At 28.0% G+C, this 57,671-nt stretch carries 61 protein-coding genes and 2 tRNA genes; 6 read left to right on the top strand and 57 right to left on the bottom strand.

Features of this window, described 5'->3' with window-relative positions; translation table 11 throughout:
- Nucleotides 1–177 precede the first annotated feature (177 nt).
- Nucleotides 178–1,095: a ribonuclease Z gene (locus tag ABCP60_RS00315; RefSeq protein WP_343101019.1), complete on the top strand. Its 918-nt coding sequence runs from the start codon at nucleotides 178–180 to the stop codon at nucleotides 1,093–1,095.
- A 101-nt stretch (nucleotides 1,096–1,196) separates the two neighbouring features.
- Here the strand turns inward: ABCP60_RS00315 and ABCP60_RS00310 are convergent, their stop codons facing one another.
- The 9 genes from ABCP60_RS00310 to ABCP60_RS00270 form a co-directional block, all read right to left on the bottom strand.
- The gene (locus ABCP60_RS00310; protein WP_092927233.1) at nucleotides 1,197–2,531 is read right to left on the bottom strand and encodes a CoA-disulfide reductase; all 1,335 of its coding nucleotides are present in this window, start codon (nucleotides 2,529–2,531) and stop codon (nucleotides 1,197–1,199) included.
- Nucleotides 2,532–2,714: 183 nt separating this feature from the next.
- Complete coding sequence (locus tag ABCP60_RS00305) at nucleotides 2,715–3,086, bottom strand: YhbY family RNA-binding protein (RefSeq protein WP_092927234.1); 372 nt, start codon at nucleotides 3,084–3,086, stop codon at nucleotides 2,715–2,717.
- 18 nt (nucleotides 3,087–3,104) lie between these two features.
- Entirely contained in the window at nucleotides 3,105–4,382 is a 1,278-nt protein-coding gene (gene obgE / locus ABCP60_RS00300) for a GTPase ObgE (RefSeq protein WP_092927236.1), read from the bottom strand.
- 137 nt (nucleotides 4,383–4,519) lie between these two features.
- Nucleotides 4,520–4,810 carry a 50S ribosomal protein L27 gene (gene rpmA / locus ABCP60_RS00295; protein ID WP_071121257.1) on the bottom strand — a complete coding sequence of 97 codons (291 nt, stop codon included), beginning with the start codon at nucleotides 4,808–4,810 and terminating at the stop codon, nucleotides 4,520–4,522.
- Nucleotides 4,811–4,823: 13 nt separating this feature from the next.
- Nucleotides 4,824–5,141, bottom strand: coding sequence for a ribosomal-processing cysteine protease Prp (locus ABCP60_RS00290; RefSeq protein WP_092927238.1), 318 nt, complete (start codon nucleotides 5,139–5,141; stop codon nucleotides 4,824–4,826).
- A 13-nt stretch (nucleotides 5,142–5,154) separates the two neighbouring features.
- The gene (gene rplU / locus ABCP60_RS00285; protein ID WP_092927240.1) at nucleotides 5,155–5,466 is read right to left on the bottom strand and encodes a 50S ribosomal protein L21; all 312 of its coding nucleotides are present in this window, start codon (nucleotides 5,464–5,466) and stop codon (nucleotides 5,155–5,157) included.
- A 116-nt stretch (nucleotides 5,467–5,582) separates the two neighbouring features.
- Entirely contained in the window at nucleotides 5,583–6,986 is a 1,404-nt protein-coding gene (locus tag ABCP60_RS00280; protein ID WP_195580838.1) for an Rne/Rng family ribonuclease, read from the bottom strand.
- A 65-nt stretch (nucleotides 6,987–7,051) separates the two neighbouring features.
- A complete protein-coding gene (locus ABCP60_RS00275) occupies nucleotides 7,052–7,753 on the bottom strand; it encodes a TIGR03936 family radical SAM-associated protein (RefSeq protein ID WP_092927244.1) in 702 nt (233 codons plus the stop codon).
- Complete coding sequence (locus ABCP60_RS00270; RefSeq protein WP_195580837.1) at nucleotides 7,753–9,597, bottom strand: TIGR03960 family B12-binding radical SAM protein; 1,845 nt, start codon at nucleotides 9,595–9,597, stop codon at nucleotides 7,753–7,755. The genes ABCP60_RS00275 and ABCP60_RS00270 overlap by 1 nt, the downstream gene beginning before the upstream one ends.
- A 338-nt stretch (nucleotides 9,598–9,935) precedes the next feature.
- On the opposite strand from ABCP60_RS00270, the gene ABCP60_RS00265 reads away from it, so the two are divergent.
- On the top strand, nucleotides 9,936–11,129 hold the full coding sequence (locus ABCP60_RS00265; protein ID WP_195580836.1) for an FprA family A-type flavoprotein: 1,194 nt from the start codon (nucleotides 9,936–9,938) through the stop codon (nucleotides 11,127–11,129).
- A 115-nt stretch (nucleotides 11,130–11,244) separates the two neighbouring features.
- Here ABCP60_RS00265 and mgsA read toward each other — a convergent pair whose 3' ends face one another.
- The 26 genes from mgsA to polA all read right to left on the bottom strand — a co-directional run bounded on the left by mgsA (nucleotide 11,245) and on the right by polA (nucleotide 35,722).
- Nucleotides 11,245–11,658 (bottom strand): methylglyoxal synthase, encoded by a 414-nt coding sequence (gene mgsA, locus ABCP60_RS00260; protein ID WP_092927249.1) that lies wholly within the window; start codon nucleotides 11,656–11,658, stop codon nucleotides 11,245–11,247.
- Nucleotides 11,659–11,687: 29 nt separating this feature from the next.
- Nucleotides 11,688–12,806, bottom strand: coding sequence for a rod shape-determining protein RodA (gene rodA / locus ABCP60_RS00255; protein WP_092927251.1), 1,119 nt, complete (start codon nucleotides 12,804–12,806; stop codon nucleotides 11,688–11,690).
- A gap of 83 nt (nucleotides 12,807–12,889) precedes the next feature.
- Nucleotides 12,890–13,174: a cell division topological specificity factor MinE gene (gene minE, locus ABCP60_RS00250; protein ID WP_092927253.1), complete on the bottom strand. Its 285-nt coding sequence runs from the start codon at nucleotides 13,172–13,174 to the stop codon at nucleotides 12,890–12,892.
- A 19-nt stretch (nucleotides 13,175–13,193) separates the two neighbouring features.
- The gene (minD, locus tag ABCP60_RS00245) at nucleotides 13,194–13,991 is read right to left on the bottom strand and encodes a septum site-determining protein MinD (protein WP_092927255.1); all 798 of its coding nucleotides are present in this window, start codon (nucleotides 13,989–13,991) and stop codon (nucleotides 13,194–13,196) included.
- A 31-nt stretch (nucleotides 13,992–14,022) separates the two neighbouring features.
- Nucleotides 14,023–14,694 (bottom strand): septum site-determining protein MinC, encoded by a 672-nt coding sequence (locus ABCP60_RS00240; RefSeq protein WP_092927257.1) that lies wholly within the window; start codon nucleotides 14,692–14,694, stop codon nucleotides 14,023–14,025.
- Nucleotides 14,695–14,753: 59 nt separating this feature from the next.
- The gene (locus ABCP60_RS00235) at nucleotides 14,754–17,756 is read right to left on the bottom strand and encodes a penicillin-binding transpeptidase domain-containing protein (protein WP_343101018.1); all 3,003 of its coding nucleotides are present in this window, start codon (nucleotides 17,754–17,756) and stop codon (nucleotides 14,754–14,756) included.
- Between the two features lie 11 nt (nucleotides 17,757–17,767).
- Nucleotides 17,768–18,256 (bottom strand): rod shape-determining protein MreD, encoded by a 489-nt coding sequence (mreD, locus tag ABCP60_RS00230; RefSeq protein ID WP_343101017.1) that lies wholly within the window; start codon nucleotides 18,254–18,256, stop codon nucleotides 17,768–17,770.
- Between the two features lie 14 nt (nucleotides 18,257–18,270).
- Nucleotides 18,271–19,167, bottom strand: a complete 897-nt coding sequence (gene mreC / locus ABCP60_RS00225) for a rod shape-determining protein MreC (protein WP_343101428.1) — start codon at nucleotides 19,165–19,167, stop codon at nucleotides 18,271–18,273.
- Between the two features lie 10 nt (nucleotides 19,168–19,177).
- Nucleotides 19,178–20,254: a rod shape-determining protein gene (locus tag ABCP60_RS00220; RefSeq protein ID WP_343101016.1), complete on the bottom strand. Its 1,077-nt coding sequence runs from the start codon at nucleotides 20,252–20,254 to the stop codon at nucleotides 19,178–19,180.
- 29 nt (nucleotides 20,255–20,283) lie between these two features.
- Nucleotides 20,284–20,943 carry a DNA repair protein RadC gene (gene radC / locus ABCP60_RS00215; RefSeq protein WP_141664395.1) on the bottom strand — a complete coding sequence of 220 codons (660 nt, stop codon included), beginning with the start codon at nucleotides 20,941–20,943 and terminating at the stop codon, nucleotides 20,284–20,286.
- A 44-nt stretch (nucleotides 20,944–20,987) separates the two neighbouring features.
- Entirely contained in the window at nucleotides 20,988–21,572 is a 585-nt protein-coding gene (locus ABCP60_RS00210) for a Maf family protein (protein WP_195236815.1), read from the bottom strand.
- A gap of 197 nt (nucleotides 21,573–21,769) precedes the next feature.
- The gene (locus ABCP60_RS00205) at nucleotides 21,770–22,741 is read right to left on the bottom strand and encodes an RnfABCDGE type electron transport complex subunit B (RefSeq protein WP_343101015.1); all 972 of its coding nucleotides are present in this window, start codon (nucleotides 22,739–22,741) and stop codon (nucleotides 21,770–21,772) included.
- Nucleotides 22,742–22,756: 15 nt separating this feature from the next.
- The gene (gene rsxA / locus ABCP60_RS00200) at nucleotides 22,757–23,332 is read right to left on the bottom strand and encodes an electron transport complex subunit RsxA (RefSeq protein WP_092927272.1); all 576 of its coding nucleotides are present in this window, start codon (nucleotides 23,330–23,332) and stop codon (nucleotides 22,757–22,759) included.
- Between the two features lie 12 nt (nucleotides 23,333–23,344).
- Nucleotides 23,345–23,938 carry an electron transport complex subunit E gene (locus ABCP60_RS00195; RefSeq protein ID WP_092927274.1) on the bottom strand — a complete coding sequence of 198 codons (594 nt, stop codon included), beginning with the start codon at nucleotides 23,936–23,938 and terminating at the stop codon, nucleotides 23,345–23,347.
- Nucleotides 23,939–23,948: 10 nt separating this feature from the next.
- Nucleotides 23,949–24,527, bottom strand: coding sequence for an RnfABCDGE type electron transport complex subunit G (locus ABCP60_RS00190; RefSeq protein ID WP_343101014.1), 579 nt, complete (start codon nucleotides 24,525–24,527; stop codon nucleotides 23,949–23,951).
- The gene (locus ABCP60_RS00185; protein WP_092927278.1) at nucleotides 24,527–25,507 is read right to left on the bottom strand and encodes an RnfABCDGE type electron transport complex subunit D; all 981 of its coding nucleotides are present in this window, start codon (nucleotides 25,505–25,507) and stop codon (nucleotides 24,527–24,529) included. The genes ABCP60_RS00190 and ABCP60_RS00185 overlap by 1 nt, the downstream gene beginning before the upstream one ends.
- 21 nt (nucleotides 25,508–25,528) lie before the next feature.
- Nucleotides 25,529–26,866: an electron transport complex subunit RsxC gene (gene rsxC, locus ABCP60_RS00180; protein ID WP_166504895.1), complete on the bottom strand. Its 1,338-nt coding sequence runs from the start codon at nucleotides 26,864–26,866 to the stop codon at nucleotides 25,529–25,531.
- 129 nt (nucleotides 26,867–26,995) lie between these two features.
- Complete coding sequence (locus ABCP60_RS00175) at nucleotides 26,996–27,928, bottom strand: hypothetical protein (protein WP_092927282.1); 933 nt, start codon at nucleotides 27,926–27,928, stop codon at nucleotides 26,996–26,998.
- Between the two features lie 105 nt (nucleotides 27,929–28,033).
- Nucleotides 28,034–28,798 carry an endonuclease/exonuclease/phosphatase family protein gene (locus ABCP60_RS00170; protein ID WP_242871349.1) on the bottom strand — a complete coding sequence of 255 codons (765 nt, stop codon included), beginning with the start codon at nucleotides 28,796–28,798 and terminating at the stop codon, nucleotides 28,034–28,036.
- 79 nt (nucleotides 28,799–28,877) lie between these two features.
- A complete protein-coding gene (locus ABCP60_RS00165; protein WP_092927284.1) occupies nucleotides 28,878–29,480 on the bottom strand; it encodes a hypothetical protein in 603 nt (200 codons plus the stop codon).
- A 340-nt stretch (nucleotides 29,481–29,820) separates the two neighbouring features.
- A complete protein-coding gene (locus ABCP60_RS00160; RefSeq protein WP_343101013.1) occupies nucleotides 29,821–30,033 on the bottom strand; it encodes a heavy-metal-associated domain-containing protein in 213 nt (70 codons plus the stop codon).
- Between the two features lie 146 nt (nucleotides 30,034–30,179).
- Nucleotides 30,180–30,266: transfer RNA gene (locus tag ABCP60_RS00155), tRNA-Leu, on the bottom strand.
- Nucleotides 30,267–30,329: 63 nt separating this feature from the next.
- Nucleotides 30,330–31,910 (bottom strand): ABC transporter substrate-binding protein, encoded by a 1,581-nt coding sequence (locus ABCP60_RS00150; RefSeq protein WP_343101012.1) that lies wholly within the window; start codon nucleotides 31,908–31,910, stop codon nucleotides 30,330–30,332.
- A complete protein-coding gene (locus ABCP60_RS00145; protein ID WP_092927290.1) occupies nucleotides 31,910–32,470 on the bottom strand; it encodes a lytic transglycosylase domain-containing protein in 561 nt (186 codons plus the stop codon). The genes ABCP60_RS00150 and ABCP60_RS00145 overlap by 1 nt, the downstream gene beginning before the upstream one ends.
- The gene (gene coaE / locus ABCP60_RS00140) at nucleotides 32,463–33,065 is read right to left on the bottom strand and encodes a dephospho-CoA kinase (RefSeq protein ID WP_343101011.1); all 603 of its coding nucleotides are present in this window, start codon (nucleotides 33,063–33,065) and stop codon (nucleotides 32,463–32,465) included. The genes ABCP60_RS00145 and coaE overlap by 8 nt, the downstream gene beginning before the upstream one ends.
- A gap of 8 nt (nucleotides 33,066–33,073) precedes the next feature.
- Entirely contained in the window at nucleotides 33,074–35,722 is a 2,649-nt protein-coding gene (gene polA / locus ABCP60_RS00135) for a DNA polymerase I (RefSeq protein ID WP_166504892.1), read from the bottom strand.
- 152 nt (nucleotides 35,723–35,874) lie between these two features.
- On the opposite strand from polA, the gene ABCP60_RS00130 reads away from it, so the two are divergent.
- Nucleotides 35,875–35,960 (top strand) — tRNA-Leu (locus ABCP60_RS00130).
- 236 nt (nucleotides 35,961–36,196) lie between these two features.
- Here ABCP60_RS00130 and ABCP60_RS00125 read toward each other — a convergent pair.
- The 19 genes from ABCP60_RS00125 to ABCP60_RS00035 all read right to left on the bottom strand — a co-directional run bounded on the left by ABCP60_RS00125 (nucleotide 36,197) and on the right by ABCP60_RS00035 (nucleotide 52,206).
- Complete coding sequence (locus ABCP60_RS00125) at nucleotides 36,197–36,805, bottom strand: N-acetyltransferase (RefSeq protein ID WP_343101010.1); 609 nt, start codon at nucleotides 36,803–36,805, stop codon at nucleotides 36,197–36,199.
- Nucleotides 36,805–36,978, bottom strand: coding sequence for a hypothetical protein (locus ABCP60_RS00120; protein ID WP_343101009.1), 174 nt, complete (start codon nucleotides 36,976–36,978; stop codon nucleotides 36,805–36,807). Before ABCP60_RS00120 ends, ABCP60_RS00125 begins: the two co-directional genes overlap by 1 nt.
- 286 nt (nucleotides 36,979–37,264) lie before the next feature.
- A complete protein-coding gene (locus tag ABCP60_RS00115; protein WP_343101008.1) occupies nucleotides 37,265–37,636 on the bottom strand; it encodes a hypothetical protein in 372 nt (123 codons plus the stop codon).
- A 52-nt stretch (nucleotides 37,637–37,688) separates the two neighbouring features.
- Complete coding sequence (locus ABCP60_RS00110) at nucleotides 37,689–38,033, bottom strand: hypothetical protein (RefSeq protein WP_343101007.1); 345 nt, start codon at nucleotides 38,031–38,033, stop codon at nucleotides 37,689–37,691.
- 2,472 nt (nucleotides 38,034–40,505) lie between these two features.
- Entirely contained in the window at nucleotides 40,506–40,922 is a 417-nt protein-coding gene (locus ABCP60_RS00105) for a hypothetical protein (RefSeq protein ID WP_343101006.1), read from the bottom strand.
- Nucleotides 40,923–41,233: 311 nt separating this feature from the next.
- Entirely contained in the window at nucleotides 41,234–42,271 is a 1,038-nt protein-coding gene (locus ABCP60_RS00100) for a sigma factor (RefSeq protein WP_343101005.1), read from the bottom strand.
- A 98-nt stretch (nucleotides 42,272–42,369) separates the two neighbouring features.
- Complete coding sequence (locus ABCP60_RS00095) at nucleotides 42,370–42,921, bottom strand: hypothetical protein (protein ID WP_343101004.1); 552 nt, start codon at nucleotides 42,919–42,921, stop codon at nucleotides 42,370–42,372.
- Between the two features lie 298 nt (nucleotides 42,922–43,219).
- On the bottom strand, nucleotides 43,220–43,885 hold the full coding sequence (locus ABCP60_RS00090) for a Bax inhibitor-1 family protein (protein ID WP_343101003.1): 666 nt from the start codon (nucleotides 43,883–43,885) through the stop codon (nucleotides 43,220–43,222).
- Nucleotides 43,886–44,038: 153 nt separating this feature from the next.
- Nucleotides 44,039–45,757, bottom strand: coding sequence for an ATP-binding protein (locus tag ABCP60_RS00085; RefSeq protein WP_343101002.1), 1,719 nt, complete (start codon nucleotides 45,755–45,757; stop codon nucleotides 44,039–44,041).
- A 150-nt stretch (nucleotides 45,758–45,907) separates the two neighbouring features.
- Nucleotides 45,908–46,729, bottom strand: coding sequence for a hypothetical protein (locus tag ABCP60_RS00080; RefSeq protein ID WP_343101001.1), 822 nt, complete (start codon nucleotides 46,727–46,729; stop codon nucleotides 45,908–45,910).
- 15 nt (nucleotides 46,730–46,744) lie between these two features.
- On the bottom strand, nucleotides 46,745–47,548 hold the full coding sequence (locus ABCP60_RS00075) for a hypothetical protein (protein WP_343101000.1): 804 nt from the start codon (nucleotides 47,546–47,548) through the stop codon (nucleotides 46,745–46,747).
- 140 nt (nucleotides 47,549–47,688) lie between these two features.
- Nucleotides 47,689–47,820 carry a hypothetical protein gene (locus ABCP60_RS00070; RefSeq protein ID WP_343100999.1) on the bottom strand — a complete coding sequence of 44 codons (132 nt, stop codon included), beginning with the start codon at nucleotides 47,818–47,820 and terminating at the stop codon, nucleotides 47,689–47,691.
- Nucleotides 47,821–48,195: 375 nt separating this feature from the next.
- Nucleotides 48,196–48,492, bottom strand: a complete 297-nt coding sequence (locus tag ABCP60_RS00065) for a hypothetical protein (protein ID WP_343100998.1) — start codon at nucleotides 48,490–48,492, stop codon at nucleotides 48,196–48,198.
- A 178-nt stretch (nucleotides 48,493–48,670) separates the two neighbouring features.
- The gene (locus ABCP60_RS00060) at nucleotides 48,671–48,862 is read right to left on the bottom strand and encodes a hypothetical protein (protein ID WP_343100997.1); all 192 of its coding nucleotides are present in this window, start codon (nucleotides 48,860–48,862) and stop codon (nucleotides 48,671–48,673) included.
- 97 nt (nucleotides 48,863–48,959) lie between these two features.
- Nucleotides 48,960–49,232 carry a hypothetical protein gene (locus tag ABCP60_RS00055; RefSeq protein WP_343100996.1) on the bottom strand — a complete coding sequence of 91 codons (273 nt, stop codon included), beginning with the start codon at nucleotides 49,230–49,232 and terminating at the stop codon, nucleotides 48,960–48,962.
- A 313-nt stretch (nucleotides 49,233–49,545) separates the two neighbouring features.
- Nucleotides 49,546–50,889 carry a DnaB-like helicase N-terminal domain-containing protein gene (locus ABCP60_RS00050; RefSeq protein ID WP_343100995.1) on the bottom strand — a complete coding sequence of 448 codons (1,344 nt, stop codon included), beginning with the start codon at nucleotides 50,887–50,889 and terminating at the stop codon, nucleotides 49,546–49,548.
- Nucleotides 50,890–50,899: 10 nt separating this feature from the next.
- Nucleotides 50,900–51,679, bottom strand: a complete 780-nt coding sequence (locus tag ABCP60_RS00045; RefSeq protein WP_343100994.1) for a conserved phage C-terminal domain-containing protein — start codon at nucleotides 51,677–51,679, stop codon at nucleotides 50,900–50,902.
- A gap of 14 nt (nucleotides 51,680–51,693) precedes the next feature.
- Nucleotides 51,694–52,002, bottom strand: a complete 309-nt coding sequence (locus tag ABCP60_RS00040) for a hypothetical protein (protein WP_343100993.1) — start codon at nucleotides 52,000–52,002, stop codon at nucleotides 51,694–51,696.
- A 12-nt stretch (nucleotides 52,003–52,014) separates the two neighbouring features.
- Complete coding sequence (locus ABCP60_RS00035; protein WP_343100992.1) at nucleotides 52,015–52,206, bottom strand: helix-turn-helix transcriptional regulator; 192 nt, start codon at nucleotides 52,204–52,206, stop codon at nucleotides 52,015–52,017.
- 138 nt (nucleotides 52,207–52,344) lie between these two features.
- Between ABCP60_RS00035 and ABCP60_RS00030 the strand changes: the two genes are divergently transcribed.
- From ABCP60_RS00030 to ABCP60_RS00020, 3 genes are all read left to right on the top strand, one after another.
- The gene (locus ABCP60_RS00030) at nucleotides 52,345–53,301 is read left to right on the top strand and encodes a helix-turn-helix transcriptional regulator (protein ID WP_343100991.1); all 957 of its coding nucleotides are present in this window, start codon (nucleotides 52,345–52,347) and stop codon (nucleotides 53,299–53,301) included.
- 179 nt (nucleotides 53,302–53,480) lie between these two features.
- A complete protein-coding gene (locus ABCP60_RS00025; RefSeq protein WP_343100990.1) occupies nucleotides 53,481–53,942 on the top strand; it encodes a DUF3990 domain-containing protein in 462 nt (153 codons plus the stop codon).
- Nucleotides 53,943–54,108: 166 nt separating this feature from the next.
- The gene (locus ABCP60_RS00020) at nucleotides 54,109–55,275 is read left to right on the top strand and encodes a tyrosine-type recombinase/integrase (protein ID WP_343100989.1); all 1,167 of its coding nucleotides are present in this window, start codon (nucleotides 54,109–54,111) and stop codon (nucleotides 55,273–55,275) included.
- 282 nt (nucleotides 55,276–55,557) lie between these two features.
- Here the strand turns inward: ABCP60_RS00020 and ABCP60_RS00015 are convergent, their stop codons facing one another.
- From ABCP60_RS00015 to ABCP60_RS00005, 3 genes are all read right to left on the bottom strand, one after another.
- Nucleotides 55,558–56,436 carry a metallophosphoesterase gene (locus ABCP60_RS00015; RefSeq protein WP_195236808.1) on the bottom strand — a complete coding sequence of 293 codons (879 nt, stop codon included), beginning with the start codon at nucleotides 56,434–56,436 and terminating at the stop codon, nucleotides 55,558–55,560.
- Nucleotides 56,437–56,500: 64 nt separating this feature from the next.
- On the bottom strand, nucleotides 56,501–56,683 hold the full coding sequence (locus tag ABCP60_RS00010; RefSeq protein WP_092927298.1) for a hypothetical protein: 183 nt from the start codon (nucleotides 56,681–56,683) through the stop codon (nucleotides 56,501–56,503).
- A gap of 53 nt (nucleotides 56,684–56,736) precedes the next feature.
- Nucleotides 56,737–57,444: a hypothetical protein gene (locus tag ABCP60_RS00005; protein WP_195236807.1), complete on the bottom strand. Its 708-nt coding sequence runs from the start codon at nucleotides 57,442–57,444 to the stop codon at nucleotides 56,737–56,739.
- Nucleotides 57,445–57,671 lie beyond the last annotated feature (227 nt).

Genomic DNA, 57,671 nt, shown 5'->3' with positions numbered 1-57,671 from the left:
ATAGCCTTAGATAAAATGGATTATAAATTTATAATCCATTTTTTGCTATAAATCTTAAAGTTTATACTTTATTTAAATTAATATATATTTTTTATCTATAAATATTTCTTTTTGCTACAGCAAATACTATTTCCTGGGTAATTAATTATATAAAAACTATTTTATGAGGAGTTTATAATGATTGATTTAATTTTACTTGGATGCGGAGGGAATCTCCCTACCCCTAATAGATATTTATCTTCTCTTTTTATAAATTACAATGGTAGTAAAATATTAATAGATTGTGGTGAAGGTACTCAAATATCTATGAAAATGAAAAATTGCGGATTTAAAAACCTCGATCTAATTCTTATAACACATTTACACGGAGATCACTTTAATGGATTACCTGGCCTTTTATCTACTATTGGTAATAGTGGCCGTACTGATGACCTAACTATAGTTGGCCCAGTTGGTATAAAGGAATATATAAATGCTGTTATGGTTTTAATTGAATACATACCTTATAAATTAAATATTATAGAAAATCCTAAAAATACTTTTTCTTTAGACCATGATATATTAAAAGACATTGAAATCTCAACTATGGAACTTGACCATTCTAGAGAATGTCTCGGATATAGTTTATATTTTAAGAGAAGGCCTAAATTTAATAAAGAAAAGGCAATTAGTAATAATGTTCCTATTATACTTTGGCAAAAACTTCAATCTGGAAAAAATATTGTATATAACGAGGTAGAATATACTCCTTCTATGGTGCTAGGAGATAATAGAAAGGGAATTAAAGTTAGTTTTATTACAGATACTAGACCTTTACTATCTATACCAGAATTTATAAAGGATAGTAATTTGTTTGTATGTGAGGGTATGTATGGTGATGATATGGATATTTCAAAAGCTGTTAAAAATCATCATATGACCTTTAGAGAAGCTGCAAACCTTGCTAGATTAGGAAATGTAGACAAGCTTATTTTAACTCATTTTAGCCCTTCTCTTGAAGACCCATATATATATTTAAATAATGCTACTAGTGTTTTTAAGAATACAATTATAGGAGAAGATAGATTAAGCTTTAATTTAAACTTTAAAGATTAATTATCAAAATACATTATATTAATATTACATTAAAAATAGGTTATTAAGCATAATAAGCATGCCTAATAACCTATTTTTAATCATTTATCGATATTAAGTTACTATTTAGCCACATTTCCTGCTACGTTTAGTACATCCCAAGTTCTAGCAAATGGAGGTGCGTAACATAAATCTAACATACCTAATTGATTAGTTGTTAATTTAGCAAATACTGCTGTCGCTATTACATTAGTTCTTTGAACTGCATCTTTAAATCCAACAACTTGTCCACCTAATATAACCTTTGTTTTTGCATCATATACTAACTTAACATATATCTTATTTCTACCTGGGTAGTAATTAGTTTGGTTAAAATCAGATATAAACTTAACTTTAAAGTCTAATCCAAGCTTTTGTGCTTGTACTTCTGTAAGTCCTGTAGAACCTGCTTCCATGTCCATAACTTTAATACAACTTGATCCTAAAGAACCTTGGAACTTATTATTAGCTCCAGCTAAATTTTCTCCAACTATTCTTCCTAATTTATTGGCTCCTGTCGCTAATGGAACATAAGAATCTTGTCCGCTTACTATATTTTTTATAGTAGCACAATCTCCAGCTGCATATATATCTTCTATAGAAGATTTTCCATATTCATCAACTATTATTGCTCCATTAGGTAACATATTTATACCTGTATCTTTTATAAAATCAGTAGCTGGTCTAACTCCAGTAGCTATTATAACTACATCAGCTTTTATTTCACCTTTATTAGTTATAACTTTTTCTACTTTAGTTTGTCCAACAAGTTCTGCTGCAAGTTCTTCTAATCTTAAATCAACATTATGTTTTTTAATTTCCTCTTCTAAAACATCAGTCATTTCTTTATCAAATACATTCTCAAGTATTCTACTTGTAGATTGAATTACTGTTACATTTTTACCTAATTTTTTAGCAGCTTCAACAGCTTCTAGACCTATAAATCCAGCCCCTATTATAACTACATCTTTATTTTCTTCTTTATTTAATAATTCTTTTACTTTTATTCCATCTGCCATGCTCTTTAATGTAGATACGTTTTCTAGCTGTACATTCTTTATAGGTGGTATTACACTATATGCACCTGTTGCTACCATTAACTTGTCGTAAGAATCTTCAAATTCAACACCAGTTTCTAAGTTTTTAACTATAACCTTTTTGTTTATTGCATCGACTTTTACTACTTCATGATGTATATTTAAGTCTATTCCAGTTTCTCTAAACTTTTCTGGACTTCTTGCTATCATATTGTTAGGGTCATCAAAAAATCCTCCAACAAAATATGGCAATCCACAAGCTCCAAATGATACAACTTCTCCCTTTTCATATACCACAACTTCATAATCTGGTTTAATTCTTTTAAGTTTTGCAGCCGCACTCATTCCAGCCGCAACTGCACCAATTATTATAACTCTCATTTTTGCCTCCTAAATTGCAGTCATTTTATATTTTATAATTAAGTTAGTATTTTGCCTTACTTTTTATACCATTCTTAGTTATTATATTAACATTATTTTTTGTAAAAATCTATATACTTCATTATAATATAAAATCTTTTTTATAAAAAATAACCATCTAAAATAGATGGTTATTTTACTAACTTATTTTCTAAATGCCTTTTTAGTAGGCTTTCCTTTTTTAGTCATATTTTCTGGCTTAACCTTTGGTTTAGCTGGTTCTTGACCTGGGAAGAATATCTTTGGTTCTTCTTGATTTTTTCTATATATTGTAAATTTATATCCTATAGCTTGTACAAATTCCGCTCTTAAAGCTTCACATACAGCATTAGCAGTTTCTTTAGCATCTAATCCTGCATTATCAAGTATAGTTACTTTAACTATTTCTCTAACTCTTAACATATCATCTAATTGTTCTAAGAAACTCTCTGTAACACCATCTTTACCTATTTGAGTAACAGGCTTTAAAGTGTTAGCTATTGATCTTAAGTATGCTCTTTGCTTACCTTTTAACATTTTGTCACCTCTTAATTTTTAATTGTAGAATTCAAATTCTAATTCATATATTCTAACAGTATCTCCATCTTCTATTCCCATCTCTCTTAGTCTATCAAAAACACCTTCGCCTTCCATAGCCTTTTGGAAATATTGGATAGATTCCATATCATCAAAGTTAACAGAGTACATTATTCTTCTTAGTGCCTTACCAGTAACAACATACACTCCGTCTTCTATTTCTATGTTTAAACCTTCTTCTTCTGTATTATCAAGTTCTGGCTTATACATTTCTTCTTCTGTGAATAACTCTATTTCTTCAACATCTCTTAGTATCTCAGAAACATATGCTATTACATCATCTACACCCTCTCTAGTAGCAGCAGACATTTTAAATACTTTATACCCTCTGCCTTCTAAGTTGTTTTTAAATTCTTCAAATACACTTTCATCTTCAAGTATATCTATTTTATTAGCAACAACAATTTGTGGTCTAGTTGATAATTTTTCATTGTATAACTTAAGTTCATCATTTATCTTATCAAAATCTTCTAATGCATCTCTACCTTCTAGTCCTGATATATCAACTATATGTATTAATACTTTAGTTCTTTCAACATGTCTTAAGAAGTCGTGTCCAAGACCAACTCCTTCAGCAGCTCCCTCTATAAGACCTGGTATATCTGCTAACACAAAACTATCACCAAATTTAGTTTGAACAACACCTAAGTTTGGTGTTAATGTTGTAAAGTGATAGTTTGCTATTTTTGGCTTAGCCTTAGTAACTACTGATAAAAAAGTAGATTTTCCTACGTTAGGGAATCCTAGTAACCCAACATCAGCTATCATTTTAAGCTCAAGAGTTACCCATCTTTCTTCTCCATCTGTACCAGATTTAGCAAAAGCTGGAGCTTGTCTTACTGAGTTACCAAAGTGTTGGTTCCCTTTTCCACCTCTACCACCTTTAGCTATTACAGCTCTATCTCCCTCTTCTTTTAAATCCGCTAATATAAGTCCTGTAGCTTCATCTCTAACTACAGTACCTGCAGGAACTTTAAGAATTAAATCCTCTCCATTTTTACCTGCTTTTCTTTTTTTACTTCCGTCTCCACCGTTTTCTGCAGCATATTTTCTCTGATATTTGAAATCCATTAATGTTCTAAGACCTAAGTCAACTTCAAATATAACACTTGCACCGCGTCCACCGTCTCCTCCATCTGGTCCACCAGCTGGAACATATTTTTCTCTTCTAAAAGATACCGATCCGTTACCACCGTTCCCGGCCTTAATAAAAATTCTCGCTCTATCTATAAACAAATTAATCACCTACTTGATCGACCTTCAATTAATTTAATTAGGGTCTTTTTGATTATTTTTCCCGATTTAACTGACTTTAATCAGTAAAATATCTATCTACAAGAAAAAGGAGTGCATTAACACTCCTTTTTTAAGTATTACTCAGCTATAGATACTGGGTATACACTTACTTTCTTTCTCTTCTTATCTTTTCTTTCGAATTTAACAGCACCGTCAACTAATGCAAATAAAGTGTCATCTCCACCTTTACCTACGTTAGTTCCTGGATGTATCTTAGTTCCTCTTTGTCTTACTATTATACTACCAGCAGTAACTACTTGTCCGTCAAATCTCTTAACACCTAATCTCTTAGATATAGAATCTCTACCGTTCTTAGAAGATCCTACCCCTTTCTTAGATGCAAGTAACTGTAAGTTCATGTTTAACATTTGGAGTCACCCCCTACTTTTTTAAGATTTTTATGTTTTTGGGATATTCCCTTTTAATTCCTTCAATAGCTAATTGAAAATGATTTAATAATAGTTGAGAATCATTTAGATGTTTATCTTTAACTATACACTCTATATGACCTTCTTGACCTACTACTTTTTCAAATTCAACTTTAACAAGCTTGTCTAAAGAATTTATGACTGCAATTGCATTAGATGTTACTGCAGAACATACTATATCATAGCCTATTTCAGCGAAATCAGCATGACCTTTTAGACAAAAGCCTTTCATTAAGAAATCATCGTTGTAATAATATTTAACTTTAATCATTACTATTCACTAATTAAGCGTTTATTTTTTCAACAACTATCTTAGTGTATGGTTGACGATGTCCTTGCTTTCTTCTGTAGTCTTTCTTAGCTTTGTACTTGTAAACTACAACTTTCTTAGCTTTACCTTGCTCAACAACTTTTGCTTGAACAGAAGCACCTTCAACAACTGGAGCTCCAACTACTAACTCTCCGTCTTTAGTGCAAGCTAATACTTCGTTTAAAGTAACCACATCACCTTCGTTAGCTTCTAACTTTTCAACGAATAATACATCACCTTCAGCAACTTTATATTGCTTTCCACCTGTTTTAACTATAGCGTACATTAAATACACCTCCTCGGTCTCAAACTCGCCATACAGGTACTTCAGTAAGAAGTTTTAAACCTGTTCTGTGCGGCATTACATTTATTAATATTACTACGTTATTATACATTTGTCAACTAACTATTATAAATTATATTCACTTTTTCTATATTAATTTCAGGTAAACCTTTTAACTCAAGATTTATACTATATTTTTTACTTATACTTTTAATTATATCCTCAAAATTTTTATTTATATCTTCATATACTTTTTTATTAATTTCAATTGTTATATTGTTATATGATGTATGTTCTTTAATTCTCATAGTTTCTTTTTCTATATTATCTATTATAGTTTTGGTAGATATAACAAAAGAGTCGCCCTTGCATAAATTGCACTCATCTAAATAATAATTATATATAGGGTCTTTTTCTCTTCTTCTTGCTATCTCAACTAAACCTAATTTTGTCATCCCTAATACCTTAGATTTTCTTTTATCTTTACTTAATTCTTCTTCTAGTACCTTTATAAGTTCTCTTTTTTGACTTTCTTTTTCCATATCTATAAAATCAATTATAATTATTCCAGATATATCTCTAATTTTTATTTGTCTAGCTATTTCTATAGCTGCTTCTAAATTAGTTTTATATATTGTGTCTCTTAGTTTTATATTGCCTATATTTTTTCCCGTATTTACATCTATAACCGTTAAAGCTTCAGTTTTTTCTATTATTAAGTATCCACCACTACTTAACCATACTTTTTTATTAAGACACTTTTGTATTTGAGAATTTACATTGTATATATCAAATACATCTTTATTTTTTTCTAATATAATTTTGCCTACATATTTTTTATCTATAGATTTTAATAGTTCTTTTAATTCATTATACTTTTTTTCATCATTTGTAACTATTTTACCTAAATCTTCACTTATATAATCTTTAATGTATTTACTTGCAAAATCCAATGATTTATAAAGCAGCTTAGGTCCTATTCCTAATTTAAACTCTTTTAAGATTAAATCATATTGACTTTTTAAGTTTTCTATGTCCTCTTTTAAATCTTCTAAGCTACATCCTACTGCTTCTGTTCTTATAATTATACCTGTATTGTCTTTAATAATTGATTTAGCTAGCTTTTTTAATCTAAATCTTTCTTTCTCATCTGTTATTTTGTTAGACATAGTTATTCTATCATTTGACGGTATATAAACTATATATCTTCCAGATAAACTTATTTCAAGATTTAATTTGGCTCCTTTATTTCCTATCTCTTCTTTATTTACTTGAACCATTATTTCTTGCCCTGCTTTTATATTGTCTTCTTTTTTTAATTGAAGGTATGCAAGTCTATCGAAACCTATGTCTACAAAACATGCTTCTATTCCTGGCAATACTTTTTTTACTATACCTCTATATATATTAGAGACTTTTTTGTTCTTTTTATTATCCTCTATATATACCTCACTTAATTTATTGTCTTCAAGTACAGCCACTTTCTCAGATGATATAAGAGATTCTATTATTATATCCTTCATACTTCACTCCTAATAAATCAATAATCTTTTTAACTACTAAAAAAGGTGGATAAATCCACCTTTTTTTACATAGGACTTACTAATTGTCCATCTTTCACTACATATAAGTCTCTTCTTAATATATCTACATCTAATGGGTCCATTTCTAATTCTAACATTTCTAATATTTTTGGTATAAATATAGAAGTATTTAAGTTAGCCTTAGATCCTGTCGCTATTGTAGCTTCTAAAATTATTTTATTATCTTCTGCATCTAATAAATCAAATAATTTTATCATAGGTCTTATATCTGACTCTACTAACTTACCTTTTTTATTTCTCTTAGTTATCATTATTTCTTTTTGAGCCATAAAATCTAATATTTGATTTTTTATGAACTCTTTAGTTAATATTTTTTCTGTTTCTATAGTAAATACATATTCTCCATACTCTATAGTAGATGATAATGATGGAGTTTGTTTAGTTATTTCCTCAGCTTGTATAAATTTTATACCTTCTGGTAATTGTTCATTCATTCTAGATAAATACTCATCTACAGTTATATCACCTTCTATTTCAACGTCTACATACTCTCCTTGACTTTCTGTACCTAGAGCTAAAGCATTTCCGTAACTTATTTTTGGATGGGGATTGTATCCTTGAGAATGTGCTAAATCTATTTCAGCTCTTCTAAAGGCTCTTTGTAAAAGTTTTTGCAAATCAAGATGCGATATATATATCATATCTCCTTCTTTGTTAAATTTAGTTCTTATTATTTTGTTTTCCATTAACAAAGCCCCCTTCCTATTTCATGTGCATTTATTCCACAACCATTACATTTATGTCTACAATCTACTGTAACTGTGTCTTGTTTAGCTTTTTCATTTTCTCTAACTAAGAATTTCTTAGAAACTCCAACGTCTATATGGTCCCAAGGGAATACTTCTTCATATTCTCTCTCTCTATTAGCATAAAATGCTATTTCTAAGTTATTTTTAGCCATAGCTTCTTTCCAAGTATCTAAATTAAAGTGTTCTGACCAACCATCAAATTTAGCACCCATTTTGAAAGCATCATATATAACTTTACCTATTTTTCTATCTCCTCTAGCTACAACAGCTTCCATTAAACTAGTTTTTGAATCATGGTAGTTATATTTTATATTCCCATTTTTTAACTTTTTAACTAAATATCTTTGCTTTTCTATAACTGTTTCTGTTGTATCTTGTCCATGCCATTGGAATGGTGTAAATGGCTTAGGTACAAATGTAGATGTACTTACTGTAACACCAAATGCTCTTCTTAACTTTCCACCATTTACATCTCTATAAGTATCTATTACATCATAAGCAAGTTTTGCTATTCCATCTAAATCATCATAAGTTTCTGTTGGAAGACCTATCATGAAGTATAATTTAACACTATTCCATCCCATTTCAAATGCTTTTCTAGTTGCATTTTCTAAGTCTTGTTCACTTACACCTTTATTTATAACATCTCTTAATCTTTGTGTCCCTGCTTCTGGAGCAAATGTAAGTCCGGACTTTCTTACTTGTTGTATTTTTTCTGCTATTTCCATAGAGAAATTATCAAGTCTTAATGATGGTAGAGATATTCCTATATTTTTAGGAGTATATTCATCAACTAAATAATCAGTAAGCTCTGCTAATTCACTATAGTCACTAGTACTTAACGAAGATAATGATATTTCATCATATCCAGTGTTTTTAACTAGTTTTTCTAGTAATTCTTTTAATCTCGCTACACTTTTTTCTCTTATTGGTCTATATATCATACCTGCTTGGCAGAATCTACATCCTCTTGTACATCCTCTAAACAGTTCAAGTACTATTCTGTTATGAACAGTTTCTATAAAAGGAACTATTAATTTTTCTGGATATGGGACTTCTTCCATATTTTTTATTATTCTTTTTCTTGGTTTTTGAGGTACACCTTCTCTATTTGGTACTACTTCTTTAACAGTTCCGTCTTCATTGTATGAAACATCATAGAAGCTTGGTATATAAACCCCTTCTATTGTAGATATCTTTTGTAAAAAGTCTTCTCTAGTGGTTTTATTTTTTTTCCATTCTTTATAGGCATTTATAACTTCTGGGTTTACTTCTTCACCCTCACCTAATATTACTATGTCAACAAAATCAGCTAAAGGCTCTGGATTGTAAGCACATGGTCCACCTACTAATATAAATGGATCATCTAGCTTTCTTTCTTCTCTTAATAATGGTATATTAGCTAAATCTAACATATTCAATATATTAGTGTAAGAAAGTTCATATTGAAGCGTAAATGTAACAAAATCAAAATTTGTTATAGGTTCTCTTGATTCTAGAGCAAATAATGGTAAATTTTTTTCCCTCATCATCGCTTCCATATCTACAGCTGGAGCATATACCCTTTCGCAAAATACTTCTTCATCCTTATTTATAACATCATATAATATATGACTTCCTAAGTGACTCATTCCTACTTCATATAAGTCTGGGAAACAATGTGCATATCTTATTAAATTTTCATTTGTTGTATCTTTATGAATTGAATTTATTTCATTTCCAAGATATCTAGCAGGCTTTTCAACTTTTTTTAAAATTCTTTTTAAGTCTACTTTATTCATTTATGTTAAAACCTCCAAATAAGTTTATTGTTTATAAGCATAAATATTATTATACACGATATAACATTATCTATCAAAATATTATTAATTATTTTATATAGTTTTATATTTTAAAATTAGTAAATTAAAATATTGTGTCTATATTTTATAATTAATAAAAAAATCTAATTTATACCTTTTATAAAAAGTATTTTTTGTTACAATAATAGTAGTTATCAAATAAATAGCTGTTTAAAGTACATAAGTTATTTATTTTTTACATTTAATTTAAAATTAAATTGTTTTAATGTAATTTATATGGGTATAATCTTTATATAATGTTTTTAGGAGGATTTATAATGAGTAATGTATTTGAAGTAAAAAAAGATATTTACTTTACAGGTGTTGTAGATAAAGATTTAAAAGTATTTGATATTATAATGGAAACAGAATTTGGTACTACTTATAACTGTTATGTTATAAAAGATGAAAAAACTGTATTATTCGATACTGTAAAACCAAACTTTAAGGACGAGTTTTTAAAAAATGTATCAGAAGTTACTGATATAAAAGACATAGATTATGTAGTTATACATCATACAGAACCAGATCATGCTGGTTGCTTAAAATATATATTAGATATAAACCCTGATGTGGAAGTTTACTGTACAGCTGTTGCTAAAACTTACTTAGCTGAACAAGTAAATAGACCTTTTAAGTGCCACGTTATAAAAGATGGAGAAACTTTAAACATAGGTAAGAGAAATCTTAAGTTCATAACAGCTCCATTCTTACATTGGGCTGATACAATGTTTACTTATGTTGAAGAAGATAAAACTTTATTCACTTGTGATGCTTTCGGATGTCACTTTGCAAGTGTAGATCCTAATGCTGTAGAAAGTGAAGATTACTTAAAATCAGCTAAGCACTACTATGATTGTATAGTTAAACCATTCGCTAAGCATGTTTTAAGTGCTATAAATAAAGTTGTTGAACTTAAAATAGACTTTGATACAATATTAACTTCTCATGGTCCTATGCTTACTAAGGATCCAATGGCAGCAGTTAAGAGATATTTAGATTGGTCAACTGAAGTTGTTAATACTACAAACCAAAATCAAGTTGCAATATTCTACTTATCAGCTTACACTAATACTTTAGAAATGGCTAAAAACATAGAAAAAGGATTAGTTGAAGAAGGTGCTGAAGTTAAACTTTATGATTTAGAAGAACTTGATTTAAAAGAAATGCATGATGCAGTAGTTATGTCTAAAGTAATATTATTAGGTTCTCCAACTATAAACAGAACTATGGTTAAACCTATGTGGGATTTATTCTCTACTATAGACCCTATGGCTAACCAAGGAAAAATAGCTGGTGTATTTGGTTCTTACGGATGGAGTGGAGAAGGTATAACTATGGCTGAAAACTTATTAAAGGCTATGGCTTTCAAAATGCCAGTTCCTACTATGAAAAAGAAATTCTTCCCTTCAGAAGAAACTTGTCAAGAATGTGTTAACTACGGTAAAGAATTTGCTAAATTAGTTAAATAATAATATATTAAAGTACCTCATATATGAGGTACTTTTTTAGTTACTTACAAAAATTAATAAACTTCTTCATATTAAAAGAGTATAAAAATAAGCACCTAATATTAGGTGCTTATTTTTATACTCTTTGACTTTTAGTTTTTCTAACTTCTCTCCAAGAAAGCTCTCCCCTATCTAAAGCTTTTATAAAAATCTCTGCTGATGCTAAATTTGTAGCTACTGGTACATGATATACATCACACAATCTAATTAAGGCTTGTATATCCGGCTCATGAGCTTGAGATGTAAGAGGATCTCTTAGAAAGATCACTAAATCTATATCTTGAGAAACTACTAATGATCCTATTTGCTGATCTCCTCCTAAAGGTCCTGAAGCTAACCTAGTTATTTTAATATCTGTAGCATCCATTATTATTTTTCCAGTTGTTCCAGTTGCATACACCTTATACTTTTTAAGAATTTCTTCATATCCTATACAAAATCCTACCATTGTATTTTTCATTTCATCATGTGCTATTAATGCTATATTCATATTCCCTCCCGTTTATATTTTGACTTTATCTAAAAGTTAATTTTCTTTCTTCTCATACATACATTTAGTACCAGTCCTAAGTTTGCTAAAGATGTTAAAAGTGAACTTCCTCCATAACTTATGAATGGTAATGTTACCCCTGTAACCGGTATTAAAGCTACTGTCATACCAATATTTTGTATTATCTGGTATGCAAACATACTCATAACCCCAACTACAATTAAGGTTCCATAAAAATCTTTTGCTTCTTTTGCTATAATAAGCATTCGTATCAAGAATATTGCATATAAAACTAAAACAGCTATCATACCTATAGCTCCTAGTTCTTCTCCTATGACTGCAAATATGAAGTCACTTTCCTGAACAGGTAAGAAATCCTCCTGGCTTTGTGTACCACCGTATAGTCCTTTACCTGTTACTCCTCCTGACCCTATAGCTATCATTGACTGCATAACCTGATAATTACCCTTTTTAGTTGGATCATCAGGATGTAAGAAAGCATCTATTCTTTCCTTTTGATGCGGCGCCATTACCATATACATAAGTGGTGCTGCTACTAAAACACCTATTATAACTCTTTTTATCAGTTTCATATCAAGCCCTGCTGTAAACAACATTCCACCTATTATACAACTAAATACTATAGCTGTACCTAAGTCTGGCTGAGCAAATAATAATCCTATAAAAGGAACTGCATACATCACAACAGGTATTATCTCCTTTAAATTATTAAGTTTACCTTTTTTTGATTCTACTATCTTTGCATAGCTTAATATAAATGTAAACTTAACTATTTCTGAAGTTTGAAAATCTAAAGGACCTAAATTTAACCAAGATCTAGCTCCTCCTCTTGACGCACCAATTACTGGTATCAATACTATAGCCAGTAAAATTAAACTAACTATATATAAAGCCTTATAGTACTTTCCTAAAAAATTATAGTCTATTAATAATATTCCAATGACCATAACCATACCTAGGCCAAAACCTAATCCTTGTTTGTATATCTGTCCATAATTTCCTGTCATATGGGCATGAGTTGCACTACTTAATACAACTAATCCAAATCCAAATATTGCTAAAACAGTAGCTATTAGCTTCCAGTCTAGTTGTTTTATTAACTTAACGGTTGACTTATATTCAATCACATTTTCACCAACTTCCTAATGTCTTTTGTCTTATATTTAGTATATTAAAATATGGGGGACTTAACAATCCCCCATTTAGTCTATTATATATTTCTATCCTTTAAATTCTTTAGTGGTATATTAGCGATTAATGCAGATACTGGCATATCATCATCTTCTCCTCTGGTTTTAGACATTTTAATTTCCAGTCCATCTTCTTCTATTTCAGCATAATTCGCTATTACTTTAAGTATATCTGTCTTTATAAGCTCTAAAAACTTTGGAGAACAATCCGCTCTATCATGCACTAAAACTAACTTTAATCTTTCTTTTGCTACTGATTTACTAGTTTTAGATTCATTTGAAAAAACTTTAAATAAGTCTAACATGAATATACTCCCCCCTTTGCTACTTAGCCATACCAAACATCTTCTTTATTTTGCTAAAAAATCCACTTTCTGCTTCTATTTCTAGTATAGGTACATCATTACCTAATATTCTTTGTGTTATATTTTTGTAAGCTTGTCCTGCTAATGATTTTGAATCAAGTATTGCAGGTTCACCTTTATTTGTAGATACAATTATACTTTCATCATCTGGAACTAATCCTAATAGCTTTATAGCCAATATTTCTATTATGTCCTGCTTGTCCATCATGTCTCCACGTCTTACCATATCGTGTCTTATTCTATTTATCACTAATTCTATAGTTTTTATCTCATTGGCTTCTAATAATCCTATTATTCTATCTGCATCTCTTACTGCAGAAACTTCCGGATTAGTTACTACTATCGCTCTGTCTGCTCCTGCTATGGCGTTTTTAAATCCTTGTTCTATACCGGCAGGGCAATCTATTAATACATAATCAAATGTTTCTCTAAGTTTTTGGCATAAATCATGCATTTGCTCAACAGATACTGCATTTTTATCTCTTGTTTGAGCTGCTGGAAGTAAATATAAATTTTCAAATCTTTTATCTTTGATTAAAGCTTGTTTTAATCTACATGTTCCCTCTACAACATCAACAATATCATAAACAATTCTATTTTCAAGTCCCATTACTACATCTAAATTTCTAAGACCAATATCTGCGTCTACTATAACTACTTTTTTATTTTCCAAACTTAAAGCAGTTCCTAAGTTTGCTGCGGTAGTAGTCTTTCCTACTCCGCCTTTACCAGACGTTATGACAATAACTTCACTCATGTTACTACCCCCTATGGATTAATACTTATTTTTAAACTTTATTTGAATAGTTTTCTATGACTATAGTTCCATCGCTTACAAAAGCTATTTCTGGATTAATTGTTTTTCCTTCAAAAAACTCATCTTCTGGAGCTTCAGCTATATTATTTGCTATTTGTAATATTCTAGCATCTAGGTGGTTAGCTACTACATAAGCACTTTCATTTCCATCTGAACCTGCATGGACAAACCCCTTAACACTTCCCATTATTATAACATTTCCATTAGCTACTATTCTTGCACCTGGATCTACATTTCCCATAACTACTACATTTGACTTTGAGCTTACTTGTGATCCTGATTTCATATCATTCATAACTACTACATCTCCATCAAACTCTATGTTTTCACCAGATCTTAGATTATTGACATATTTTGTTTTAAATTCATACTTTTCTTTTTTATACTCATCATCAATAAATTCAACATCAAACCTTGATGATATGTGTTCTTTTATCTCTAAAATTTGTATATCACTTAAACAATCGCAATTAATCTCACATATTTTAGCTCCATTAAAAAATCCTACTGATGACTCTAGCCTGTTTATTATACTTTGTTTTATTTCTTCAAAAGAGGCTTCTTTCTTTATATTTACAATTATCCCTCTTTTGCTACCCTTGAACTCCACAAGTTCTCTGGTACTAAACTCTTTAAAAGACATAACAACCTCCAGAGTAATGTATCATTTTTATATATTCTTCAAAAAATATTTTTTTCCTCTTATTTTTTCATCTGAGAAGCAAAATTTATATCATCATTATTCGATTTATTACTACTTTCTTCTTTCTTAGCAGTACCTTTATTAGCTGCTAAATAATCATCTGTCAATCCAAGATATGTTCCTATTAACTCTCTTACAGGTAACATTGCATAAGTACTTGAATCACCTTGAGGTATCATACATACAACTGCTATCTCTGGATCATCTGCTGGTGCAAACCCTACACTCCATGCAAAGGAACCATAATTTGGTTTATATTCATCTATATCTTCATCTGTTATTTTAGGGTTTAATTGTTTTATAGCTTTTCTTAAGTATGCAGCGTTTATTTTATCATCATTTTTATCTAATTTAACGCTTACACCTTCTTTTAATTCTTCTTTTATTTCTTTCTTTCTTTCTTCAGTTATATCTTTAGATTTTAGTTCTTCTTTTAATTCTTTTTCTCTTTCCTCTGATAACTCTTGCTCTCTTCCCTTTTTAAGAGTTTCTGCAAGACTTAGCGCTTGATCTAAAGCCACTCCATAAGATCCCATATGGCTTTTTAAATAATCAACCTCATTTTCTGTAGGTATCTTACCACTTTTTTCAGCTGTTCCTGTTTTTGCTGCTACACTAACAGGGAAGTTCTTAAATAAACTCTTAACAGAACTTGAAGTCGTAACTCTCTTCATACCTTCAGTTATATGCTTTAGATTTTCACTATTTTTAAATGGTATCTTTTCTTTTTTATTTTCATCAATATCAACAGATTTATAATCACTAGGTACAACTCTATTTATAACTGATAAATCAACTAAATCTCCACCATTTGCTATAGCTGCAGTGTACCTTGCCATTTGAGCTGGCGTATATTGATTCTCACCTTGTCCTATAGATAAGTTAAATGTATCTGCTATACTCCATTTAGCAAACTTTAGGTGATTAAATACTATTTCATCAGCTAAAGGCTCTATATCTTTTTCTTTTACATTTAATTTAGCAAGCCTTTCCATAGCCTCACCTCTAGTGACTGTAGTTGGCTCATCTGCCCAACTAACAATTTCATCTATTCTTTTTTCATACTCAGCTTCATTCTTTTCCTTAGTTATATCAGTAAACTTATTTTTCATTTCTTTCTCTAAAAATGTTCTAAGTAAAGCTTTAGCTGATTTTAATTTAGTTTCTATACTTGGTACACTACCCTTTTTTTCATCTATTTCGTCATTAAGACCTGTATAATCATCTAATCCAAATAATTTAGCATATTTAAGAGTATCATTTGGACCTATTTTTACATTAGGGTCTTTCCCACCTACTCTATTTTCACCACTACCTATTGTGTAGAAATAGATATTACATGATTCTTGTATAGCTTTGTATAAATTTGTTGCTCCATGATTACTACCTCTTGACTTATTCCATATATAATCGGCAAAAGATTTTTTCCCAAGAAATATAACTCCTGGATCATTTATTGTGTAATTTGGATTCATTCCATTATCTATAGCTGCCATACCTGTAACCATCTTAAATGTAGAACCTGGTTGGAATACCCCTTGAGTAGCTAAATTTACTTGAGCATTAGGTGCTAGTACATCATTTTTATTTTTAGGTTGTAATTTTTCATAGTCTTCATAAGATATACCATTTACAAATTTATTAGGATCGTAATCTGGATAACTAGCCATAGCTAATACATCCCCAGTTTTTACATCTATAGCTACTACAGCTCCTGATTTTGCACGTGGTGCAGCTTGCGAAAAACTTTTATTTCCAAAAGGACTTTTGAAAGTTCCTGCTGTTCTAGCTACATCTATAGTTCTCTTTAGTACATCTTGAGCAACTTCTTGTAGGTCTTTATCTATACTTAGATATACAGTGTCTCCTGATTGCGGTTCTTGTACATCTAATTCTTTTGTTACTCTACCTAGTGCATCTACTTGAACTTTTTTATGCCCATCGACACCTTTAAGCTTCTCTTCATAACTCTTTTCAACACCAGTTATACCTACTATGTCTCCCTTTGAGTACTTTTTACCTTCTTTTTCAGGATTTAGATATTTCTCTTCTTGGTTATATGGAATTTTACCCATATTACCTATTATATGAGAAGCTAAATTTGCTTCTGGGTAATATCTAACTGGCTCTACTACTACAGATACCCCTGGAAGTTCCATTCCTTTTTCTTCAATTTGAGATATTGTATTTTGATTTATATCTTTTGCAATAGTAACTGGATTATATCTAGAATAACCTTGAGATTTTATAAGGTCTCTAACTATAAGTATTTTTCTAGCATCCGTATTACTTAGCTTAGGGTCTATCTCATAGTATTTTCTAATATCTCTAAATGCATTTTTAGCGCTAATATTAGGATTTTTTATTTTATAACTTTCTAACCAGTCTTTTTTGTTCTTTTCTTCAGTAAACATCCATTTACTTACAAGTATAGGAGGATATTCTCCATTTTCATTAAGCTTTTTTTGTAACTTCCTAGGGTCTAAATTTCTATCTTCTTTCGTAAGTACACCTTCACTAATTAGCTTATCTACAATAAAGTAGAAACTTTCTTTAGCATTTAATTCTTTTGGTATACCTTCTTCTTCTTTGTATTTATCTATTTTATCATCAAACGTATAATAGAATTTACCATTTTTAAAGTATATAGGAAATTCATCTATATATTGTTCTTTATTAGACTCTAAAAGATTAATTATGTCTAATGATATTTCATTAGCCATAGGCTTACCATCTGTGCCTTTTTTACTTATACCATCTGCAGATACTTGTACAGTAAATAAATTTTTATTTCCTGCAATTAGACGTCCATATCTATCTCTTATCTCTCCCCTTGGAGCTTTTATAGGTAATTCCTTATATGTCTTATTTTCAGCTAATTCTTTATAATGGTCATGTCTAAAAATAGTCATATATAATATTTTAAAGGAAATAACTATAAATACACATATAATAATTCTCTTTATTATCAATAATCTATCTATCTTTTTGTTTTTCTCCATTAAATCACCAACTAATCTTCTTTTAGTTTTAATATAGATTTTTTAGATATTTTGTATAAAATAATACTTAACAGGCTATTTAAAGTAGGCATTATTAAAATTCCTACAATCAGTAACTTAACTATTCCATAGCTATTATAAACCAAGATAGTGGTTGCTATATTTACAATAGAATCAACTAGTGTAGTTAAAAAAACTAGCGCAAATATAGTTATACTACTTTCCTTGTATATTTTATCTTTTAAATGGCTTATTGTGTAAGAAGTTAAAAATAATATTAAACCATTAACTCCAAATATTCCACCTACGGCTATATCTTTAGTTAAACCTACTATAGCGCCTATTATACCTGCTTCTAATTCATCTAAATACAGAGATATAATCGTCATATATATTATTACTATATTAAAGCTCACGCTAAATATATTTATATAGTTAGTAATACTACCTTCTACTATAACTAACAAAATACCTAAAAGACAAAGTAAAACTCTTTTCATATCTATAGTCTCCTTTATCTTATATTTCTAGGTTCAATGATTTTTACATCATCTATATTTTTAAAATCAGCATAAGGTTTAACAACTACAGATTTCATAGATTTATTCTTGTCATCTATAACTTTATCAACTTCACCTATAGGTATACCTTCTGGATATAACCCAAGCCCTGATGTTACAATTACATCTCCTGGAATTACATCATAATTACTATCAAACATATATCCATATAAATAGCCTTTATTTTTGTAGTTTTCCTTATTATCTAAAGTAGAGTTTTGAGTTAATACGCCTTTAAATTTAGAGTCTTTTAATAGTCTAAAACTTACTGATGATTTACTATCAAGCAATGAAACTGCTTTGCTATAGTTTTTAGAAACTTCATATACCATACCAACTAAGCCATTACCATTTACTACTAAACTATCCTTTTTAACTCCGTCTGCACTACCAGCACTTAGTACAAAACTTTCATACCAGTTACCATCATTTTTTGAGACAACACTAGCTGCTATAGACTTAGCTTCATACTTTTCGTCTATAAAGTTTAATGATTTTTTTAAACTTTCTAGTGACTCTACTTCATCTAGTTTTTTATTCAATTCAGCTATTTCTAATTTTAACTCATTCTTTTCTTTTTCTAGCTTATCTATTTTATTAGCATTTTTCTTATAATTAATTAGATCACCAAGGCCATCACCTAGGAATTTAAAACCTTTATTAAATGTCGATTCTACACCAGATACAGCATCTAAAATAGGTCCAGGACCTATTGGATTTCTACCTGAAAATTTACCTATTGATATTCCTATAATTCCAATTAAAGTGATAGCAACAGTTCCTGTTGCTATCACTTTAACGTTGATCTTTTTCTTCCCTTTTTTATTGTTATCAAATCTCAAAGATATCACCAACTTTTAATTACTTTCTTGCATTCATCATTAATACTTTTTCAAATATTTCTTGGTCTTCTACTGATTTACCAGTACCTAAAGCAACACAATCTAGTGGGCTTTCTGCTATTGTAACAGGCATACCTGTTTCTTGTTTAACTAACTTATCAAGACCTCTAAGTAATGCTCCCCCTCCAGTTAACATTATTCCGTTTTCCATTATGTCTGATGCTAATTCTGGTGGTGTCTTTTCTAAAGTTGATTTTATCGCATCTACTATTGAGTTTATAGGCTCTTTTAAAGCATCTCTAACTTCTGCTGATCCTATTTCTATTGTTTTAGGAAGACCTGATATTAAGTCTCTACCTCTTATTTGCATATTAGTTTCTTGATCACCTTTAAATGTTGATCCTATGCTTATTTTAACATCTTCAGCTGTTCTTTCACCTATAGCTAAGTTATATTCTTTTTTAACATATGCTACTATAGACTCATCAAACTCGTCCCCACCAATTCTTATTGACTTAGCAGTAACTATACCTCCTAAAGATATAACAGCTATTTCAGTAGTACCTCCACCGATATCTACAACCATATTTCCTTCTGGCTCTTCAACTCTAAGACCAGCTCCTATAGCAGCTGCCATAGGTTCTTCTATTAAGTATGCATCCCTTGCTCCTGCTTGTCTTGCAGCTTCTTCTATAGCTCTTTTTTCTACTTCTGTAACGCCATAAGGTACACATATTGCTATTCTAGGACTTACTACACCCTTTTTAGCTGCTGCTTTTTGTATAAAGTAACTAAGCATTGCTGATGTAACATCAAAATCAGCTATAACCCCATCTTTCATAGGTCTTATAGCTATTATATTACCTGGTGTTCTACCTATCATCTTTTTAGCTTCTTCTCCAACTGCTAAAACTTCCTTGCTATCATCTCTTATAGCAACAACAGATGGTTCTCTTACTACTATACCTTGTCCTTTTATATAAACTAAAGTATTTGCTGTACCTAAATCTATACCCATATCCTTTGTCATCTTTTTAAATCCAAACATCGACATTAACCCTTTTTTCTCTTTTTTTTCTTTTTTTTCCTTAGACATACTTAATTCTCCTTCCTTACTATATCCAATTAGATTATCATACTCTCTTTAAAGCTAAAATATAATCCGTCACCTATGATTATATGATCTATTACTTCTATTCCTATTAGTTCTCCGCACTTAATAAGTCTTGATGTAATGTTTTTATCTTCATTTGATGGCTCGACAGAACCAGATGGATGATTGTGCATTAGAATTATCTTATTTGTACTTCGTTTTATAGCCTCTCTAAATACATCTCTTGGATGTACTAAAGAAGAATTTAAAGTACCTTTTGATACTTCTACATCTGATATTATTTCATTTTTCGTATTTAAAAGAACCACCTTAAAAACCTCTTGCTTTTCATATCTTAAAATATCCATATAATACTTGTATATATCCCAAGGGTTTTTTACCTTATATCGACTAGGCTTAAAACTAGCGATTCTAGACCCTAGTTCTAGCGCTGCCTTTATTTGCGTTGCTTTAGATAGTCCTACTCCATCTATTTCACATAACTCTTCTATGGTCATATCCTTTAGGTATCTTATACCTTGAGTGTCTTTATTTATGATATAATTAGCTAATTCAATAGCATTTTTTGATTTAGTGCCTGTTCGGATAATAATTGCTAACAACTCTGAATTAGATAAGCATTTTTCTCCTTTAACAAGCATCTTTTCTCTAGGTCTTTCTTCTAATGTCATATTCTTTAAAGTCATTTTAACATCAAAAGAGTCCTTCAGTTATATCATCCTCCATAAAAAAAGTTTATATCAAAGTGCGTTTTGACTAAATCACTTAACTTTGATATAGGTAATCCAACTATATTGAAGTAATCACCTTGTATCTCCTCAATTAGTAATGATCCATACCCTTGAATTCCATATGCTCCAGCTTTATCTAATGACTCACCAGTATTAATATAATCATTTATATCATCTTCTGATAAGTCCTTAAATTTAACTTTACTAACTACATAATCGATTATTTTTTTATTTGCACTTAAATTAATTAAACTAATACCTGTTATTACTTCATGAGTATTTCCAGATAATAACTTAATAGTATTTCTAGCATCTTCTTTGTCCTTTGGTTTCCCTAATATTGTGTTATTAAACACAACAATTGTATCTGCTCCTATAACCAAAGACTCCTGATTAGATTTTGCTACATCCATACTTTTCTCAAATGCAAGTCTCATTACCACTTGAGGTGGTAACTCATCCTCTAATATAACCTCATCTATATCACTTTTAACTATATCAAATTTTACGTTGATATTTTCTAGAATTTCTTTCCTTCTAGGAGATGCTGATGCTAAGATTATATTCATTTTATCACCTCATTTGGTACTTAGAATTGTACTTATTTAGTCTATCATTATATTGTAAAAAATTCAACACAAATGTCGAACGATTTTTGTAACATAATTGTTATATTTCAATGAGTAGATTTTATTTATTTATAAATTTATTATAATTCCATAAAAAATAAAGGTATGGAAAAAACCATACCTTTATCTTATCCATATTATATAGTTTTAATAGCCTTTTTAGGACATTTTTCTAAGCATAAATGACATCCAACGCATTTTTCCTTATCAACTTTATGCTTACCTTTTAATTCACCTTCTATGGCGTCAAACTTGCATTGCTTTTTACAAATAGTACAACCTATACATAAGCTTTCTTCTATCATAACTTTTTTTCTATTTTCTAAGCTACCTTGTATAACTTTGGTTGGACATTTTTCAACACATACCATACACCCTACACATTTATCATAGTTTACTTTAGCAATTTTATTTTCAAATTCTATTGCATCAAATTTACATGCCTTAGCACAAATTCCACATCCTATACATCCAGCACTACATTTTTCCTTAACTTCTTTTCCAAAATCTTTACTGTTACATTCAACTACAATTTCTTGTTTTGCTGGCTTTTTCGATATTATTCCCTTTGGACAAACTTCAATACATTTTCCACACATTACACATTTTTCTTCATCTATTACTGCTAATCCATCTATTATAGATATAGCACCAAATTTACAATAATCTTTACATGTTCCAAGACCTAAACATCCATATTTGCATAATTTAGCTCCAGAGTTCAATGTAGCTGCTGATCTGCAGTCATAAATACCTTCATATGTATATTTATCTTTTGCTACATCACATCTTCCTTTACATATAACCTTTGCTACTTCTTTCTCACCTTCTTGAGATGATATTCCCATTATTTCTCCTATTTTTAAAGAACAATCAGAACCTCCAACAGGACATCCATTTATAGGGGCATTTCCTTCTACTATTGCATTTGCTAATCCCCCACATCCTGGAAATCCACATCCTCCACAATTAGCTCCTGGAAGTATACTTAATATTTTTTCAACTCTTTCATCTACCTCAACATAAAACTTTTTAGAAGCATATGCAAGTATTGCTCCAAATATAAGTCCCATACCTCCTAAAACAAAAATCGAATTAAGTATAGACATATTATCCCCCCTATTTTATAACTTTATTAATCCAGCAAATCCTAAAAAAGCAATAGACATTAAACTTGCTGATATAAGTGTTATAGGGAACCCTTTAAAACTTTCTGGTATATCTGCTAGTTCTAATCTCTCTCTTATTCCCGCAAATAATACTATAGCTAATGTAAATCCTATACCTGCACCAAATCCGTTAACTATAGTTTCAATTAAGTTATACCCCTCATTTACATTCACTAAAGCTATACCTAAAACTGCACAGTTAGTTGTTATTAATGGTAAAAATACACCTAACGCTTGATATAAGGCTGGACTCATTTTTTGTATTACCATCTCAACAAATTGAACTATAGATGCTATGACTAGTATAAACGCTATAGTTTGTAAAAATTCATTATTAGTTATAACCAATAGTTCTTGTATAAAGTATGTTATTATTGATGCTAATGTTAAAACAAAAGTAACTGCTGCTCCCATACCTAATGCAGTATCAACTTTTTTAGAAACTCCTAAGAATGGACATATACCTAAAAACTGACTTGTTATAACGTTATTAACAAGAACTACACTTAAAAATATAAGTACTAAATTCATTTAATCCACCCCCTATGCTTTTTTACTTCTTATTTTATTAAATCCTGCTAAAAGAAAACCTAATGTTAAAAAGGCTCCAGGAGGAAGTATAAATAGCAATATAGGTTCAAATGAAGCTCCAAATATACTCATTCCAAATATACTTCCATTTCCAAGTATTTCTCTTATAGTTCCTAAAACTGTTAATGCTAAACTAAACCCAAGTCCCATACCTAATCCATCTACAGCTGATTCAACAGAACCATTTTTAGATGCAAAACTTTCTGCACGTGCTAATATTAAACAGTTTACAACTATTAAAGGTATAAAAAGCCCTAGTGCTTTATCAAGTGAAGGCACATATGCCTTTAAAAGCATACCAACTATTGTAACAAACGTTGCTATTACTACTATAAATGCTGGTATTCTTATTTTATCTGGCACTATCTTTCTAATTAATGAAACAACTATATTTGAACAAATCAAAACTGCTGTTGTAGATAATCCCATACCTAATCCGTTTATAGCTGATGTTGTAACAGCTAATGTTGGACACATACCTATTACTTGGACAAAGGCTGGGTTTTCATCTATTAAACCATTTTTGAATATTTTACCTAATCTCATATTCTTCCCCCTATTTATTCAAGCTTTCATTAAATACTTTTATTGCTGCATTAACTCCCCTAGTTACAGCTTCAGATGTTATTGTAGCCCCTGAAATCGCAGCTATTTGATTATCACTTGTTGCACTACCTTTTACTACACTAAGTTCTTTGGCTTCTTTTTCACTAAATTGCCCTTTAAAATTAGGTTCATTTGCTTTCGTTCCAAGCCCTGGAGTTTCAGCCATATTTCCAATATTTACTCCTGTTATTTTTCCATCTTTTGATATCCCTACTATAACTTCCATAACCCCACCATATCCGCTAGGTAAAGTTTTTATAGTATATCCAACAGCATCACTTCCACTAATACCTTCATATACTTCTGATACTATCCCCTCTTCTAATCCATCGATATTTTCTATTACCTTTTTATCTAATTGCTTAAATTCTGTTGCGTCTTCAAGCACTAATTGTCTTAATTCATTGTTTGCTTGTATATTTCTATCTTCAATAATTGGCGCTGTTATTTGATTTATAAACCCAAGTGCTAAAGCTGCTACTGCACATATTGTAAATAATATGGCTCCTAGCCTTAATATATTTTTCATTATTTAGCCACCTCCCCAAATACTCTACCTTTCATGTATTTGTCTATAAGTGGAGTAGCTACATTGGCTAATAATATAGAATATGAAACTCCTTCTGGGTATCCACCATACATTCTTATAACTATAGTTATAACTCCTGCTAAAATAGCATAAACAATTTGACCTGCTTTGGACATAGGTGATGTTGTGTAATCTGTAAGCATAAAAAATGCACCTAACATAAGTCCACCTGCCGCTAATTGATATATAGCAAAGTTTATGTCAAATCCTCCTAGTATAAATGCTAATATAAAAACTGTTCCTATGTAAAATACTGGAATTATGTAATTTATTATTCCCTTATAGATTAGATAAAGCCCACCTAGTACTATGAATATAGATGATGTTTCCCCTATACATCCTCCTATATTACCTATTACCATATCTGTTAGGCTAATTCCATTTGATGTTAATTCTGATATGCCTATTGCTCCACTTTTTAGAAAACTTAATGGAGTCGCTGTTGTATATGCATCTATATTTCCCGAACTTACCCAGTTAACTCCAGGTATCGTCCAAGCTGTCATAGCCACTGGAAATGATGCTAGTAAAAATGCCCTTGCACCTAATGCTGGGTTTAAAAAGTTATTTCCTATTCCACCAAAAACCATTTTAACCACTATTATAGCAAATGCTGAACCTAATATGCACATCCACCACGGAAGAGATGCTGGCACATTAAATGCTAATAATATTCCTGTAACTACTGCTGAAAAATCTCCTATAGTAACATCTTGTTTAGTTAATTTTTGATATAAAAATTCACATCCTACTGCTCCTACTGTACAGAAGAAAATTACATTTAATGCACTTAATCTGTAAAGAAACACTGCTGATGCCATAGCAGGTAGTAAAGCTATTATAACTTGTTTCATTATGTAAGACGTATCTTGGTTACTTCTCACATGCGGAGAAGACGATACAATCAATTTATTATTCATTTAAATTCCCCCTAGACCCAATTATTTTTTAGCTGATTCTTTTCTTCTATTTGAAATAATTTCTCTTTTTGCATTTCTTACTGATTGAAGTAGTGGTCTTCTTGCTGGACAAACAAATGAACAAGATCCACACTCTATACAGTCTAAAGCTCTATAACGTTCTGCACTTTCAAAATCATTTTTTAAAGAATAAGCACTTATATATAACGGTTGTAAAAATGCTGGACATACTGTTAGACATTTACCACATCTTAGGCAGTTTTGTGGTTTTGGTGTTTTAGACTCTTCATCGTCTAAACATAATATACCTGATGTTCCCTTATTTGTAGGTATGTCTATTGTATACTGCGCTAGTCCCATCATTGGGCCACCCATTATTACCTTACCAACTATCTTATCTTCTTTAAAGCCTCCACATTGGTCTATTATCTCTGATACTAGTGTTCCAACTTTTGTAACTAAATTTTTTGGTTCATTTATACAACTACCTGTAACAGTAGTAATTCTTTCTATTAATGGCATTCCTGTTTTTATAGTTTTAGCAATTTGTGCTGCTGTTCCCACATTATTTACTACTGCCCCTGCATCCATAGGTAGCCCACCGGATGGAACTTCCCTTTTAGTACATGCATATATAAGTTGTTTTTCTGCCCCTTGTGGATACTTAACTTCTAGACCTACAACTTCAATATCATCATATTTTTGAGCTTCTTTTTCTATTGCAGAAATTGCATCAGGTTTATTTACTTCAATTCCTATATATCCCTTTGATACATTTAAAGATTTCATAAGTACTTTTAATCCATAAACTACATCTTCTGGATTTTCAAGCATTAGCCTATGATCTGCTGTTAGATATGGTTCACACTCAGCTCCATTTAATATAACAGTATCAATTTTCTTATCTGGTGGTGGTGATAGCTTTACATGAGTTGGAAAAGTAGCTCCTCCCATACCAACTATTCCAGCCTCCTTTATTATTGATACAATTTCTTCTTTACTTAAATCTTCTAAATTCCCTTTAGGTTTTATGCTTTCGTGTATTTGTTCCTTAAAATCGTTTTCTATAACAATACATGTGCCTCTTCCACCAGCTAATTCATGTTCTTTTATAGCTATTACTTTACCAGATACAGAAGAATGTACGTTACAAGAAACAAATCCTTGTTGCTCACCTATTTTTTGACCAACTTTTACTAAATCCCCAACCTTAACTATCTCTTTAGCAGGTGCACCAATATGCTGTTGAAGTGGTATATAAACTACCTTTGGTGACTTAGCTATTTCAATAGCTTTTTTCTCTGAGTACTCTTTTTTATATGGAGGATGTATTCCTCCTTTGAAAGTTAAGAGTTTCATTCCTTTACCCCCTTACTTATGTATTTAAACATTCCTATCCCTTAGTATAAGTATACTATATATCATATTAAAACTTAACTATTGTTAAAACTTTATCAACTTAAAAAGACTGTTAATAAAACAGTCCTTTTAAGCCTTACTTATTGATGTTATAAATGTAAAATATCCCTGCATTGATGATAAATATAAGCTTTTTGCCATACTATATTCTCCTTTTTCTATAGATTCAACAGAGATATTTATTTTTTCATCCAAACCATCAACATACTTAATTAAATTCTCTTTAAATAAATCAGCTGGTTTATAATCAATTTTATCGGCCTCTTTTTTCATATTAGCCACTATATTTTTTCTATCTGTTAATATTTTTTTATATTCTTTTACATCAATATTTTCATTACTTTTATCCCAAAATTCTGATTCTAACTTAAAATTAGATACCAATTCATTTAAAAAATTTGATAATTCACCTAAATATGAGTACTTACTTGTATACTTCATAGATAATACTGGTACTTTAAGTTCTGATATAAATGCATCATCAAAAACTTTTTTAACACTATCTATATTATTTTTTAATGAATCTTTGCTAAATGATGAATACGTCTGTACTTTTTTTGTTCCATCAACTTCTATAACAGAAAAAGGTAAATTATTTTCATTCAATTTAGCTTCTATTTTATTCATTTCATTTTCATTATCTATTGATGCCACTTGAATAGTATATAAACTCCAAGAATCTGCTATAGCTACTTTAACATCTCCTTCTACTTTTTCACTAGCTTCTTTTACAACTTTTTTTTCAACTTCTTCTTTGTTATTTTCTTCAGAAACTTCTTTTATTCCAAAGTCTTCAAATCCTTTAAACTTGTCCTCTTTAATATTTATACTTTTAAAAGATGCAATCTTTTCATCCATAATTTTTACAATATCACTATTTTTTAATTTAATAGCTCCAAATGTTCCTATTGATATAACAGGAATCATAATTAAAATTAATCTTAACGTTTTTTTCTTTCGTCTTTTATTAAAACCTCTATATATAGTTTTTCTTTTATTCATTAGTTTGTCCCCCCTAAAACTATTATTACTAATATATATTTTAGGGTTGTACAGATTATGATTAATTTTTGGCTTTAATATAGAAAATAACTATTTTGTATTAATTTATATCCTTATCTTAGCTATTATAGGGTAATGATCTGACATACTCTTTATTAACACATCATAGTCTAATATTTCAATATTATTAGATACAAATATATAATCTATTCTATCAAGCCCCGTTGCAAAGGTTAATATGTTTGACTTTTCTAATTCTATAGCTACATCTCTTAAAATATTTTTATCGACACCTATATTGCCTTGATTAAAATCACCAACAACTATATATGGCTCTTTATTTAATGTATTTATAAATTCTATAAGTTCATTGAGCTGCCTCTCTCTTTCTTCATTCCCAAGTCCAAGATGTACGTTTATAATATTTAACTTACTTCCTTTTACATTTACTACTGTATGAAGCATCCCCCGTTGTTCTCTTTTGCTACTTAAATATATATGATTTTCATATTTTATAGGATATTTAGAGTATGTAACCAACCCATAATTAGATCCAAGTTTTGTTACATTTGCACCAAAATGAGAATACATTTTTAACTCTTCTTTAAAACTACTTACTTGAAATCCAGCCTTAGCAGATTCATTTACTTCTTGAAGACAAATAATATCTGCGTTACATACTCTTAAAAAATCTATAATATCAAATAATGTAGGAAACATATTTTTATCTAGCCCACTATGTATATTGTAACTAACTACTTTTAATTCTTTTTTAGGTGGAAGATAAACTATTTCTATAACTACACTTATAGCTATACATATAAATACACATGCAAGACTTATTATCTTTCTGATTTTTATACATATCAACTCCTATCATAGTTTTATTTTATATTATATGCCTTTTTATAAAATTAAAGACGTCTCAAAGACGTCTTTAATTTTATATTTATTTTTTATTTAACTTTTCTTTCATAATATAATTTATAACCTTTCTTCTTATATCCTCCGCATTATCTTCATCATCAACACTTATTTCTAGCAATTTAGCTATAGACTTCATATCATTTCTAGCTTTTGATTTATAACTTTCAATTAAGTCTTCTTTTATTCTTTCAGGCTCTAAAATATATTCTCTATCTCCTCTTTGATATGAAAAATATCTTTTGGAATACTCACTTCTATTTGAATAAATATGGCTAGCTATTCTTCTTAATATACTATTGTAAGAGTTTTTTGTTGTGGCATTTATACCTAAGTATCTAGCAAACTTAATTAATTCTTTTTTGGATTTAAACAAATCTTCTGATTTTATAGACTTTACAATTAAGGATATATTTTTCTCATTAGATCCATTTTTCAATATATTTAAATATACATTGTTACAAGACATACCACTCGATGCTTTTTTTATATTTTCATTTATTATTTTATCTATATTTCCTTCAAGGTATTTTTTTATACCTCTCTGAGATGCATTTCCTTCTAAATCTTTTTGAGTCATTTCAAGTACAATTTTTTTTAAATCATCTCTATATCCTCTTTCATCCACGACACTCCCCCCTTAATTATTTATATTATATTCAAAAGTTTTTTTAATTGTGAATTTTGCTATTGGATTTCTAATTATATGAATGATTTTTTATATTGTTTATGTATATATTATTGATATAAGGACATAATATTAATGTAAAATCAAACATACTCAATCTCCCCCATTTAGACTTCTATTATTTCCCCCAATAGAAGTCTTTTTTTATTTCAAAAATCTTATATAAAAATTTCACTTCGCCCATGTCGCAAATAACTTTGTACATTGCTCAAAATATTATTTTTTACATTATATACAAAAAAATATGCACAACTGTAAGTTAACAGTTGTGCATATTTTTTTATTCAATTCCAACTAATTCATAACCTATATCTTCTATAACAGATTTTAATTCATCTTTACTTACTGAATCATCCATTTCTGCTATAGCATATTTACCTTCTAGATTAACTTCTATTACATTTACACCTTGTATATCTTCACTTAATGCTGTTTTTAAATGATTAACACAATGTCCACAGCTCATTCCATCTATAAGTAATTTTTTTCTCATAGTAATTACCTCCTTATATACCCTATAAGGGTATTTTATCATACTTTTTATAACTTGTGTCTATATTTTTCTCAAAAAAATTAATAATATTTAATTCCAATATAAATCCTTGTATAAAAAAAGTAGACATAATGTCTACTTTCTAATGGTGCGGAAAGCGGGACTTGAACCCGCACGAGCATAAGCTCGCTACCCCCTCAAGATAGTGCGTCTGCCTATTCCGCCATTTCCGCATATCCTTTATATTATAAAGGATATGACTTTTGCTTTTTTAAGTCAATTATTTTTTTATTAATTTACTTATTTTTTATAGTTAAATTTGTTATACCCTCATAAACGTCAAAATCATTTGGTTGTATTTTACCTTCTATTCTACTATTTGTAACCATATAATCATTTCTTATAACTAAACTTATCATAGGCACATTGTTATTTACATATTTTTGTATAGAATCATATATGTCTTTAACTTGGCTTTCGCTAGTTGCTCTTGTTAAAGAAGCCATATAGTCATTAAGTTTTTCATCTTTATAATCTAAACTTTTTATTATAGGAGTTGCATCAGGTATAAATGATAGCTCCCATCCAACTAGTGCTAAGTCATATTTTTTCCCAGAAATAGCTTTTTCAAGATCTTCACCTTCTAGTTCATCCACCTCAGATTTTATTCCTATAGCTTTTAGATTTTCTGAAATAATATGTGCAGACTTTACCCTATCTGTATTATTCTTATTTACAACTATTTTTAAGTTTATCTGTGAATTACTCTTTGTATTACTTTTGTTTTCTTTTTGATCTTTTGAGTTACTCTTATCACCATCAAACTTAACTTTACTTAAATATTCTTTAGCTTTTTCTTTATTATAATTAATAGATTTTATATCTTTGTTGTAATATTTTGAACTTGTATTAAGTGGGAAATTAACAATATTAGCATCCCCCATATAAGCCTCTTCTAATATTTTTTTCTTATCTATTGAATATGCTATAGCTTTTCTTAAGTTAGAGTCTAATAATATTGGATTATCGTAATTAAAGATTATATTCTCATAATCTCGTCCTTCATATTTAGTAATATTAAATTCAGTTTCATGAAATTTACTTAAATCATTTAAAGATACCTTGGCTATATCACTATCTAACGCCATAACCATAGCAACTTGTGCCTCTTGATCTGGAACTATACCTACTCTTATATCTTTGGCTGTACTTGGTATTTCTTTATAATAATCTTCATTTTTAGTTAAGAACATTCCGTCTCGTTCTTCATATTTTTCTATTTTGTAAGGTCCATTTCCTATTAAATTATTCTTATTATTAGTTATATCTTTTTTAGATAAAGAAGATAAATTATTTTTAGATAATATAGGGAATATAAGTGTCTCTATAGAAAATGAATAATTTTCATTTAAGCTTATATTGAATTCTTTATCATTTATTATATGCACTGATTTTATATTTTTCACTAATTCACTATAAGGATTTTCTTCACTTTTTTTTATAAAATCTACTGTAAACTTAACATCACTAGATGTAACTGGGCTTTTATCATGCCATTTTGCATCTTTTAGTTTTATATTTATTTCCTTACCACCATTTTCAATTGAGTACTCTTTTACTAGTTGCGGTACTACATTGTAATTTTCGTCTATTGTAAATAAGCTATCATATATTAGATTCATTACATACCCAACAGACTTGTCTTTGTTTAATATAGGATTTATAGTCTCGGGCTTTACCATAGTTAAATTTATATAATCTGAATTTATATCACCCTTACCACTTTCTTTTTTATCTTCAGTTTCAATTTTAGAACTACATCCTACTACAATCATTGCTATAACTAGGATTATAGATAAAACCTTAGTTTTTTTCATTAGTTTTTTCCTTCCTTGCCATATATACTATTATAGTTTTTATAATTATTTTTGACTTTATCTAAATAGTTAGATGTTTCTGTAAATGGTATATTGTGAAGCATTTTACCATCCTTGCTATACTCATTATTTCCAAGCCATTTATTAACGTTACCTGAACCACCATTGTATGCTGCTACAACTAAATCCAAGTTTCCAAATTCTTTATATAGCTTATTTAAATACCAACATCCTATTTTTATGTTAGTTTCAGGATCAAATATATCTATATTATTTTCTAGATTAAGCTCATCTATAGCCCAATTTCTAGTTATATCACTTATTTGCATTAATCCTTTCGCTCCCTTATTAGATATGGCATCCTTTTTAAATTTACTTTCAGCCTTCATAATACTATAGACTAAATTTTCTTCTATATTAAATTCTTTTGAGTATCTTTCTACATAATCTGAATACTTTTTAGGGTATAAGATTTTATGTATTGTTTTAGTTTCTATTAAAAAACCAGTTAATATAATCAATGAGATAGATAATATTATAAGTATCTTTTTATTATTCACACCAATTCTCCTTTATATATTCAATGAGTTGGTTAGCTTTTATCTCTAATTCTTCAAATGAATAGGAATTATCTATTGTATAGTCTGCATATTTGATTTTTTCTTCTTGACTCATTTGAGACATTATGCGACTTAAAGCTTCATCTTTTGTACAATTATCCCTTTTTTGTATTCTTTCTATCTGTATATCTTGATTACATGTTACAACTAGTAATTTATCTACTACATCTAAATATCCACCTTCAATTAATAATGCTCCATCAATTAAAATAATATCGTTATGTTTTAACCTATATTCTTCAATTTTACTAATTATCTTCTCATAAATTTTAGGATGGGTTAAATTATTTAATTCTATAAGTTTTTCTTCATTGTTGAAAACTATATTACCAAGTGCCTTTCTATCTAAAGTCCCATCTTCTCTTTTTATATACATTCCAAATTTATCGAATACTTCTTCAAGAAGCAAATTATCTTCAAATATATTCCTTGAAGTTATATCTGCATCTATTACTTCTATGTTTTTACTCTTAAATATGTTAGATAGGCTACTTTTTCCACAGCCTATATTCCCTGTAAGTCCTAATATTAGCATATACTCACCTACTTTGTTTCATACCAAGAATTACCTATATTTAAATCTACATCTAAATGCACATCCATGTTAACTGCATTTTCCATTTCATCTTTAACTATTTTTTTAACTTCTTCTACTTCATCATCATAAGCTTCTACTATAAGTTCATCGTGTACTTGAAGTATTAATTTTGACTTTAATTGTCTTTCTTCTAACTTCTTGTAAACATTTACCATAGCTATTTTTATTATATCAGCTGCACTACCTTGTATAGGCGCGTTCATTGCAGCTCTTTTACCTGCATTTCTTAGCATAAAGTTACTTGATTTAAGTTCTGGAATATATCTTCTTCTATTTTGTATAGTAGTTATATATCCATTTTCTGTTGCATTTTCTACTACCTTATCCATAAAATCTTTTATTTTACTATATTTATTAAAGTAGTTTTCTATATATTCTTTAGCTTGCTTTACAGGTATATGTAAATCCTCTGATAGTCCAAAATCACTTTTTCCATAAACTATGCCAAAGTTTACAGCTTTTGCATCACTTCTTTGCTTACTTGTAACTTCATCCATATTAACATTAAACACTTGTGATGCTGTTTTTGTATGTATATCTTCATTGTTTTTAAATGCTTCTATCATAGTTTCATCTTGACTCATGTGAGCTAATACTCTTAATTCTACTTGAGAATAATCCGCATCAACTAAGCTACAACTTTCATCTGATATAAATACCTTTCTTATGTTTCTTCCCATTTCAAGTTTAACAGGTATATTTTGAAGATTTGGCTCTGTTGATGAAATTCTTCCTGTTGTAGTTATAGTTTGATTAAATGATGAATGTATCCTACCATCTAATGGATTTATTATAGCTAATAAGCCTTCAACATAAGTTGAATTTAACTTAACAATTTGTCTATACTCTGTTATTTTATCTATTATTGGACTTTTATCCCTTAGCTTCTCTAATACTTCTGCATTTGTTGAATACCCTGTTTTAGTTTTCTTGATTATAGGTAATTCTAGCTTTTCAAATAATATAACACCTAATTGTTTTGGTGAATTTATATTAAATTCTTCTCCAGCTATATCATATATTTCTTGTTCTAATTTTTTAATTATAGTTTTAAATTCTATACCTAATTCATGTAATTTTTCTTTATCAACCTTTATTCCTTGATATTCCATCTCACCTAAAACTTCTACTAAAGGCATTTCAACATGATAAAGTAATCCATCCATTTCACTTTCTTTTATGCTTTTTTCCATTATAGGATATACTTCATATACTGTATTTATAACTTTTCCTATATAATCACATAGCTCTTCTAATTCTAAATCCTCATATTTTTTTGCTTTTACACCCTTACCTAGCAACTCTTCTTTTGACTTAACTTTTTTAGTAAGATATTTCATAGCTATTGCACTACATTCATAAGATGTAGATGATGCTGAATCTATTAAATACTCTGCTATTGTTATATCAAAGTGCATGTTCTCTAATTTTATATTATAAGGTCTTAAAGCTATATAATCCTCTTTTAAATTATATCCAAATTTCTTTACTTCCTTACTTACAAGTACTTCTTCTAGCTTATTTATCTCTTCTTCATTTATATAATATATATTAGTTCCATCTACACTTATAAAAATATGTATAATATTTTTTTCTAATATGTTCCCTTGTCTACTTACAGTATCTATGTATAGCTTTCCTTCTTTTTTAATATCATTTATAAATGCGTCTATATTTTCTAATTTTTTTATATTTAAATTAGACTCAATTTCCTCTGTTTCATTTCCTCCATCTATACTAGATAGTCTAGATAATAAACTTGTAAAACCTAAATTCCTAAATGATTCTATTACCTTATCTTTATCATAATCTCCATATTCTAAATCATCTAGATTTATCTCTATAGGCACATCTCTTATTATAGTAGCTAACCTCTTACTCATTATGGCAAGTTCTTTATTTTCTTCTATTTTCTTTTTCACACTACCTTTTAGGTTTTCTACATTTTCTATTATATTTTCTATGCTAGAATATTCTTTAATAAGTTTTATCCCTGTTTTTTCACCTATACCTGGTACGCCTGGTATATTATCCGATTTATCCCCCATAAGACCTTTTAAGTCTATAAATTGAGTTGGAGTCATTTCATATTTTTCCATTACAGAATCAAAATTATACTCTTCAACTTCTCCTACACCTTTTTTAGTTATTAAAGTTGTAGTCTTATCTGATGCTAACTGTATAGCATCTTTATCTCCTGTAACTATGTATACATTGTATCCATTTTCTTCACCTAGCCTTGATACTGTTCCTATTATATCATCAGCTTCATAACCATCTATTTCTAATCTATTTATATTAAATTTGTCCAATAAATCTTTTAATGGTTCAAATTGTTCTCTTAATTCGTCTGGCATTTTCTTTCTTCCAGCTTTATATTCATCAAACTCTAAATGTCTAAATGTAGGAGCCTTTCTATCAAATGCAACACTCATGTGAGTAGGCTTATATGTATCTATTATCTTAAATAACATTGTTGTAAATCCATATATAGCATTTGTTCTTAGCCCTTCCTTATTAGTCATTTCTGGTAATGCATAAAATGCTCTATTTATTATAGAGTTCCCATCTATTATAATTAATCTCTTATTCAAATTTATCACTCCTAGTTTTTGTCTATCTAGTATAATAGTTATTATATACCACTCTTATACTATTTATATTACCATAATATTAAAAGTATATTAACCATAAATATGTTGCAAACGTTTCATTAAGTTGCTACAATATTTATATACTAATACTTGCCGAATTGGTGGAATGGCAGACACGACAGACTCAAAATCTGTTGATAGTATTATCGTGTGGGTTCGAGTCCCACATTCGGCACCATTTTAATTATATATACCTATGTACATATTAATTTTACTAACTTCCATATTCTTATTTCTTAATACATAATCGTCATTTACCCCAACTATACCCCAACCACAAAAATTTTATTATTTATTATATTATACTTTTATGAATAAAAAAATACATTGAATTTAAATCAATGCATTTCTATAACTATTTATTATTGCTAAAAAATCCAACGATTATTTTATTAAAACGCTTACTCTTTTCTACTATAAATATCTCAAAAATTGAATTAGATATTTTCCACTTAGGCTATCTTTTTCATCTTTATCTAACATTCTCTTTCCAAAACTATGAAATCCATTATTTGTATAGAAATCTACTAAATATTCAACATCTTCACACTCTAAGTAAACCACCCTACCACCTATATCTAACTGAGCGTTTTTTACTTTATCGCACGCTATTTTTAAAATTTCTTCTCCTTTAATAAACTTATTTACTTCATTTGCATAATTTTTACCTATTTGCCCAATAAGTATAGCACTCAATGTATATGCATTATATTCATTTTCATAATTCCCAAACTTTGATATCCGACTTCTTAATTTATTACTTAATGATTTTTTATGTATAGAAATTGCTTTATTGGACAAGGTAAAGTATCCTAATAACTTCATTTCATTCTTTATATTCATAAATATTAAATGTGTCCTAGCCAATCCTTGTTTTGAAAATTCTATTGCTTTTACTCTTATAAAATCCTGAACATCCTTGTTTTTGGGACAATAAAAGCTGGAGAGGATTTCTTTTGACTTATCCTCTCCTAACATTGAAATCATATCATTTAAATTGATCACTTTGTACTCGCGCTTCATTAAAAACTCCTAAATAAATCTTTTATTTCTTCTTTTTTAACATCTTTATATGCTCTTTTTAATTTAATTTCTTTCTCTTTTTTACACTGGGCGGACTCTAAAGCTTCTACAAATCGCCTACCTAAATTTTTTTCTTTTATATTTACACTTTTTAAAATACTTTTTGTAGCCATATATAGTCAACCACCTTTCTAATTTATAATATTATACTTTTACAAAACTGTTACTTATATATTGATTATATATTAAATACTTATTATATATTTATATTATAGCATGTAATTCAAGTATTTAATATTTAAATCTAACTCTATTTAACAACTGTTAGATTATTTATAAGTATGTTCACTTAATTAAATTCTATGCTTTAATCAATTAACACTTATTACCATTATTAAATTATCTATATTAATTAACTATATTCTTATATAAATCAAAATATATTATAATATAAAATTTTTAATTAATTAATTCTGATATACATACTCTAGCATAACCCATATAACTATATATATCATATAAATTGCTACTCAAATTATCATTTGAATTAGGTCTATTTTGCTTTACATATGCATTAGCTATTTCCTTTTTATAGATCATATAAACATTGCTTTTTCTAATTACTTTACTTATACTTACTTTCTTATAGTAGTTATATTCAAGCTTTAATTTATTTCTTAAATCTTTAAATATCAACCTAGATTCTTTTAAATTTTTACATGAATATAACTCCAATGCTTCATTTGCTTTATTACAATAATAATCTATATGCTCTAATATCTCCTCTATCTCTATTTTTCTTTTATCAAATTCTAAAACAATATTTTCCATTTCATCACCTCATTTAATAAAAGTCTACTCAATACTACTTTTTCCTCTTTTTTTACATTTTTCTTATTTTCTTCTTAGATAGATTATATCGCTCTTTTATGATTTTGTCCTTAGTTTTATTAACTTCTCTGTTCCATGCACTATGATATTTTTTAAGATTTTCAAAATCATTTATATTTAACTTGTCAGCTTCTCTAAAAGCTTCCTGGTTTATATCTATATCAATATAAAAATAATAGTAGTATGGGAAGTAGTCTTTAATAAAAGCTCCTCTTACCCTATTGCCTTTGTGTCTATGATTTAATTGATAACAATATCCATATGCTTTTAGATTATTAATAGTATTTCTATCTAAATCATTAGGTATCAATAACTCATTGACTGTATATTCTCTCATTTAAGCACCTCTTTTACTAAAAGTATTATATTTTAATATATTATAGCTCCTAGAAGCTCAATGTTGTACACCTTGTACAACCTGCACGGAGTATTATTCCTTTCAGCTATGGGTTTAATGCATAGCGAGTTTTTTTTCTTTTAGAGCTAATGCAAGAATTATTTGCATCAGCTATAGATCTATTCATTACTAGAAGCTTACTTTTGCACCCCGTTGTTTGTTTTGTAAAATTATTGTTGTACAACATTATTCGTTTTGTAAAAAATAGCTTTATATGGAGTACTTTTTATATTCGTTTGTTTTGTAAATTGACTATATTGCAGCCTTTGTTGGCTATATTACAGTCTTTACAAGTATTTAACTTAATGGAACGTTCAGTAAAATTAATAGAACGTTCGGAATAAACTTTAATTATTTGGAGTACTCTTGCACCCCTTTGTTTTGGAAAATACAGCTATGTTACCATTGACTAAGCTTTTTATACAACATTGACCGCGTTTTTTACCCCGTAATTTTTCGGAGTACTTTGCACCTGGTTTGTTTTGTAAATATCTTAGTATCTCTTAGTACTTATAAACCTTCTAGTTATAAATTTACACACTCTAAAAGTTGTAATTATCTAGCTTCTAGTAACTATTTAAATCTATTTATCAAATATTTATTAATAAAAAAGGGTGCACCCTCATAATAAAAAGGTGCACCCCATTTTAAGGTACACCCCCATTTTATAGAGTAAGATATTAAAGTTCTTCAAAAGAACTTAGAGATATTGCAAAAGAGTTCAGTATTAACCAGGTACAATTTTGTACTCGGTTGTGTTTACTAGACCCTTCAAAAGAAGCTTATATAATGAATTAACCAACGTAAAATTGGACTCGTTAAAATTCTCATTTAGAATGGGAATAATCAATATATTTCCCCTATTAGTTGGGAATATCTAAGATGAAGAGAGATATTTTTCGCCCTCGGAAAAATTTCGGTCGGCTGAAAATTTAGCTCGGATATTCTTACCTTGCTGAAAAATCAGCTACCCTGTTTTACTCTTAGCTGATAATTCAGCTTTGATATTTTACTATAGTCGAAAATTCGGCTCTAATATTCTTACCTAGTCGAAAAGTCGGCTACCCTATTTCGCTCAATCCAATTTTGGATTTACTAAAGTAGTATAGGCATATAGCAAAACGCGCCCCACCTATAGCTAACCCACTATAAGTCATATAGTTTTATTTTGAAAACGGAAAAATCCGTTATCCTTTAGAAGGATAGCGAAATATTATAAATCTATTACTCTTTTTTAGGGAGTCCAAAAACTCCGGATACTTATTTTAATAACTCTTTTAAATTGCGTTTTTTATACAAGGATTTACAAGGGTGTATAGTACATACTTTAGAAGCTAAACACTAGTAATACCAATACTTTTAATAGTAATGTTTTATAAAAGCACTACATTAAACGTTCACTATTCAAAATTGAATTCTCAAAAGGACTCTGTAATTTTTCCGATGGCTCTTAACTATAGCTAATATGTAAATAAGTCTCCACAATTTTGTGGCACCCTAGAGTTATTATCGCTAAGGATTTTTCTTTTTCTAAATCGTTCTAAATGATTTTAAAATTACTAATACTTTAATAGCTTATAAGAAGCTTCTATATTAGAAAGTCCTTCCGAATAGATATCGGATAAGTATATTGACCCTATCTAAAGTCGGGTTTACCGATTATTAAATCCCAGGTGTCAAAGTGATTTACTTCTAAAATAGATTACTATTCCCCTATTTATTGGGTAACCCTAAAAGTAATATAATATCTTATTGTTTTCGTGCTTATATGGTAAGTATTTAATAGTTTATGTCCTTACAGTATCAAAAATACGTAAATCTAATACGCAAGCTTTATTATTTAACCTCCTCAAAATTGAGGGCGTTAATTCTATTTATATTAATAAAAAAACAAAAAAGTGAATCCAATTAATAATTCACCTTTTTATTTATACTTTTGTAAGAAAAATTAGATAGCAATAATTGAGCTATACATATTATAATATTTTATTTATAATATTTTATTTAACATAAAAAAAGACCGTACAAATCTGTACAATCCTTCTATTAACAAGAGACCATTCTATAAAGAATCCATTCTAGGATAAAAGCAATTTGCGCTATTAGACGATATACCTATTATACTCTTTAATTATTTATGCTTCAACCTTTACATTTAAGCTATAAATAGAAAAATGAGCCTTCAATTAGACTCATTCTTCATTGGAAAAATCCTTAAAGCAACTAAATAATAGACAGATGTTGATAGCTCAACATACTAAGTATATTTAGGTTATTCAAACCTTGCTTTAATTATACCATATTATTTTAACTTATAGTATTAATTTTGATTAAAGATAACCTTTATTCTTGACCTTATATTGTACGTTTCAGCTCTATAATTCTGCTTTCGATTAAATCGTAAGCGACCACCTAATTAAATACCTGCCCACTATAATTATTCGTTGATATTTTCTTTTTATTATCATCTAACCAGTTATATTTTAGGCATATATTTTTTCTTATAGAATATATCTTATCTCTACTTATATTAAGCCTTTTACTAGCTTCTGATACTTTTAATTTATCCTCATATAGTAATATAAATACTTGTTGCTCCTCGTCTGATAGGATTTTAAATGTATCATATACTTTATTTAAATAGCTTTCTATGGCGTTTTTTACCTTTTCCAATCTTTCTATTTTAAATGTATAATAACTATCTGTTATATCAATATCTTCTTTATAGCTCATTATTATGTCTATTTCGTCTATTGCTGAATTTAATTGTATTTTGTGATGATTTAATAGTCCTAGCATCATATTTGCATAATTTTTTTCTTTATTCATATGGAACTCCTTTTAAACTTGTAAAGAAGGTTTCTCCCTCCCTATGAGCTTATTATATATTTATTTAAAGTATTTAATGTTCTTGGTTATTTAAATGTCTGCCCACCCTTAAAAGCCCTCTATGAGTTATAAAGGGATAAGAATATTATTCACCCCCTCTATTATCCTACAAAGGCGCCATATATAATATAAAGTTATTCAATAATCCTAATTATAATATATTGATTAAATATGGTACTTTGGTCGATGAATAATTGTAAGAAATCGTACTATTGTAAATCTGCCCAAGTACACTTTTTTATCACTATTCCTTATACAAATAAACTAACTTGATTATTATAAACATTTTGATTTACATATAAATTATTATCTAAAAATTTTTCTTTATTTTTGCTTTTATTATTTTTATACTCATTCCATAACTCACATACATACTCTTTATTTTTTATTATTTTAGATTTAATCCTATCTTCAATAAATAATATCTCACTAAAGCTATACTCCTTGTCTAAGACCTCTCTTTGCCCTTCTGATAAGGCTTCATATATTATAAGGTCTTTATCATCTAATATATCCTCTAAGGTCAATACAAAGCTTGCTACTATTTTATTTTTTGTATATATAGGTAGTCCGTCAAGTATAGTCTGAATATCATCTATAATACTAAGCTCATACCTATATTTTTCTTTTAAGTCTTTACTTACTTCTCTTAAATAAATTGCTTTTGCTGGGTCATTGTATAAATTAATAATATCATTTTCTGTCTCTTGCTCTTTTAATTCTAAATACTTTGAGCGTATTAATTTACTTTTAAATCTTAGTTCTCTAAAAGCTTTATTTTGAATATTTTTTGCTTTAGAATATGATATATTTTTAGAAGCTGAAACCTCTGCTAGTGTTTCATCTGTAAATAACACTTTATAAGCAATATCATGCTCCATACCACTCAATATTATATCTACTTCATACTTGTATTCTTCTATAATTACATTATCTAAAGCTTCACTTGATGTATTTACACTTATGTCCTCTATAGTGTCAGCTATTGTTATATCTTCATCTTCCCCTATTGGCATATCTATAGATACAGAATTTATTGAAGCTTGTCTTTTTATTCTATTCAAGTTATGGAATTCCCTTAATATAGCTCTTTCTATAGATGAATATAACCAGGTATCTTTTTTACAATCTTTAGTTTCGTCATATGTATCAAATCCCCTTATAAGTCCAATTGCTCCTATTTGTACTAAATCATCAAGCTCCAATCTATATATATTATTTTTAAATTTGTTGGCAATCTTATATATCATATATTTGTATTGATTATAATCTTTATTAGAAATAGTCATTTTTAACACCTTCTTTTGTTATATATGTTATATAATAATTATAACATATATAACAAAAAAAGTATTACATATAAGTAATACTCTCTGTTCTAATGTCATTAACTAATTAGATTTATTAAATAGTACAGCAATCCAATCCCTAAATACATAAGTATATTTTTTCTCATGGTGTTGGATCTTTGCATTTTTGCATTAGTTCTCCTTCCTAGTTCATAAAACAATATCTTTGGCGCAGCTAAAACTTGATACCACGCTCCATCATTTGTATTTACCAATAGCCTAGATGGATTTAATGGATCTTGTCTTGATATTCCTTGGCTTGTTTCATAATCCAAAATACAAATGTTCTCATAAGGAATATGGTATATATTCTCTTTCTTTTTAGAAAACTTTATAGGATTACACTCTGTTTCATATAGTATAACTTCTGTTTCACTTAAAATAGCCGCCTTACGGTGAAACAATATACTAGTAATTATACAAGTAAATAACCCAAATCCATATAAACCAATCCATACCTTAAGTACCTCTGATAAAGAAATAAAACTAAACCCAGATAACGCCGTAGCAATTGTTAGTAACAGGCTCACTGAAAAAAGAAAAACTAAAATCCCTTTCCCCATAAATTTATAGTATACTTTATTTTTCAATTAATATAATCTCCTTTATATAATAAAAATAAATGTAGTTTAAGCTAATACTACTTGAACTAGTTAATAGTTCTAACATCTACTAAATTTACACGATTATAATTTGAGCATGAATCAAAATTATAAATTTCAATAGATCAAAACTTTTTATTTATGTAATGTTAATTTTTATAATAAAAAGAACTGAATATATTCCCTCAGTTCTTTTTTATTATTAGCTTTTTTATTCTAAATTTATTAAGAATCTATATTAAGTATAAATCCTATTTCTTCTCTATAAAAATATTATATATCAATATTAATCATCTAAAATTGATGCTATATTTAATAAATCTAACAATATATTAATAAAATCTAAGTAAAGATTTAAAACATGTATTGATAAGTCATTCTTTTCTTTTATCTCACCACTTTGTATTTCATATTTTATTAAACTTATATCATAAAGAACGTAGCCAGAAAATATTATTACACCTACTATGCTTATTAATATACTAAGCATTGTTCCTCCTATAAATATATTGATTATTGATGCTATCAATATACCTATAAGTCCAGTAAATAATATACCTCCTAATCCCAGATAATGTCCAGCTTCCTTTTTACTTGATAATTTAGCTAATACTGCAAATAACACTATTGATGCAACCAACACTGATGTAAATACACCTTTTCCTAAATCCTCTAAATAATATTGTAAAAATGGATATGTAAGAATACCATCAATAAAAGTGAATAGATATACAAAGTTCATAGAAAAACGTCTTGGTATTATGCTTTTTCTTGATAACAGAGACATTATTAAAAGTCCTATTATTAAAAAAGTAAATATAAAATTTGCATAATACGCAAAGCTAACAGGTATAAACATTTGACCAAAAATAAATCCTATAAACATAAATAATATAGATATGGCTAGGTATTTGAAAATTTCTGACATAGGATTATCTATACTTTTATTCATAATAACTTCCCCTTTCGTTTATACTAAAATTTAATTACACTAATTTTACATTATCATTATCAATTTTAAAATATTAAAGCTCTATTTTATGTACAGATTAATAAAATAAAAACTAACTTTTAAATATTATTAAATATATATATTTTCACTATTTTATTTATATATATCAGAGAATTCAATATTACATTGCTCTATTATTTTGTGTTCGTTGATAATATAAATCCCTTCATTTATTTCTTCATTAAACTTTTCTTTATCATGTATTTTTTCTATAGGTATAGAGAATATAAATTCTGTACAGTCTTTATTATCTAAATTTAACCATATATCCCCATTATGCATTTTAATAAAATACTTAGCTAAATATAAACCTATTCCACTACCTTCTGTACGTCTTATAAATAAATTTTCCCCTTGCATAAATTGACCAAATATTTTATTTGCATATTCTTCACTAATTAATTCTCCTGTATTTTTTACTGATACATAAACTATATCTTTATCAAAATCTGTACTTACATCAACATTTATATTACTTCCTGTTTCTGAGAATTTAATTGCATTTGATAATAGATTTAAAATTACTCTTTCTATTTTATCTGGATCACATGCTAAAATTACTTCTTCTTCATCTGTATCAAAAATTATGTTTCTATTATTCTCTGAAACATAACTTGATGTTGACATAGTTATATCTTCTATAAGCTTTATAATATTATAATTTCCTAGGTTTAATTTATAAAAATTATTCTCTATTTTAGCTGTATCAATTACATTATTAACTAATCTTAATAATCTGTACGAGTTCTGCTTTAACATATTTAAATATTCAATATATTTTTCTTTAGTTATACTGTTAAAATCCCCTTTCTCAATTGCAATTAACAGTTGAACGGTCGACAATATTATGTTTATTGGAGTTTTAAATTCATGGGATATATTAGCTATAAAGCTTGACTTTATATGTTCAAAATCTATAGCTTCTTCTACTCTTCTATTTTCTATATCTGGTATTAAAATATCTTTTTCATTTTTTAATTGAAATATCAAGATTGACATTTTTTTTAATATTTCAATTATAGATACATCATCTTTATATTTTATAGTTGCTGAATTTTCATATTGAATATTAATCAAAGCACATATATTACCTGCTATTTCTATAGCGTATAATTTTGATACTAGTTCATCTTTATAATTATTATTAAGTTCTATAAATTTTTTATATTTTGATGTGCTGAAAGGATTTTTTTCATCTAGAATTTCTTTCTTAAAATATTTGTCCAAAGTAAACCTAGTATCATCATTAAAAATACATATATCATCATTAGCACTCATATAAAATTTAAATTTTCTATCTTCCTCATATAAAAAAATATCTATATTTGTGCTCTTTAAAGCTAAATTTAATGATCTAAGTTTATCCTTTAAAAATTTCATATAATCAGTTTTTAAATTATCAAGATTAAAGTCATTAAACATTATATGTTCTGTAATACCTTGAATACTCTTTTTTATACTTACCTCTTCTGCAATTCCTCCTAAGATTACCTCTTTATCTTTATTTATGATAAATTTATTAACATGATACGATAAATCATTCGAATTTTTAAGCTTCTCCTCTTGACTATATCTATCAATTTTCCCAGAGATTAAATCTCTATCTACTTCCAAGCATTTATCTGCTATATAAGACGGTCTTATTTCATGATCTGTTTTACCTATTATATCTTCCTTACTTAAACCTACATTTTCAGCCCCTAATTTATTTATGTATATATGCTTCCCCTCTTTATCTTTTAGCCATATTTCATATGGTAAATTATCAAGTAGCTCTTCTAGGTTTTCTATCGTATACTCCCTTTTTTTCATACGTCATCTCCTTAAGTAACCTTTTATATAATATTTTTACTTCATATTATCTCCCTTAGTTTAAAATAACTTACTTATTTAATGCTTATTCATTCTATATTTTAACATATAAAAATAGAGTGTTCATCAAATAAACACTCTACTTAAATATTATTTAATTATTTTCAAATGTGGTTCATTCTTTATATCCTGTATAAACCCCATTACATCGTTTATATCCCAATTATTATAATCACTTACTAATGACATCATACTAACTCCAACATTAAACATAAATCTTCCTATCATGCATTCCATTAAAAACTTTTTTGCTGTTTCATAAGTTAAAGGTTTATCTATTCCTAAATCGTTAATAAATTCCATACTACTATAATAATCTTTAAGTCCATATTTATAACCATTAAATGACTTTTCTATTGGAAATACCGTTAATACTTGTCTAGGTGTTAAACCTTCTAATAATCTCAGTATAAATTGTAATAATGTACGGTTAAATATCAAACTTTCAATATCTTTATTATTTTCATTTTCTTCAAATAGAGTTATAAAACTAGTTGTTATTATTTTGCTCATAAAATCATAGTTGTAGTTAAATTTGTATCTATAAGCTAATTTTAAGTATGCCAATGTCTTTAACTTTTTATTTGGTTTAACATTTTCATCTTTCAATGCCTCACATATATTTATTATACATTTATATGAAGCTTGCTCTTGCTCATGCAAAGGCTCTAATAACATTCCTAAAAGCTTTATATCTCTTATTGAATTGTTTATACAGAATTCAGCTAAAGTGTCATTCTCTCTTTCAATTAGCTGTTTATTTAAATTATTATAATCATCAACTAAAATATCATCTATCTTTTTTAATCTTGCTCCTGATAGCTCACAACCATTTTCACATCTATTTTTTAAATACTTATATTCAATAGCTATCATTACATCATAAAAAAAATTTCCATATCCTTTACTCATACATATTCCCCTTTATTATAAGATTTTTTCTTTTAAATTGTTTATCATTGCCATTTTTTCAGTACTACCGCCTTTGTCCGGGTGGTGCTTATGACTTAATAATTTAAATGCTTCTTTTAACAACTTCTTTTCTTCTTCACTGTAGTTACTAATATTATTTCTATAGTAACCACTGTTACTGTAGTTACTCTTATTATTTTCATAGTAACTACGATAAAACTCTTCTTGGTACCTTTTACTTTTTTCTTCGTACTCTTTTCGAGCTTCATATTCTCTCTTAATTTCTTCTAATCTATCAGCATTTACAAGTTCATTAAATACGTTATAACATTCGTTGTATCCTTCACCATACTTACTATTAAATTCTCGTTGTGAAGCTTGGTATTCTTCTATTATTTGCCTATATTTTGTTGTTGTAATATATTCTTCTGTTTGTTTATATTCACTTTTTATCTTATCAGTTAATGGATCAAGCTTCTCATATACTAGATTACATAATTCATCCTCTGTAATTCCTATAGCTTCTAACTTATCTTGTAACCTACAACAATCCCCTATCCAATTCCCCCACTCTATCATGTAGTAATGACCTATTGTACAAATTACCCACTGTTTCTTTTTAACTTTTCCGTTTTCTCTATAGCTATTATGTATACTAATTTTATATGCTTTCTTTATATCTCTTTTAAAGACTTCCTTACTCATTCTATATGAATAATATACTTTATCTCCACTGCTCCATGAATAAGGCTCTATACCTATTGAATTACCTTTTAAATCTGGCTTACTTAATTTTACTTCTTGTATAACACAATACATGCTTTACACTTCCTTATGCCATCATTGGTTATTATTTTTCATTATATCTACTAAGGTCTTTATTACTTCAAATGCCTTAGGGTTGTTCTTTCTTAACTCATCTATTGTACATGCTAATTCTTTTAATTCTGATGCATTCATTATTTTACTACCTCCATTTTATTTTTATATCTATCCTTTATTTCTTTTACAATAATTTGATAACCACCTGGATTAGTTTCTTTTAATTCTCTTATAATATTTAATATTTCTAAGCTTTCTTGTTTACTCATAATTAAATCTCCCTTTTTCTATTTATATAAGTGTAGTTACTATAAATTAAATCGTAGTAACTACAAAATTTTTACTAATTTAATTTATTTAATTTGATTGCTATATTCATAGCTCTATTGCTGTTTAATTCAACGTTTGTCTTACTTAAAATTTCTATTATTAGTTTTAATTTTTCTATTTTCATGTCTACACCTACCTTGACAAATATAAGCTAGGATATATATACTCATATTGCTTGTTTGTTGGGTATATATATCCCTATGTAGTTACTATGTTTGGCGATTTAGTAACTACTTTTTTTATTTTTTGAATAATCCATTTTCAACCTCTATTAATTATCTTTAATTAAATATTATCTATTTCGTGTTATTTGTTTATGCAAATAAATATTCCATTGTTTTATTTGGAAACAATTTATCTCTTAGATATATTGCTGTACTAAGGTTTATTTCTTCATTTCCAATCAATATATCTTGTATATGTACTCCTTCATGCTCTATTACTGTATCAATTAATCTATAACTTAAATTATGTCTTTCTATTTCTGCCCTTAAATTAGGGTATTTTGGGCTTATTGGTTGTATTGATATGTATGTATTACATGAACAAATAATAAAGTCTTCTCCTTGTCCATATGCAAAAAACTTATTTATATCTAATGTTATATTCATTCCTCTTTTTGTGATTAAAACTAACACGCCTTTATCTATATAAAATATATCTAGTTCGTCTGATTCAACTGTATGAATACCGTCTAATTTTGTTTTTTAGTGATTAAATGGTCTATATCTTTGCTTAAATATTCACTTATTTTATTTATGTTATTTATGTTCATGTTTCAACCTCCATTTATCTTATACTGTCCCTATCTAAAAATCTTATAGAATATCTACTCAATGGAAACTTACAAATCTCTCCGTCTTCATCTTCTACAATTGCATATACTTCTGAATCTGTTCCTGCAAAGCTATGTAAATATCCTTCATGCACAAACCCCATTGTTCTATGTCTACATTTAACTTTTCTTAATTCATTTTTCATAAACTAACGCCTCTCTATTTACCTTATTTTAATTTTAGTAATATAAATACACTAAATCCGTTTTAAAACCTTTCTACGTGGCACTCATTGGATATTTTTAATATTCTATAGGTCTAATTAATATATTAATTTTGCTATTATAAAACCTATATACTTTTTTACTAACTTTTTCATGTTTTAAAACCTTATCATTCTTTATTGATATTTCTGTTCCTGTTGCTCCTCTTATCTCTATAAATTCATCAAGCATATATATTCCTGCTAATAAATCTCTTGCTTTTAATGTGCTATTTATATCTCTAGCATAATGTACAACCTCTAAGCTTCCTATATTTCTACTTATTTCAGAAATCATTTTTTGTATAGTCATTAAATCACCTCATATTTTTAAAGGGTCAGAGGGGTAATATAACCCTTTTATATTTAATTTTAGACTTAATTAAAAAAAGAAATTTTTATTTACTATACTCATACTTAGCTTCAGTTTATTTTTTTATTTCAGCATCTTTTAACTCTATATAAAGTTCGTTAGCTCTATAAATAAGCGCTCCTAGTACTTTATATTCTTTACTCTCTTCAATATGTTCTAACTTCTTATCACTCAATTTACTAAAGTATTCAGAAGCTTTGTCAATACGACTTAAAATATGATTATATTCTTTTAGCTTATCTTTCAGTTCTTATCACTCCTCTTTAAACGGTGATTCTATACCTACTTGTACAAATTGCTTGTTTGCATCATAGCCATAATCTTTCTCAAGCTCTGAACCGTCTATATAAAACCTCTTTCGCTCATTATCAAAATAAGTTTGAAATATTATATTCTGCTTACCTGTTGTTCTATTTTTCAATATTGTAATAAAACTCTTATCTTCATCGTCTTTCTTATTCCTTATTGTCTTTATAACATGGTCTGCTAAATTCACAACCTCACTTGCTCCTGATACATCATACATACTATGCTCATTATTTTGTGAACTTCCTTTATTTGGATGAGCAACTAATATGATTACTAATCCGTATTTTTTAGCCAATGATTTTAAGTTTATAGCCATATCTTCTTGTTTACTGTATTTGTCTTTACTTCCATCACTTTGTATAGTCATCATATTATCTAATATAAATAACCTTACGCCCTTTTTATTATGTAAATACTCTATTGTCATGAGTAAATTATTTTCAGTTGCTTTTGAGTCTTGCCCATACACGAAAAATTTATCTTTTACCCACTCTAATACTAATTCCCAGCTATAGTCGGTTACATCTTTATATTTTTCACCTTGTTTATTCTCATATTCTTTTAGGTGGTATCCATTAACTACAGTCCTAACAAACCACTCCATTAATTGATATGAAGGAAGCTCACCACTATATATAAATACTTTATGATTATTCTGTATTGTATTTGCTATAATTTGATTTAATATAGTTGATTTACCACTTGATGGCTCACCTGTTAATATTGTCATTGTTCCATAAGTCAGCCCACCTAAATAATTATCTAGCTTATTAAATCCTGTTTTTAAATTTCGCCTAGCTCCCTTATCTCTTTTTATAGTTGAAGCATCAATATATAAATCCTCAATTTTTTTGTTATTCAATAGTGATTCTTTTACCTTATCCATCACATTAACAATATCGCTTAATTCCATAACTTCTATATCTTCAGAAATACTAATTATTTCTCTATCTATATTTCTTTTCAACGACAATTCTCTTACTATATCAATATAATATTCAATATTTCTAACTGTCGGTACTATTGTAGACAAGCTAGTTATATAATTAATACCTCCACAAGCTTCTAGCTTACCTATTGCTTTTAATTCTTCGGTTATTGTTATTAAATCTATCGGTTTATTTTCTTGATTAAGCTTTCTTATAACTTTTAATATAATTTTGTTATATTCATAATAAAAATCACTAACTCTAATACTTTTTTCTTTTAACTTATAAACTAGCGATGGATCTAGTAGTAATGAGCCTAGTATACTCTGCTCTGCTTGTAAGTTTGTTAGCTTTTCCATTCTATCCTCCTTACACTAATTTAAGTCCTTTAAATTCTTCTAGTGAGTTATTCTGTGGCTCCTTTAGTTTCTGATTTAAATATCCTTCAAATTTACTTCCAAAAAGTGTTTCTGGTCTTAAATACTTTTCGTATTCAGTTCCTAGCCATTCTTTAGTTTTAATGTCTATTACCTTATAAAGATCATCTTCTTTAAATCCCTCATTTAATCTAGCATCTATACAAGCTATGGTTTTCTTAGTTGTAGGCTTATAACTTTTACCAGTTAATTCATTAAGTCGTGTTATAACTCGACTATATATTTCTTTTTTATTATTCTTTTTTATATTATCTTTTTTATAGTTCAGATTTACTGTCTGAAATACTGTCTGTTTTACTGTCTGATTTGTAGTATCTGAATTATTGGAATTACTATATTTATGTGTCTGTTTTACTGTCTGTTTTCTGTCTGAAACACTGTCTGAAAAAATACAGTTAAAATATATTGATTTATTAGAATCACTATTTCCTTTATTTATAGGTTCTATTAAATCATTTTTTACAAATAGTTTTATTAATTTTTCAGCTTGATATCGTGTTATTCCAAATTTATTTTGAACTTCTCTTATGCTCAATTCAAACTCACCTTTACGATACTGTTTTTTAATTCTTGTATAATTTTCCTTTTGAGAAAACCAGTGAGAAAATAATATCTTCAATAAATCTGGATATTTTTTAAAATCAATGGTTTCTACTCCATCTAAGCTATATTTAAGTATTTCATTATCAAATGGATAAAAATTTTCCTTCAAATCACCTCACCTACTTACAAACAGCTCCCTGCACTAGCTCTGAACCAATCATCTAATTTGTCTTTTATTATGTAATATCTGCACCCTATTTTAATACTTGGAAATCCTAAATTAGTACTTCTACATAATTCTCTAAATTTAGTTTCTCCTATAGGATATTCTTTAGATGCTTCTTTGGCAGTTATTAATTCAGCCTTATTTCGCTTATATGTCATTACCTCTCTGTAGCCTTGCTCCTTGGCTCTCTCTTCTTCCTGCTGGCTTACTAGAACATTAAGGGTACTTTGCATTGTTTTTAAGATTTCTAAATTTGTATTGCTCATAATGTATGCCCCCTATTCTTCATTGAAAAATAATTTTTTAGCATCACATCCTAATACGTCAGCTAAAGAAATCATTTTTTTATAAGTTAATGGTGAAAAATCTCCTCTTTCGACTTTTACCAGTGTTGCTCTTGATATTTTCGCCTTTTTACAAACTTCTTCTTGCGTCATTTGCTTTTTAACTCTTTCTAATTTGACTTTCATATAATCACCTCTTTTATGAATTATTAATTCGTAAATCCATTTTATATGAATTATTAATTCGTGTCAATATTATTTTTGTATTTCTATATGTACTTTTAATTCATATTAGTATATACTTTATATACAAGAGGTGATTTGATGAGTGTATGTAACAATATAAAAAAATGTAGATTATTAAAAAAAATGACACAAAAACAAGTAAGTGAGCTTTTAGACATAAATATTCGTACGTATCAAAAATATGAAAGTGGGGATATATCCCCCAGTATAAATACATTAAACAAAATAGCAAAAGCTCTTGTAATTAATGTAGATATCTTAATTCATGGTACTGATAATTTTGTAACTTGTGAAGATTTCTTTGTTTTTATATGTAATCTTTACCCTTTTAAATATTACACGTTCCATGAAAGGAATAAATTAATTAATAAAATCGTAAATGAAAACTATAATGTTTATGAAATACAAGATCTTTTACTCGGTTTATCTCGTAATAAAAAACTTTACGAATCCCTATCTAACGCAATAGGACTTACTACTGAACAAAATTATAACTGGATTTTAAGTATTGTTTTATTTGCTTTTCTTCAAGATCAAGGAATGCTAAACGACGATAATTGCCATTTAGTAAGGAGTGCTATAATCGAAAATATATTAATTACTCAAACCATTGATAATTTACTTGATAATGGGCTTTCTGATAAGAATAAAAATATATTTAAAGAATATTTAGCAAAACAAGTAAATGTAAATTCAAATAAATATATCTCTAAAAATAATACTGATGATAGCTCAATATCTGACTTTATCGATTCAATTGATAATCAATTTATAAAAGATGAGTTAAAGTCAAAAATATCTAAAATAAATAATTTAATACCAATACTCAAAGAGTACGGAATAATTTTTAATATACTAAAAGAAAATAGTAAAATTTTAGTTAGACTAAATATAAATAGTGAAATTTCATATCAAGAATTACCTTTAGATGATTTCTTGAATTTTATAGACAAGATACTTTGGGGAATAGAAAGAGAAGTAGATTATATAAAACGTTTATATGAGCAAAATGACGAAAATAAAAAACAATACTAAAAAAGTTTATGTAAAAAATATAGCTTATATCTTAAATTTATAAGCTTCAACATAAGGCTAATTTTACGTTTAATCTTTTTATTTAATATATTTGTATTACTAGTATCATTTAAGCTTCTTAGAAGCTAACTCATAAGGTTATACGCCTATAAATTATTAAAAGAAAGCGAGGTTACTTTATGGAAAAAATTTTATATCATGGGAGTTATTTAAAAATAGAATATCCAGAAATAAGAAAACATAAATTTACTAAAGATTTTTCTTGGGGGTTTTATTGTACTGAAATAGAAGAACAAGCTCAAAAATGGGCAACAAAGTTTAAAGAGCCAATAGTTAATAAATACAAATTAAAAAATATTGAGGACTTAAATGTAAAAATATTTAATGACTATTCGCATGAGTGGCTAGATTTTGTTGTTAATTGCAGAAATGGTAATACACACTCATATGATGTTGTAGAGGGTCCTATGGCTGATGATACAATCTATGAGTATTTAGAAGCTTACTTAAATAATATGATGGACGAGGAAGAATTCTTTAAGTTGATGAAATTTAAATACCCAACACATCAAATTAGTTTTCATACAATAAGAGCATTAGATCATATTGAATTTATAGGAAGTTACAAGTTAGATAAATAATTAATAATTATATATTTTATATTTTTTTGCTTATTATGTAGTTACTAAAAATATTTATGCAGTAACCACATAACAAACTAATTATAAACAAAGTAAATGCTATTTAATTGATAAATTTATGCATAAATCTTATAAAGAATTATTTACGAAAGGAGATTTCTAAATAATGGCTAGCAAAAGAGCTAATGGAGAAGGATCTATTGGCAAATATAAAGATGGTTGGCGCTCTCGTATAATGGTTGGATATAATGAACTTGGTAAGCCTATAAGAAAAGAGTTTTATGGTAAAACCCAAAAAGAAGTAAAAGAAAAGCTTGAAAACTTTAAAAAACAATATTTGATGCAACATATAGAGATTGATAATTCAACTACATTAGAAGAATGGCTATATACCTATATGTTTGAATATAAAAAGAATAAAATAAAACCCTCGTCATTTGAAAGATACGAAGGCATTTATCGAAACTATATACTAAATACTACTTTAGGTAAAACAAAACTATTCAAATTAAATATAACTGCTATACAAAAACATTATAATACTTTATTAAATAATGGTACATCTCCATCTACCATTAAATCTATAAATCAAGTATTAAAACCATGTCTTGGTGAAGCTGAAAAACAAGATTATATACAAAAAAATTATGCTAAATTGATTGAGCTTCCTAAAATAAAAAAAGATGATAAATTCGAGGTTTTAACACTTGAACAACAAAAACTATTTTTAAATGCTATAGATGGACATAAATTACAAGCACTTTTTTTAGTTGCACTTGGTACAGGTTTAAGACTAGGAGAAATATTAGGCTTAAAATGGAGTGATATAGATTTCAATAAAAGTACTTTATCAGTAAATAGAAGCTTAAAAAAAGTATGTTTTATTGATGAAAACTTATCTAAAGAATATAAGGTAATTGAACAAGAACCTAAAACTATAAATGCTTATAGATCTGTGCCTATACCTAAAGATGTTTTGCTTAAATTAAAAGAACATAAAATAAATCAAAATAAAGAAATGTTAAAAGCTGGTAAATTATATGATAATAAAAATTATGTATTTTGTAATGAACTTGGTTATCCACTAGATAGTAAAAAGCCTACTAGAAACTTAAAAAGTATTTTAGCTAAGCTTAATATTGAGCCTATAAAGTTTCATGGATTAAGACATACTTACGCTACTAGATTATTTGAAGCTAATGTCCCTCCAAAAACAGTACAGGCTCTTATGGGGCATTCTGATATAACATTGACACTTAATATTTATACAAAGGTTATGGATAATGTTAAAGTTGAAGCTATAGACAAAATAAATAATATTTTTGCTTTATAGATATTTTATATATAATAAGCTTCCACAATAGCTTAATGCATAAAGGAGTTATATTTCTTATATAGCTCTTTTTTTATCCCCCAATTCCCCCCAACTGTACCCCAACCACAAAAAAAATTCATAAAAAACACCAAAAGTCAGTTTTTTATATTTTTCTGTAGTCTTTGAAATTACTATGTTTTATTTTTATTTATTAATTTTTAATTTTATAGTCATCGAATCCCACATTCGGCACCATTTAAGTTCTAACTATAACAGTTAGAACTTTTTTATTTATAAGTACTATTTTTTTGACTTTAAGTTTATTTGTACTATTTCAGGCTTACAATTTATTCTTATTACTACCTTAGAACCGCCTAATCCTTTACTTAAAATCATCTTAGATCCATTAAGATTATATTCACCTAAATCGTATTTTGGGAAAAACTCTCTATTTGGTGAAAGCACCCCTCCTATTTTAGGTATCCTTACTATTCCTCCATGAACATGTCCTGAAAGTACCAAATCTGCTCCCCAATTAGAATAATTTTCAAAAAAGAATGGATTATGAGCAAGTAATATATTGTAGCTATTTTTATCTATTTTACCTAAACTTTCATCCATGAAATTTTTATCTAAAGCTTTATTTTTATTTCTATAGTTACTGAAAAAATATGGATAATATTCTAGCGGTACTACTACCCCATATAAATTTATATAACTACTTCCTTTATTAACTTTTATCTTATCATTATTTAGATCTATTATGTCTTTATCTTTAAGTAATCTAAAATATTCTTTATATTCTTTTTTATATTTCTTATTAAGAGATTTCTGCTCGTGATTTCCAACTACATGGACTACTTTATATTTACAAGATATATAATCAATTAAGTCTAAAGCCACTTTAAAATTATCTTTTTCTCCATCTACTAAATCTCCAGTAATTACTATTATATCTGGATTTATTTTGTCTATCTCTTCTATAAGTTTTATATTACTTTTTCCAAATGTTTTATTATGTAAATCACTAATTTGTAATATTTTATAATTATCAAATTCTTTAGGTATCTTTTCATCTTCTATATTATATTCTATTTTTTCTAATGTAGTTGCTTCTCTTTTTAAAAATTTATATGTAATACCAACTGCTATGCCTGTTATTAATATTTCACTTATCATTGATTTACCTTCCTTGTCTAAATTTAAAAGAGCGACTAATTACAAATTAATCGCTCCTTTAAGCTTAATCCTTTTTCTTTACTTTGCTATAAAGTTTTGATGTCTTAGTCCTATTGCTTCCACTATCTTTTGCTCCTATATGAAGACCATCTTTTATCCCTAGTTCTGATCCATGCTCTGAAAGCATGTTTCTCCTTTCAGATTTAGTCTTAGGTCTATCTTTTAATCTATTTTTATTGTTATTCATTATTACTTCCTCCTAAATACTTAGTATTTAGGAGGAATTTAACCAAAAAAAACTTATTTATTATCTAAATATTGCTTTAATATATTAACAAGTTTTTCTTGATTAATGATTTTTATATCCTCTATCTTATTTTCTTTGCTAAAAATTACTAGTAATTTAATCTCTCCGCTACTTTCAACTTCATACAAATCTATATTTCTATTACCTGCCTTGCTATATGCTTCTAAACTTGGGGATTTATCACCAAAGTATTCATATACTAACCTTGTATCCTTTCCTATGAAATTGTTAATATCTATTTTTTCTACACTGCTTAATGATATAGGTAATGCATCATTATATCTATCTACAATTATATCAGCACCATCATTAATATATTTTTCATTTAAATCTTCTTTAGATATCTCATAGGTTTGTACTTCTACAACATGATCATCTCTTAAATTTATATATAAAGCACTCTTATCTAACTTATTGCCTTCAGTATATTTTGGATATATAAGCCTTTTATCCCTTATTTCCCTTGGATTATCCGAGTCTATATAATAAGTTGTACAATATGGTTTCCCCATATTTTCTATAACATATTCATAGTCTTTATTCATTATCTCATTAACATTATTTTGAACCTTCGTCATCATCCTATGTTTCATTTCTTCATTAGGTAGGCTTTCATTTGTATTAATATTCTCGCTCTTACTACATCCCGTTACAAATGCACTAATGATAATGATGCTATATAATAATTTCCGTAGCTTCATAAATTAGTCCTCCTTTTGTTTATTAACACTTATTTTTTCCGATTTTATTTTACACATAATTATTCTAGTCTATCATTTATATGATTATATACTATTTATATAATAATAATAATACTTTTATGTATTTTGTAATGATTTTGTAACAGGTCATTTTTATACTATGCTATAATACTTATAAACAATATAAGGAGGTTTTGTCTTGGATTTTAAGCAATTGGAAGTGTTTG

The organism is Romboutsia sp. MSSM.1001216sp_RTP31141st1_G3_RTP31141_220114 (genome assembly GCF_039031195.1).
GTDB classification, from domain to species: Bacteria; Bacillota; Clostridia; order Peptostreptococcales; family Peptostreptococcaceae; genus Romboutsia_C; species Romboutsia_C hominis.
Note: the sequence above shows the minus strand (reverse complement) of the source record. Positions and strands in the feature narration are given on the sequence as shown.

Excerpts from the sequence above, each read along its gene's own strand:
- ABCP60_RS00265 (WP_195580836.1), top strand. The coding sequence starts at position 9,936 with ATGAGTAATGTATTTGAAGTAAAAAAAGATATTTACTTTACAGGTGTT.
- mreD (WP_343101017.1), bottom strand. The coding sequence starts at position 18,256 with ATGAAAAGAGTTTTACTTTGTCTTTTAGGTATTTTGTTAGTTATAGTA.
- ABCP60_RS00125 (WP_343101010.1), bottom strand. The coding sequence starts at position 36,805 with ATGAAGCGCGAGTACAAAGTGATCAATTTAAATGATATGATTTCAATG.
- ABCP60_RS00275 (WP_092927244.1), bottom strand. The coding sequence starts at position 7,753 with ATGGAAAACAAAATAATAAGAACTAAATTTAACAAAGAAGGAGATATG.
- ABCP60_RS00030 (WP_343100991.1), top strand. The coding sequence starts at position 52,345 with ATGAGTGTATGTAACAATATAAAAAAATGTAGATTATTAAAAAAAATG.
- ABCP60_RS00195 (WP_092927274.1), bottom strand. The coding sequence starts at position 23,938 with ATGAGATTAGGTAAAATATTCAAAAATGGTTTAATAGATGAAAACCCA.
- ABCP60_RS00175 (WP_092927282.1), bottom strand. The coding sequence starts at position 27,928 with ATGAATAAAAGAAAAACTATATATAGAGGTTTTAATAAAAGACGAAAG.
- ABCP60_RS00075 (WP_343101000.1), bottom strand. The coding sequence starts at position 47,548 with ATGTATTGTGTTATACAAGAAGTAAAATTAAGTAAGCCAGATTTAAAA.
- ABCP60_RS00005 (WP_195236807.1), bottom strand. The coding sequence starts at position 57,444 with ATGAAGCTACGGAAATTATTATATAGCATCATTATCATTAGTGCATTT.
- ABCP60_RS00185 (WP_092927278.1), bottom strand. The coding sequence starts at position 25,507 with ATGAATAATAAATTGATTGTATCGTCTTCTCCGCATGTGAGAAGTAAC.
- ABCP60_RS00115 (WP_343101008.1), bottom strand. The coding sequence starts at position 37,636 with ATGGAAAATATTGTTTTAGAATTTGATAAAAGAAAAATAGAGATAGAG.
- ABCP60_RS00065 (WP_343100998.1), bottom strand. The coding sequence starts at position 48,492 with ATGAATATAACATTAGATATAAATAAGTTTTTTGCATATGGACAAGGA.
- ABCP60_RS00240 (WP_092927257.1), bottom strand. The coding sequence starts at position 14,694 with ATGTCTTTTAAAGAGTTTAGTACCAGAGAACTTGTGGAGTTCAAGGGT.
- ABCP60_RS00085 (WP_343101002.1), bottom strand. The coding sequence starts at position 45,757 with ATGAAAAAAAGGGAGTATACGATAGAAAACCTAGAAGAGCTACTTGAT.
- ABCP60_RS00120 (WP_343101009.1), bottom strand. The coding sequence starts at position 36,978 with ATGGCTACAAAAAGTATTTTAAAAAGTGTAAATATAAAAGAAAAAAAT.
- ABCP60_RS00090 (WP_343101003.1), bottom strand. The coding sequence starts at position 43,885 with ATGAATAAAAGTATAGATAATCCTATGTCAGAAATTTTCAAATACCTA.
- ABCP60_RS00040 (WP_343100993.1), bottom strand. The coding sequence starts at position 52,002 with ATGAGCAATACAAATTTAGAAATCTTAAAAACAATGCAAAGTACCCTT.
- ABCP60_RS00105 (WP_343101006.1), bottom strand. The coding sequence starts at position 40,922 with ATGAATAAAGAAAAAAATTATGCAAATATGATGCTAGGACTATTAAAT.
- ABCP60_RS00055 (WP_343100996.1), bottom strand. The coding sequence starts at position 49,232 with ATGACTATACAAAAAATGATTTCTGAAATAAGTAGAAATATAGGAAGC.
- ABCP60_RS00290 (WP_092927238.1), bottom strand. The coding sequence starts at position 5,141 with ATGATTAAAGTTAAATATTATTACAACGATGATTTCTTAATGAAAGGC.
- ABCP60_RS00150 (WP_343101012.1), bottom strand. The coding sequence starts at position 31,910 with ATGAAAAAAACTAAGGTTTTATCTATAATCCTAGTTATAGCAATGATT.
- ABCP60_RS00220 (WP_343101016.1), bottom strand. The coding sequence starts at position 20,254 with ATGTCTAAGGAAAAAAAAGAAAAAAAAGAGAAAAAAGGGTTAATGTCG.
- rsxC (WP_166504895.1), bottom strand. The coding sequence starts at position 26,866 with ATGAAACTCTTAACTTTCAAAGGAGGAATACATCCTCCATATAAAAAA.
- ABCP60_RS00070 (WP_343100999.1), bottom strand. The coding sequence starts at position 47,820 with ATGAGTAAACAAGAAAGCTTAGAAATATTAAATATTATAAGAGAATTA.
- rsxA (WP_092927272.1), bottom strand. The coding sequence starts at position 23,332 with ATGAATTTAGTACTTATATTTTTAAGTGTAGTTCTTGTTAATAACGTT.
- ABCP60_RS00205 (WP_343101015.1), bottom strand. The coding sequence starts at position 22,741 with ATGTCTATACTTAATTCGATTTTTGTTTTAGGAGGTATGGGACTTATA.
- ABCP60_RS00010 (WP_092927298.1), bottom strand. The coding sequence starts at position 56,683 with ATGAATAACAATAAAAATAGATTAAAAGATAGACCTAAGACTAAATCT.
- ABCP60_RS00280 (WP_195580838.1), bottom strand. The coding sequence starts at position 6,986 with ATGAAGGATATAATAATAGAATCTCTTATATCATCTGAGAAAGTGGCT.
- radC (WP_141664395.1), bottom strand. The coding sequence starts at position 20,943 with ATGACATTAGAAGAAAGACCTAGAGAAAAGATGCTTGTTAAAGGAGAA.
- ABCP60_RS00060 (WP_343100997.1), bottom strand. The coding sequence starts at position 48,862 with ATGAAAAATGAATTAAGAAAAGTTAAATGTAGACATAGAACAATGGGG.
- minD (WP_092927255.1), bottom strand. The coding sequence starts at position 13,991 with ATGAGTGAAGTTATTGTCATAACGTCTGGTAAAGGCGGAGTAGGAAAG.
- ABCP60_RS00190 (WP_343101014.1), bottom strand. The coding sequence starts at position 24,527 with ATGAAAAATATATTAAGGCTAGGAGCCATATTATTTACAATATGTGCA.
- ABCP60_RS00305 (WP_092927234.1), bottom strand. The coding sequence starts at position 3,086 with ATGTTAAAAGGTAAGCAAAGAGCATACTTAAGATCAATAGCTAACACT.
- ABCP60_RS00025 (WP_343100990.1), top strand. The coding sequence starts at position 53,481 with ATGGAAAAAATTTTATATCATGGGAGTTATTTAAAAATAGAATATCCA.
- ABCP60_RS00035 (WP_343100992.1), bottom strand. The coding sequence starts at position 52,206 with ATGAAAGTCAAATTAGAAAGAGTTAAAAAGCAAATGACGCAAGAAGAA.
- ABCP60_RS00235 (WP_343101018.1), bottom strand. The coding sequence starts at position 17,756 with ATGGAGAAAAACAAAAAGATAGATAGATTATTGATAATAAAGAGAATT.
- minE (WP_092927253.1), bottom strand. The coding sequence starts at position 13,174 with ATGTTAGACTTATTTAAAGTTTTTTCAAATGAATCTAAAACTAGTAAA.
- ABCP60_RS00160 (WP_343101013.1), bottom strand. The coding sequence starts at position 30,033 with ATGAGAAAAAAATTACTTATAGATGGAATGAGCTGTGGACATTGTGTT.
- mgsA (WP_092927249.1), bottom strand. The coding sequence starts at position 11,658 with ATGAATATAGCATTAATAGCACATGATGAAATGAAAAATACAATGGTA.
- ABCP60_RS00020 (WP_343100989.1), top strand. The coding sequence starts at position 54,109 with ATGGCTAGCAAAAGAGCTAATGGAGAAGGATCTATTGGCAAATATAAA.
- ABCP60_RS00110 (WP_343101007.1), bottom strand. The coding sequence starts at position 38,033 with ATGAGAGAATATACAGTCAATGAGTTATTGATACCTAATGATTTAGAT.
- ABCP60_RS00050 (WP_343100995.1), bottom strand. The coding sequence starts at position 50,889 with ATGGAAAAGCTAACAAACTTACAAGCAGAGCAGAGTATACTAGGCTCA.
- rpmA (WP_071121257.1), bottom strand. The coding sequence starts at position 4,810 with ATGTTAAACATGAACTTACAGTTACTTGCATCTAAGAAAGGGGTAGGA.
- coaE (WP_343101011.1), bottom strand. The coding sequence starts at position 33,065 with ATGCTAATATTAGGACTTACAGGGAATATAGGCTGTGGAAAAAGTAGC.
- ABCP60_RS00080 (WP_343101001.1), bottom strand. The coding sequence starts at position 46,729 with ATGAGTAAAGGATATGGAAATTTTTTTTATGATGTAATGATAGCTATT.
- ABCP60_RS00100 (WP_343101005.1), bottom strand. The coding sequence starts at position 42,271 with ATGACTATTTCTAATAAAGATTATAATCAATACAAATATATGATATAT.
- ABCP60_RS00270 (WP_195580837.1), bottom strand. The coding sequence starts at position 9,597 with ATGAATAAAGTAGACTTAAAAAGAATTTTAAAAAAAGTTGAAAAGCCT.
- ABCP60_RS00315 (WP_343101019.1), top strand. The coding sequence starts at position 178 with ATGATTGATTTAATTTTACTTGGATGCGGAGGGAATCTCCCTACCCCT.
- rplU (WP_092927240.1), bottom strand. The coding sequence starts at position 5,466 with ATGTACGCTATAGTTAAAACAGGTGGAAAGCAATATAAAGTTGCTGAA.
- ABCP60_RS00210 (WP_195236815.1), bottom strand. The coding sequence starts at position 21,572 with ATGAATATAATCTTAGCATCAGCATCTCCTAGAAGGAAAGAAATTCTA.
- ABCP60_RS00310 (WP_092927233.1), bottom strand. The coding sequence starts at position 2,531 with ATGAGAGTTATAATAATTGGTGCAGTTGCGGCTGGAATGAGTGCGGCT.
- ABCP60_RS00015 (WP_195236808.1), bottom strand. The coding sequence starts at position 56,436 with ATGATAAGTGAAATATTAATAACAGGCATAGCAGTTGGTATTACATAT.